51 protein-coding genes, 1 tRNA gene and 2 pseudogenes (2 of these 54 cut by a window edge) are annotated in these 55,860 nt (G+C 71.1%); 32 read left to right on the top strand and 22 right to left on the bottom strand.

Translation table 11 applies throughout. The annotated features are described in order from the left end of the window. On the top strand, positions 1–367 hold the 3' portion of the coding sequence (locus tag ACIOD1_RS17910) for a histidine phosphatase family protein (RefSeq protein WP_365615865.1). 155 nt of this gene lie to the left of the window's left edge; 367 of the gene's 522 nt are visible here — the last part of the coding sequence; its start codon lies off the left edge, out of view; its stop codon occupies positions 365–367. Positions 368–383: 16 nt separating this feature from the next. Here ACIOD1_RS17910 and pucL read toward each other — a convergent pair whose 3' ends face one another. Together pucL and ACIOD1_RS17900 are read right to left on the bottom strand one after the other, a co-directional pair. Then, positions 384–1,301: a factor-independent urate hydroxylase gene (pucL, locus tag ACIOD1_RS17905; protein WP_365615862.1), complete on the bottom strand. Its 918-nt coding sequence runs from the start codon at positions 1,299–1,301 to the stop codon at positions 384–386. Positions 1,302–1,564: 263 nt separating this feature from the next. Next, positions 1,565–2,914, bottom strand: a complete 1,350-nt coding sequence (locus tag ACIOD1_RS17900; protein ID WP_401903236.1) for an aspartate aminotransferase family protein — start codon at positions 2,912–2,914, stop codon at positions 1,565–1,567. 159 nt (positions 2,915–3,073) lie between these two features. Between ACIOD1_RS17900 and ACIOD1_RS17895 the strand changes: the two genes are divergently transcribed. The 6 genes from ACIOD1_RS17895 to ACIOD1_RS17870 all read left to right on the top strand — a co-directional run bounded on the left by ACIOD1_RS17895 (position 3,074) and on the right by ACIOD1_RS17870 (position 8,765). Next, positions 3,074–3,478, top strand: coding sequence for an ATP-binding protein (locus ACIOD1_RS17895; RefSeq protein ID WP_401903233.1), 405 nt, complete (start codon positions 3,074–3,076; stop codon positions 3,476–3,478). Between the two features lie 260 nt (positions 3,479–3,738). Continuing rightward, positions 3,739–3,828, top strand: a complete 90-nt coding sequence (gene kdpF / locus ACIOD1_RS17890) for a K(+)-transporting ATPase subunit F (RefSeq protein ID WP_365615850.1) — start codon at positions 3,739–3,741, stop codon at positions 3,826–3,828. Between the two features lie 6 nt (positions 3,829–3,834). After that, positions 3,835–5,499 (top strand): potassium-transporting ATPase subunit KdpA, encoded by a 1,665-nt coding sequence (gene kdpA / locus ACIOD1_RS17885; RefSeq protein ID WP_401903229.1) that lies wholly within the window; start codon positions 3,835–3,837, stop codon positions 5,497–5,499. Then, positions 5,496–7,610: a potassium-transporting ATPase subunit KdpB gene (gene kdpB / locus ACIOD1_RS17880; protein ID WP_401903226.1), complete on the top strand. Its 2,115-nt coding sequence runs from the start codon at positions 5,496–5,498 to the stop codon at positions 7,608–7,610. The genes kdpA and kdpB overlap by 4 nt, the downstream gene beginning before the upstream one ends. Positions 7,611–7,631: 21 nt before the next feature. Continuing rightward, positions 7,632–8,267: a potassium-transporting ATPase subunit KdpC gene (gene kdpC / locus ACIOD1_RS17875; protein ID WP_401903224.1), complete on the top strand. Its 636-nt coding sequence runs from the start codon at positions 7,632–7,634 to the stop codon at positions 8,265–8,267. 105 nt (positions 8,268–8,372) lie between these two features. Then, positions 8,373–8,765, top strand: coding sequence for a TOBE domain-containing protein (locus ACIOD1_RS17870; protein ID WP_365615838.1), 393 nt, complete (start codon positions 8,373–8,375; stop codon positions 8,763–8,765). Between the two features lie 90 nt (positions 8,766–8,855). Here the strand turns inward: ACIOD1_RS17870 and ACIOD1_RS17865 are convergent, their stop codons facing one another. Continuing rightward, positions 8,856–9,512, bottom strand: coding sequence for a TetR/AcrR family transcriptional regulator (locus ACIOD1_RS17865; RefSeq protein ID WP_365615835.1), 657 nt, complete (start codon positions 9,510–9,512; stop codon positions 8,856–8,858). A 112-nt stretch (positions 9,513–9,624) separates the two neighbouring features. Here ACIOD1_RS17865 and ACIOD1_RS17860 point away from each other — a divergent pair, with 112 nt between their 5' ends. Then, entirely contained in the window at positions 9,625–10,668 is a 1,044-nt protein-coding gene (locus ACIOD1_RS17860) for an aldo/keto reductase (protein ID WP_365615832.1), read from the top strand. A gap of 22 nt (positions 10,669–10,690) precedes the next feature. On the opposite strand, the gene ACIOD1_RS17855 is transcribed toward ACIOD1_RS17860, so the two are convergent. The 8 genes from ACIOD1_RS17855 to ACIOD1_RS17820 all read right to left on the bottom strand — a co-directional run bounded on the left by ACIOD1_RS17855 (position 10,691) and on the right by ACIOD1_RS17820 (position 18,409). Next, positions 10,691–10,963, bottom strand: a complete 273-nt coding sequence (locus ACIOD1_RS17855) for a hypothetical protein (protein WP_365615829.1) — start codon at positions 10,961–10,963, stop codon at positions 10,691–10,693. A gap of 342 nt (positions 10,964–11,305) precedes the next feature. Then, the gene (locus ACIOD1_RS17850) at positions 11,306–12,499 is read right to left on the bottom strand and encodes a DUF2254 family protein (protein WP_401903220.1); all 1,194 of its coding nucleotides are present in this window, start codon (positions 12,497–12,499) and stop codon (positions 11,306–11,308) included. 201 nt (positions 12,500–12,700) lie between these two features. Next, positions 12,701–13,918: a hypothetical protein gene (locus ACIOD1_RS17845; protein WP_401903217.1), complete on the bottom strand. Its 1,218-nt coding sequence runs from the start codon at positions 13,916–13,918 to the stop codon at positions 12,701–12,703. Positions 13,919–14,252: 334 nt separating this feature from the next. Further along, positions 14,253–14,588 (bottom strand): MerR family transcriptional regulator, encoded by a 336-nt coding sequence (locus tag ACIOD1_RS17840; RefSeq protein WP_365615821.1) that lies wholly within the window; start codon positions 14,586–14,588, stop codon positions 14,253–14,255. A gap of 271 nt (positions 14,589–14,859) precedes the next feature. Next, positions 14,860–15,171: an SCO5918 family protein gene (locus ACIOD1_RS17835; protein ID WP_365615818.1), complete on the bottom strand. Its 312-nt coding sequence runs from the start codon at positions 15,169–15,171 to the stop codon at positions 14,860–14,862. An 87-nt stretch (positions 15,172–15,258) separates the two neighbouring features. Continuing rightward, on the bottom strand, positions 15,259–16,800 hold the full coding sequence (locus ACIOD1_RS17830; RefSeq protein ID WP_365615815.1) for a DEAD/DEAH box helicase: 1,542 nt from the start codon (positions 16,798–16,800) through the stop codon (positions 15,259–15,261). Between the two features lie 243 nt (positions 16,801–17,043). Next, positions 17,044–17,247 (bottom strand): cold-shock protein, encoded by a 204-nt coding sequence (locus tag ACIOD1_RS17825; protein WP_030224351.1) that lies wholly within the window; start codon positions 17,245–17,247, stop codon positions 17,044–17,046. Between the two features lie 214 nt (positions 17,248–17,461). Next, a complete protein-coding gene (locus tag ACIOD1_RS17820) occupies positions 17,462–18,409 on the bottom strand; it encodes an alpha/beta fold hydrolase (RefSeq protein ID WP_401903212.1) in 948 nt (315 codons plus the stop codon). Between the two features lie 135 nt (positions 18,410–18,544). On the opposite strand from ACIOD1_RS17820, the gene ACIOD1_RS17815 reads away from it, so the two are divergent. Then, positions 18,545–19,198, top strand: coding sequence for a TetR/AcrR family transcriptional regulator (locus ACIOD1_RS17815; protein ID WP_401903209.1), 654 nt, complete (start codon positions 18,545–18,547; stop codon positions 19,196–19,198). Between the two features lie 136 nt (positions 19,199–19,334). Continuing rightward, complete coding sequence (locus ACIOD1_RS17810) at positions 19,335–20,039, top strand: M24 family metallopeptidase (protein ID WP_401903207.1); 705 nt, start codon at positions 19,335–19,337, stop codon at positions 20,037–20,039. A 63-nt stretch (positions 20,040–20,102) separates the two neighbouring features. Here ACIOD1_RS17810 and ACIOD1_RS17805 read toward each other — a convergent pair whose 3' ends face one another. Then, positions 20,103–20,522 (bottom strand): molybdopterin-binding protein, encoded by a 420-nt coding sequence (locus ACIOD1_RS17805; RefSeq protein ID WP_401903204.1) that lies wholly within the window; start codon positions 20,520–20,522, stop codon positions 20,103–20,105. 330 nt (positions 20,523–20,852) lie between these two features. Between ACIOD1_RS17805 and ACIOD1_RS17800 the strand changes: the two are divergent. Beyond that, a pseudogene (locus ACIOD1_RS17800) lies at positions 20,853–21,155 on the top strand (hypothetical protein); the annotation flags it as partial. A 12-nt stretch (positions 21,156–21,167) separates the two neighbouring features. Here ACIOD1_RS17800 and ACIOD1_RS17795 read toward each other — a convergent pair. After that, positions 21,168–21,701, bottom strand: a complete 534-nt coding sequence (locus ACIOD1_RS17795) for a GNAT family N-acetyltransferase (protein WP_365615800.1) — start codon at positions 21,699–21,701, stop codon at positions 21,168–21,170. 25 nt (positions 21,702–21,726) lie between these two features. Further along, positions 21,727–22,141, bottom strand: a pseudogene (locus ACIOD1_RS17790) (FAD-dependent monooxygenase); the annotation flags it as partial. Between the two features lie 230 nt (positions 22,142–22,371). On the opposite strand from ACIOD1_RS17790, the gene ACIOD1_RS17785 reads away from it, so the two are divergent. The 8 genes from ACIOD1_RS17785 to ACIOD1_RS17750 all read left to right on the top strand — a co-directional run bounded on the left by ACIOD1_RS17785 (position 22,372) and on the right by ACIOD1_RS17750 (position 31,732). Then, positions 22,372–24,546 (top strand): MMPL family transporter, encoded by a 2,175-nt coding sequence (locus ACIOD1_RS17785; RefSeq protein ID WP_401903201.1) that lies wholly within the window; start codon positions 22,372–22,374, stop codon positions 24,544–24,546. A gap of 10 nt (positions 24,547–24,556) precedes the next feature. After that, positions 24,557–25,798 (top strand): sensor histidine kinase, encoded by a 1,242-nt coding sequence (locus tag ACIOD1_RS17780; protein ID WP_401903198.1) that lies wholly within the window; start codon positions 24,557–24,559, stop codon positions 25,796–25,798. A gap of 80 nt (positions 25,799–25,878) precedes the next feature. Beyond that, positions 25,879–26,493 carry a response regulator gene (locus ACIOD1_RS17775; RefSeq protein WP_401903552.1) on the top strand — a complete coding sequence of 205 codons (615 nt, stop codon included), beginning with the start codon at positions 25,879–25,881 and terminating at the stop codon, positions 26,491–26,493. 332 nt (positions 26,494–26,825) lie between these two features. After that, positions 26,826–27,611, top strand: a complete 786-nt coding sequence (locus ACIOD1_RS17770; RefSeq protein WP_365615789.1) for a serine hydrolase domain-containing protein — start codon at positions 26,826–26,828, stop codon at positions 27,609–27,611. Between the two features lie 427 nt (positions 27,612–28,038). Further along, positions 28,039–29,247, top strand: a complete 1,209-nt coding sequence (locus ACIOD1_RS17765) for an NAD(P)/FAD-dependent oxidoreductase (RefSeq protein ID WP_401903196.1) — start codon at positions 28,039–28,041, stop codon at positions 29,245–29,247. Positions 29,248–29,291: 44 nt separating this feature from the next. Further along, a complete protein-coding gene (locus ACIOD1_RS17760) occupies positions 29,292–29,486 on the top strand; it encodes a hypothetical protein (RefSeq protein ID WP_365615783.1) in 195 nt (64 codons plus the stop codon). Positions 29,487–29,496: 10 nt separating this feature from the next. After that, positions 29,497–30,531: a hypothetical protein gene (locus ACIOD1_RS17755; RefSeq protein WP_401903193.1), complete on the top strand. Its 1,035-nt coding sequence runs from the start codon at positions 29,497–29,499 to the stop codon at positions 30,529–30,531. A 202-nt stretch (positions 30,532–30,733) separates the two neighbouring features. Beyond that, entirely contained in the window at positions 30,734–31,732 is a 999-nt protein-coding gene (locus ACIOD1_RS17750) for a sigma-70 family RNA polymerase sigma factor (protein ID WP_365615778.1), read from the top strand. A gap of 1,068 nt (positions 31,733–32,800) precedes the next feature. Here the strand turns inward: ACIOD1_RS17750 and ACIOD1_RS17745 are convergent. After that, entirely contained in the window at positions 32,801–33,250 is a 450-nt protein-coding gene (locus ACIOD1_RS17745) for a hypothetical protein (protein WP_365615775.1), read from the bottom strand. 641 nt (positions 33,251–33,891) lie between these two features. Here ACIOD1_RS17745 and ACIOD1_RS17740 point away from each other — a divergent pair. Genes ACIOD1_RS17740 through ACIOD1_RS17730 form a run of 3 tightly spaced genes read left to right on the top strand, consistent with a single transcriptional unit; the run spans position 33,892 to position 36,949 of the window. Beyond that, a complete protein-coding gene (locus tag ACIOD1_RS17740; RefSeq protein ID WP_401903190.1) occupies positions 33,892–34,632 on the top strand; it encodes a methyltransferase in 741 nt (246 codons plus the stop codon). 5 nt (positions 34,633–34,637) lie between these two features. After that, on the top strand, positions 34,638–35,600 hold the full coding sequence (locus tag ACIOD1_RS17735) for a prenyltransferase (protein ID WP_401903187.1): 963 nt from the start codon (positions 34,638–34,640) through the stop codon (positions 35,598–35,600). Further along, on the top strand, positions 35,597–36,949 hold the full coding sequence (locus ACIOD1_RS17730) for an FAD-dependent oxidoreductase (RefSeq protein ID WP_401903185.1): 1,353 nt from the start codon (positions 35,597–35,599) through the stop codon (positions 36,947–36,949). The genes ACIOD1_RS17735 and ACIOD1_RS17730 overlap by 4 nt, the downstream gene beginning before the upstream one ends. Positions 36,950–37,164: 215 nt before the next feature. Here ACIOD1_RS17730 and ACIOD1_RS17725 read toward each other — a convergent pair. Next, positions 37,165–37,235 (bottom strand) — tRNA-Gly (locus ACIOD1_RS17725). A gap of 480 nt (positions 37,236–37,715) precedes the next feature. Between ACIOD1_RS17725 and dcd the strand changes: the two genes are divergently transcribed. Both dcd and ACIOD1_RS17715 read left to right on the top strand, forming a co-directional pair. After that, complete coding sequence (gene dcd / locus ACIOD1_RS17720) at positions 37,716–38,303, top strand: dCTP deaminase (protein ID WP_365615763.1); 588 nt, start codon at positions 37,716–37,718, stop codon at positions 38,301–38,303. Further along, positions 38,300–38,797, top strand: a complete 498-nt coding sequence (locus tag ACIOD1_RS17715) for a phosphoribosyltransferase (protein ID WP_401903183.1) — start codon at positions 38,300–38,302, stop codon at positions 38,795–38,797. The genes dcd and ACIOD1_RS17715 overlap by 4 nt, the downstream gene beginning before the upstream one ends. 72 nt (positions 38,798–38,869) lie before the next feature. Here ACIOD1_RS17715 and ACIOD1_RS17710 read toward each other — a convergent pair whose 3' ends face one another. Continuing rightward, complete coding sequence (locus tag ACIOD1_RS17710; RefSeq protein ID WP_365615757.1) at positions 38,870–39,826, bottom strand: Yip1 family protein; 957 nt, start codon at positions 39,824–39,826, stop codon at positions 38,870–38,872. Between the two features lie 236 nt (positions 39,827–40,062). Between ACIOD1_RS17710 and ACIOD1_RS17705 the strand changes: the two genes are divergently transcribed. Continuing rightward, positions 40,063–41,127, top strand: coding sequence for a hypothetical protein (locus ACIOD1_RS17705; RefSeq protein ID WP_401903180.1), 1,065 nt, complete (start codon positions 40,063–40,065; stop codon positions 41,125–41,127). An 80-nt stretch (positions 41,128–41,207) separates the two neighbouring features. Here the strand turns inward: ACIOD1_RS17705 and ACIOD1_RS17700 are convergent, their stop codons facing one another. Continuing rightward, a complete protein-coding gene (locus ACIOD1_RS17700; protein ID WP_401903177.1) occupies positions 41,208–43,982 on the bottom strand; it encodes a heterodisulfide reductase-related iron-sulfur binding cluster in 2,775 nt (924 codons plus the stop codon). A 110-nt stretch (positions 43,983–44,092) separates the two neighbouring features. Further along, positions 44,093–44,647, bottom strand: a complete 555-nt coding sequence (locus tag ACIOD1_RS17695) for a sugar transferase (RefSeq protein ID WP_365615751.1) — start codon at positions 44,645–44,647, stop codon at positions 44,093–44,095. Between the two features lie 185 nt (positions 44,648–44,832). On the opposite strand from ACIOD1_RS17695, the gene dnaK reads away from it, so the two are divergent. Genes dnaK through ACIOD1_RS17675 form a run of 4 tightly spaced genes read left to right on the top strand, consistent with a single transcriptional unit; the run spans position 44,833 to position 49,071 of the window. Continuing rightward, positions 44,833–46,680 carry a molecular chaperone DnaK gene (gene dnaK / locus ACIOD1_RS17690; RefSeq protein ID WP_365615748.1) on the top strand — a complete coding sequence of 616 codons (1,848 nt, stop codon included), beginning with the start codon at positions 44,833–44,835 and terminating at the stop codon, positions 46,678–46,680. Then, positions 46,680–47,363 (top strand): nucleotide exchange factor GrpE, encoded by a 684-nt coding sequence (gene grpE, locus ACIOD1_RS17685; protein ID WP_401903174.1) that lies wholly within the window; start codon positions 46,680–46,682, stop codon positions 47,361–47,363. Before dnaK ends, grpE begins: the two co-directional genes overlap by 1 nt. A 51-nt stretch (positions 47,364–47,414) precedes the next feature. Further along, positions 47,415–48,608 (top strand): molecular chaperone DnaJ, encoded by a 1,194-nt coding sequence (dnaJ, locus tag ACIOD1_RS17680; protein WP_365615743.1) that lies wholly within the window; start codon positions 47,415–47,417, stop codon positions 48,606–48,608. Position 48,609: 1 nt separating this feature from the next. After that, positions 48,610–49,071: a heat shock protein transcriptional repressor HspR gene (locus tag ACIOD1_RS17675; RefSeq protein WP_365615741.1), complete on the top strand. Its 462-nt coding sequence runs from the start codon at positions 48,610–48,612 to the stop codon at positions 49,069–49,071. Positions 49,072–49,147: 76 nt separating this feature from the next. On the opposite strand, the gene ACIOD1_RS17670 is transcribed toward ACIOD1_RS17675, so the two are convergent. Further along, positions 49,148–50,179 (bottom strand): helix-turn-helix transcriptional regulator, encoded by a 1,032-nt coding sequence (locus tag ACIOD1_RS17670; RefSeq protein ID WP_365615738.1) that lies wholly within the window; start codon positions 50,177–50,179, stop codon positions 49,148–49,150. A gap of 356 nt (positions 50,180–50,535) precedes the next feature. Between ACIOD1_RS17670 and ACIOD1_RS17665 the strand changes: the two genes are divergently transcribed. After that, positions 50,536–50,817 carry a (2Fe-2S)-binding protein gene (locus ACIOD1_RS17665; protein ID WP_365616205.1) on the top strand — a complete coding sequence of 94 codons (282 nt, stop codon included), beginning with the start codon at positions 50,536–50,538 and terminating at the stop codon, positions 50,815–50,817. A gap of 196 nt (positions 50,818–51,013) precedes the next feature. On the opposite strand, the gene ACIOD1_RS17660 is transcribed toward ACIOD1_RS17665, so the two are convergent. Then, positions 51,014–51,427 (bottom strand): TIGR03618 family F420-dependent PPOX class oxidoreductase, encoded by a 414-nt coding sequence (locus ACIOD1_RS17660; RefSeq protein WP_365615735.1) that lies wholly within the window; start codon positions 51,425–51,427, stop codon positions 51,014–51,016. Positions 51,428–51,543: 116 nt separating this feature from the next. Here ACIOD1_RS17660 and clpB point away from each other — a divergent pair, with 116 nt between their 5' ends. Next, positions 51,544–54,141 carry an ATP-dependent chaperone ClpB gene (gene clpB, locus ACIOD1_RS17655; RefSeq protein WP_365615732.1) on the top strand — a complete coding sequence of 866 codons (2,598 nt, stop codon included), beginning with the start codon at positions 51,544–51,546 and terminating at the stop codon, positions 54,139–54,141. Between the two features lie 191 nt (positions 54,142–54,332). Then, positions 54,333–54,884: a YbjN domain-containing protein gene (locus tag ACIOD1_RS17650; RefSeq protein ID WP_365615729.1), complete on the top strand. Its 552-nt coding sequence runs from the start codon at positions 54,333–54,335 to the stop codon at positions 54,882–54,884. Between the two features lie 16 nt (positions 54,885–54,900). Here the strand turns inward: ACIOD1_RS17650 and ACIOD1_RS17645 are convergent, their stop codons facing one another. Continuing rightward, positions 54,901–55,860: the 3' portion of a hypothetical protein gene (locus ACIOD1_RS17645; RefSeq protein WP_401903169.1), read on the bottom strand. Its footprint extends 186 nt past the window's final position; 960 of the gene's 1,146 nt are visible here — the last part of the coding sequence; the start codon falls outside the window, past its right edge; its stop codon occupies positions 54,901–54,903.

The raw sequence follows: 55,860 nt of genomic DNA, 5'->3' as shown, positions 1-55,860 counted from the left end.
GTGGGCGGGGCGCACGCTCGACGAGGTCGCCGCCGAGGACCCGGAGGGGGTCCGACGTTGGCTCACCGACCCGGAGTTCGCCCCGCCGGGGGGCGGGGAGTCCCTGTCGGCGCTGATCGCGCGGACGGGCGCGTACCTGGCCGCCCTCGATCCCGGCGGGCACCGTGCCGTGGTCGCGCAGGCCGTCGTGCGGGCGGCGGTGGTGTGGGCCCTGGACCTGCCGGCCGCCGCCTTCTGGCGGCTCGACGTACGGCCGGACACCGTGACCTCGCTCAGCGGGCGCGCGGGCCGCTGGAACCTCCTCGTGGGAGAGGCCCGGGAAACGCCGAACGGCCCGGACCCCGCGGCGCGGTCCGGGCCGAACTGATCGGGTGGGGCGGGTGTCAGGCGACGATCCAGTCGGAGGTCGCGATCACCGGCTGCACGCCGTCACGGTGGATGGTCCCCTCGATCAGGCCGTACATCCGGTCCGCGGCGAAGTAGACCTCGTTGTCGTTCTTGAGGCCGAAGGGCTCCAGGTCGACGAGGAAGTGGTGCTTGTTGGGCAGGTTGAGACGGACCTCGTTGACCCGCGGGCAGTTGTCGAGCACCCGCTCGGCCATCTGGTTCAGGGTCTGCTGGAGCGAGTAGGAGTACGTCTCCGCGAAGGCGTCGAGCATGTGCTTGCGGACCTTCTTGTACGACCGGTCCCAGTCGTACTCGGCGTCGTCGGCGGCCAGCGCCGACTGGGCCCAACGCGCGGTGACCTTGGTCGCCAGGATGCGGTCGTACGCCTCCTGCAGGGTCGTGTACTTGTCCTTGATGAAGCCGTGGAACTCGGAGTTCGTCGAGTTCATCACCGTCAGGTCCTTGAGGCCCGAGATGACCTGGAGCCCGGTGGTCTCGCTGTAGGTGATCTGCGCGGTGCGCACTTCCTGGCCCTTGAGGACGAAGGAGTGCTGCTCCTTGCGGGTCGGGACGGGGATCCGCTCCCAGACGTACTCCTCGATGCGGATCTGCGCTTCGCGGATCGGCTGCTGCGAGGACACGAAGTGCTTGGCGAGGAGGATGCCGAAGGCCTCGGGGGAGGAGATGCCGTGTTCCTTGGCGAAGGCGTACACGGTGTTCTTGGTGGTGTCCGTCGGCAGGCAGTTGGCGTTGTCACCGGTGAGGTGGACGTCGCGGAACTCGCCGCGGAGCGCGACCGAGACGTTGAGGTCGCGGATCTCGTGCCAGGAACCGTCGCTGCCCTTGCGGGTCACGTGGACGATGCGGTTCTCGGCCTTGCCGTACTGGTTCTGGGCCAGGACGTGCTTGCTCATGGTGTCTTCCTTCGGGTACTCGGGAACACGGAGTCCGGTTGTCTGGATCCCGTACGCCCGGCGTCCAGCGCCCGCCCGAAACGAAGACGTGCCGCTCCCCGCCGTTCGACCCCTCGGGGGCCGCCCCGGGACTGACGTGCATCCCGGTCCGTAGGTGCTGAGTTGTACTGCACGGATTGCAACATGTGTACGGGGTGTTGACCACCGCACGAATCATCCGAACCCCGGCACCCCGGATTGGGGCGACCCCACAACCGTGCAGGTCAGGCCATGTGCGCGTCGGCGACGGAGAGGGCCTCGTCGATGATCGCGAGGCCCTTGGCGACGTCCTCGGCGGAGATGTTGCAGGCCGGCGCGACGTGCATGCGGTTGCCGGCGAGCAGCGGCCACAGGCCACCCTTCTTCAGCGCCGCCCCGAAGGCCGCCATGGGCGCGTTGTCGCCGCCGGAGGCGTTGTACGGGACGAGCGGCTCACGGGTGGCCGGATCCCGGACGAGTTCCAGGGCCCAGAAGGTGCCCAGGCCGCGGACCTCGCCGACGGAGGGGTGCCGCTCGGCGATCTCCCGCAGGCCGGGGCCCAGCAGCTCGGCGCCGGTGCGGGCCGACTGCCCGACGATGTCCTCCTCTGCCATGGTGTTGACGGTGGCCACGGCGGCGGCGCAGGCCAGCACATGCCCGGAGTACGTCAGCCCGCCCGGGTAGGGGCGGCGCGCGAAGGTCTCGGCGATGGTGGCGGAGATCGCGACCCCGCCGAGCGGCACGTAGCCGCTGGTGATGCCCTTGGCGAAGCAGATCAGGTCCGGGGTGACGTCCCAGTGATCGGCGGCGAACCAGGTGCCGGTGCGGCCGAAGCCGACCATGATCTCGTCCAGGATGAAGACGATGCCGTAGCGGTCACAGAGGACGCGGACGCCCGCCAGGTAGCCGTCCGGCGGCACGAGCACGCCCGGGGCGCCGCCCACGGTCTCCAGGATGATCGCGGCGATGGACTGCGGGCCCTCGAAGACGATGGTGTCTTCCAGGTGGCGCAGGGCCCGCTCGCACTCCTCGGCCTCGGTGGTCGCGTGGAAGGGCGAGCGGTAGAGGAACGGACCCCAGAAGTGCACGACGCCCGCGGTCGCGGTGTCGTTGCCGAAGCGGCGGGCGTCACCGGTCAGGTTGATCGCGGTGGACGTGGCCCCGTGGTACGAGCGGTACGCGGACAGCACCTTGAAGCGGTTGGTGTGCAGGCGGGCCATGCGCACGGCGTTCTCGACGGCCTCGGCGCCCGCATTGGTGAAGAAGATCTTGTCCAGGTCGCCCGGGGTCCGCTCGGCGATCAGCCGGGCCGCCTCGGAACGCACGTCGACGGCGAAGCCGGGGGCCACGGTGCAGAGCTTGGTGGCCTGCTCGGCGATGGCCGCCGCGACCTTGGGGTGCTGGTACCCGATGTTGGTGTAGACGAGCGCGCTGGAGAAGTCGAGGTAGCGGTTGCCCTCGTAGTCCCAGAAGTACGAGCCCTCGGCCCCGGCGACGGCGAGCGGATCGATCAGCTCCTGGGCCGACCAGGAATGGAAGACGTGCTTCCTGTCGGCGTCTTTCACGGCGGCGAGGGCCTCGGCTTCTGGGTTCATGAAACGAGCGTAGTTGTCCAGGATGTGGACCTGGCGTCGGGCGCCGCGCGGGCGGGGCCCCGTGTCCCCGCGCCAGGTGACTCCGGGGGGATTTGTCCGCCCGCGTCGGGGTAGGTGCGGCGCCAGGGGTGACGGGCGGTAACCGAGACGGGAGAGCCGGTGGTCGAGCAGACGCGCAGGCTGGTGCTGGGTGGTGGCACGCACGGGGTCGTCGGCCGATGCCGGGACTTCACCCGTCGGGCCCTCGCGGACTGGCGCTGGCCGTCCGGCAGCGAGGCCGTGGACGACGCGGTCCTCTTGGTGTCCGAGGTGATCACCAATGCCTGCCTGCACGCCGGGGGCCCGCACGAGCTGGTCCTGAGGCACTGCCCGGGCCAGCTGCGGGTCGAGGTCTCCGACGGCAGCGCCGAGCTGCCGAGGGTCCTCCCGCCGCGCGAACGGGTACGGCCGGGCGGGTACGGCCTCGTCCTCCTGGAGCGGCTCACGGAGGGCTGGGGGACGGTGCCGACGGGGGTCGGCCGGCCCGGGAAGATCCTCTGGCTGGAGCTGCCGGGACCCGCGTAGCGGCCGCTGCTCGACCGGTGTTTCACGTGAAACATCGCTGTCCGGCCATGCCTCGCGTTAGAGAGCCGTCAAAGCGGCCCCGAGGCGCGTATGGGCCCCGTCAAGGCGGCAGCCCGACCCCTGTGGAGGCGTTCCACTCGGAAGTGTCCGAAACACGCCTCCGAACATCAGGAGCACACGATGGCTGATCTGGCCTTCGTCGTCACCACGATCGCGCTCTTCGCGCTGGTGGCCTTCGTCGCCAAGGGGGTGGCCAAGCCGTGAACGTCGAAAACGTCGTCGGCCTGCTGGTCGCCATCACCCTCCTCGGCTACCTCGTCCTCGCTCTCGTGTTTCCGGAGAGGTTCTGAGCCCCGATGACTCCCGTTCTCTCCGGGGTGCTCCAGCTGCTCGCGCTCGTCGCGGCCTTGGCCCTCGTCCACCGCCCGCTGGGCGAGTACATGGCCCGCGTCTACTCCTCACAGCGGCACTACGCCCCGGAGAAGTGGATCTACAAGGCCATCGGCGCCAATCCGTCGGCCGAGATGCGCTGGCCCGCCTACCTGCGCGCCGTGCTGTCGTTCTCCCTGGTGGGCGTGCTTTTCCTCTACGTTCTCCAGCGGCTCCAAGGCGTCCTGCCCGGCTCCCTCGGCTTCGCCGCGATCGACCCCGACCAGGCCTTCAACACCGCCGTCTCCTTCGTGGCGAACACCAACTGGCAGTCGTACGCCGGTGAACAGGCCATGGGCCACGTCGTGCAGACCGGCGGCCTGGCGGTGCAGAACTTCCTCTCGGCGGCCGTGGGCATGGCCGTCGCGGTGGCGCTCGTACGGGGCTTCGCCCGCTCCCGTACCGGTGAACTCGGCAACTTCTGGGCCGACCTGGTCCGTGGCACCCTCCGGATCCTGGTCCCCCTCGCACTGGTCAGCGCGGTGATCCTGGTGGCCTGCGGGGTCATCCAGAACTTCGCCGGGATCCACGAGGTCGGCCAGTTCTTCGGCGGCACGCAGGAGTGGAACGGCGGCGCGGTCGCCTCCCAGGAGGCCATCAAGGAGCTGGGCACCAACGGCGGCGGCTACTTCAACGCCAACTCCGCCCACCCCTTCGAGAACCCGACCCCCTTCTCGAACCTCTTCGAGATCTTCCTGATCCTCGTCATTCCCTTCTCCCTGACCCGCACCTTCGGCCGCATGGTCGGCAACCTGCGCCAGGGCTACGCGATCCTCGCCACGATGGGCGTGATCTGGCTCGGCTTCACCGCGCTGATGATGTGGACCGAGTTCACCCACCACGGTCCGGCCCTCCAGGCGGCCGGCGGGGCGATGGAGGGCAAGGAGACCCGCTTCGGCATCGCGGGTTCGGCGATCTTCTCGGTGGCCACCACCCTCACGTCCACCGGAGCCGTCAACTCCTTCCACTCCTCCTACACGGGACTGGGCGGCGGCATCCAACTGCTGGGCATGCAGCTCGGCGAGATCGCTCCCGGCGGCGTCGGCTCCGGCCTCTACGGGATGCTGATCATGGCGATCATCGCCGTGTTCATCGCCGGTCTGATGGTCGGCCGCACCCCCGAGTACCTGGGCAAGAAGATCGGCACCCGCGAGATCAAGCTCGCCGCCTGCTACATCCTCATCACCCCGGCCCTCGTCCTCGGCTTCACCGCCGTGGCCATGGCCCTGCCCACTCCGGTCACCTCCATGGCCAACGGCGGCGCGCACGGCTTCTCCGAGATCCTCTACGCCTACACCTCGGGCGCGAACAACAACGGCTCGGCCTTCGCCGGACTGAACGCGGACACGCAGTGGTTCAACAGCACCATCGGCATCGCCATGCTGCTGGGCCGCTTCCTGCCCATGGTCTTCGTCCTGGCACTGGCCGGTTCCCTCGCGCAGCAGCGCCCCGTACCGGAGACGGCGGGCACCCTGCGCACCGACAAGCCGCTCTACGCGGGACTCCTCGTCGCGACGATCGTCATCGTCACCGGCCTCACCTACTTCCCGGCCCTCGCGCTGGGTCCGCTCGCCGAAGGGCTCGCCTCATGAGCACCGTCACCCCCACCCCCAGCCCGACCCGCGCGCCGCGCCAGGACGCCCCCAGCGGGCACGAGGAAGCGGACCGGGGGCGCGTCGGCGGCGGCCTCTTCGACCCCGCGCAGCTGCTGAAGGCCTTCCCGGAGGCGGTCCGCAAGCTGGACCCGCGCATCATGATCAAGTCGCCGGTGATGTTCGTCGTCCTCATCGGTTCCGTCGTCACGACGGTGCTGGCCCTCAAGGATCCGGGCGACTGGTTCGGTTGGGCCATCGCCGTCTGGCTCTGGCTGACGACGATCTTCGCCAACCTCGCCGAGGCGGTGGCCGAGGGACGCGGCAAGGCCCAGGCCGAGACCCTGCGCAAGGCCAAGACCGACACCGTCGCCCGCCGTGTCAACGGATCCGCCGAGGAGGCGGTCCCGGGCACGGAACTCCGCATAGGCGACCTGGTCGTCTGCGAGGCCGGCGACATCATCCCCGGTGACGGAGACGTCGTCGAAGGCGTGGCCTCGGTGGACGAGTCCGCGATCACCGGTGAGTCCGCCCCCGTGATCAGGGAGTCGGGCGGCGACCGCAGCGCCGTGACGGGCGGCACCAAGGTGCTCTCCGACCGGATCGTCATCAAGATCACGACCAAGCCCGGTGAGACCTTCATCGACCGGATGATCGCCCTCGTCGAGGGGGCCGCCCGACAGAAGACGCCGAACGAGATCGCGCTGAACATCCTCCTCGCGTCCCTCACCATCGTCTTCCTGCTGGCCGTGGTCACCCTCCAGCCCTTCGCGATCTACGCGGGCGCCGAGCAGTCGATGATCGTGCTCACCGCCCTGCTGGTCTGCCTGATCCCCACCACCATCGGCGCCCTCCTCTCCGCGATCGGCATCGCGGGCATGGACCGCCTCGTCCAGCGCAACGTCCTCGCCATGTCCGGGCGGGCGGTGGAAGCCGCGGGCGACGTCTCCACCCTGCTCCTCGACAAGACCGGCACCATCACCCTCGGCAACCGCCAGGCCTCCGCGTTCGTGCCCGTCGGCGGGGCCGCCGAGGCCGAACTCGCCGACGCCGCCCAGCTGTCCTCCCTCGCGGACGAGACCCCCGAGGGCCGCTCCATCGTCGTCCTCGCCCAGGAGACGTACGGACTGCGCGAACGCCACCAGGGAGAGCAGGCCCACGCCGAGTGGATCCCCTTCACCGCCCAGACCCGCATGTCGGGCGTGGACGTGGACGGCCGCCGCATCCGCAAGGGCGCCGCCTCCGCGATCACCGCGTGGGTGAAGGAGCAGGACGGCGCGATCGCCGACGATGCCGCCGCACGGGTCGACGCCATCTCCTCGGCCGGCGGCACCCCCCTCCTGGTCGCCGTCCAGGACGGGCGCGGGGCCCGCCTCCTCGGCGTCATCCACCTCAAGGACGTGGTCAAGGAGGGCATGCGCGAACGCTTCGACGAGCTGCGCCGCATGGGCATCAAGACCGTCATGATCACCGGCGACAACCCGCTGACCGCCAAGGCCATCGCCGAGGAGGCCGGAGTCGACGACTTCCTCGCCGAGGCCACCCCCGAGGACAAGATGGCCCTCATCAAGCGGGAGCAGGCGGGCGGCAAGCTCGTCGCGATGACCGGTGACGGCACCAACGACGCCCCCGCGCTGGCCCAGGCCGACGTCGGCGTGGCCATGAACACCGGAACCTCGGCCGCCAAGGAGGCCGGGAACATGGTGGACCTGGACTCCAACCCCACCAAGCTCATCGAGATCGTCGAGATCGGCAAGCAGCTCCTCATCACCCGAGGAGCCCTCACGACCTTCTCCATCGCCAACGACGTCGCGAAGTACTTCGCGATCATCCCGGCCATGTTCGCCGTGGTCTACCCGGGCCTCGACAAGCTCAACGTCATGGGGCTGCACTCGCCGGAATCGGCGATCCTCTCGGCCGTCATCTTCAACGCGCTGATCATCATCGCCCTCGTGCCGCTCGCCCTGAAGGGCGTCCGCTACCGGCCCACCAGCGCCGACCGGATGCTCCGCCGCAACCTCGCCGTCTACGGACTCGGCGGCCTCGTCGCCCCGTTCATCGGCATCAAGCTCATCGACATGCTCATCACCCTCATCCCCGGGCTGCGCTGAATTAGGAACGTGCTGACCACCATGAACAGTTCTGTCGGAAACACCGCCCGGCTGCTCGGCGCCGGACTGCGCGCACTGCTCGTCCTCACCGTCCTGTGCGGCGTCCTCTACCCCCTCGCCACCACCGGCATCGCCCAGGCCCTCTTCCCCGACCGGGCCGCCGGCTCCGAGATCACGGACGGGAGCGGCCGGGTCGTCGGCTCCTCCCTCATCGGCCAGGGCTACCGGGACGACCTGCGCTACTTCCAGGGCAGGCCCGCCGCCGGCCTCGGCGAGAACAGCGCCAACATCCAGTACGAACTGCTGCTCTCCGGCGCCTCCAACAAGGCCGCCGACAACCCCGACCTGGTCGCGTCGGTGGCGGAGACCAAGGCGAAGGTGCTGGCCGACAACACCGTCCCCGGCTTCCGGCCCACGCCCGCCCAGGTCCCCGCCGACGCCGTCACCTCCTCCGGGTCCGGCCTCGACCCGGCCATCTCCCCGGAGTACGCCGCCCTCCAGGCCCACCGGATCGCCGACCTCAACGACCTCCCGCTCCCGAAGGTCGAGGCCCTCGTCCGGGCCCACACCGCTTCCCGGACCCTGGGCTTCATCGGCGAACCCCGCGTCAACGTCCTGGAGCTGAACACCGCCCTGCGGGACCTGACCCGGTCCTAGGGCCCGACCCCGGACGCGGCCGGACCGCCGGTGAGGCGTGCCGGCCACCGGGCCGACGGCCTGCTCACCAGCGGTCGAGCCGCGTCCGGGCTTAGGCTGCGCTGCATGGAGTCGTACACGATCGGCCAGGCAGCGCGACTGCTCGGCGTCAGCAGTGACACCGCCCGGCGCTGGGCGGACGCGGGCCGCTTCCCCACCCGGCGCGAGGGCGCCCGGCGGATCGTCGACGGCGCCGACCTGGCGGCGTTCTGCGTGGAGGTCGCCCAAGAGGGCGGGGACGACGAGGACACCCCGTACACCTCGGCCCGCAACGCCTTCCCCGGCATCGTGACCGGCATCAAGCTCGGCTCGGTCAGCGCCCAGGTCGAGATCCAGGCCGGCCCGCACCGCGTGGTGTCCCTGCTGACCCGGGAGGCGGTGGACGAGCTGGGCCTGGAGGTCGGCATGCGCGCCACCGCCCGGGTGAAGTCGACCAGCGTGTTCGTCGACCGGGGCTGAAGCACGGGCTGAAGCACGGGCTGAAGCAGCGGCTGAGACCGGGTCCGGAGGCGGCCCGGGGCCGGTCCTGCCCCGCGTCCCGTCCGCCGCCTACGCGAACGCCCCCGCCCGGGCCGCCTCGTACGCCGCCCGCGCCGCCCGGTGCGCGCAGGCCTCGTCGAGCGGGGCGCCCGTGGTCAGCAACCGGTAGTACAGCGGGGCCGAGACGGCCCGGATCACCTCGGCGGCGTCGGTCCCCGCCGGGACCTCGCCCCGCTCGGCGGCCTCCCGTACGCAGGGCGCCCACTGCGCCACCCGGACCTCGTAGAAGCGGTGCAGGGCCTCGGCCGTCCGCTCGTCGCCGGCGGCCGCCGCGATCACTGCCTTGAACAGGGGCCCCTGCCGAGGATCGGCGAGGGTCCGCCGCACGAGGAGGGCGTTCTCCCGCAGGTCCCCGAGCAGCGAGCCCGTGTCGGAGCGCGGCAGCGACTGCTCGGCCATGTCCGTGAGCAGGTCGGCCACCAGTCCGGCCACCGTGCCCCAACGCCGGTAGACGGTGGTCTTGCCGACGTCGGCCCGGCGGGCGACCTCGGCGAGGTCCAGGCGGTGGAACCCCTCGGCGGCGAGCACGTCCCCCGCCGCCTCCAGCACGGCGGCCCGGACGCGCGCCGTTCGCCCCCCGGGCCGCACCGTCCCCGGCTCGGCCTCCCCGGACGCGTCCGCCGCCGCACCCTCCACGGGCTCCTCAGGCCGATCCTTCCGCTCCATAACGGGACTCCGGTTCCATTAATAGGGTTCTCTTGCTAGGTTGGGACCACCTTAACGGTTCTGCGGTCCCATTACGGTCGTAGGCCTCGTCGTCCACCGGAGGGAAGTCGTCATGGAGTACAGGCAGCTCGGAACGTCCGGCCTCAAGGTCCCCGCCCTGAGCTTCGGGGCCGGCACCTTCGGCGGCAGCGGGCCGCTCTTCGGCGCCTGGGGCACCACCGACGCCCAGGAGGCCCGCCGGCTGGTGGACATCTGCCTGGAGGCCGGGATCACCCTCTTCGACACCGCCGACGTGTACTCGGCCGGAGCATCCGAGGAGGTGCTCGGAGCGGCGATCAAGGGCCGCCGCGACCGGGTGCTGCTGTCCACCAAGGCCGGACTGCCCGTGGGGGACGGCCCCCAGGACGCCGGCACCTCCCGCTCCCGCCTGATCCGGGCGACCGAGGACGCCCTGCGCCGCCTCGGCACCGACCACATCGACCTCTTCCAGCTGCACGCCTTCGACGCCGCCGTCCCCGTCGAGGAGGTGCTCGCCACCCTCGACCAACTGGTCCGCTCCGGCAAGATCCGCTACGTCGGCGTCTCCAACTTCGCGGGCTGGCAGCTGATGAAGTCCCTGGCGGCGGCCGAACGGCACGGCTTCCCGCGCTACGTCGCCCACCAGGTCCACTACTCCCTCGTCGGCCGCGACTACGAGTGGGAGCTGATGCCCCTCGCGCGGGACCAGGGCGTCGGGGCGATGGTGTGGAGCCCCCTGGGCTGGGGCCGCCTCACCGGCAAGCTGCGCCGGGGCCGGCCGCTGCCACCGGGCAGCCGCCTGCACCGTACGGCCGACTCCGCCCCGCCGGTCGAGGACGCGTACCTGTACGACGTGGTCGACGCGCTCGACGAGGTGGCGGCGGAGACGGGCCGGGCCGTCCCCCAGGTCGCCATCAACTGGCTGTTGCGCCGGCCCACCGTCTCCTCGGTGATCGTGGGCGCCCGCGACGAGGAGCAACTGCGCCAGAACATCGGCGCGATCGGCTGGGAGCTGACGCCGGAGCAGGTGGCCCGCCTCGACGCGGCGAGCCATCGCCCGGCCCCGTACCCGTACTTCCCGTACGAGCGCCAGGAGGGCTTCGCCCGCCTCAACCCGCCGATGATCGCCCGGGGTTGACGGCCCGCCCGCCCCGCCGGGGTCAGCTCTCCAGAGCGGGGCCCAGGTCCAGGGCGGCGAGCCGCTCGGGGTCGGTGAGGACGTCGAGCGCGGTGATCAGGCCGCCCCTGACGGTGAAGGCCATCACCGAGACCACCCGGCCGTCCACCAGCGAGACCACCCCGGGGGTGCCGTTGACCAGGACCGGCCGGGCGTCCGAGGCGAGCCGGGCGAACAGGACGGCCTGGGCGGCCACTTCGGCCGCGCCCCGCCGCAGCAGGCTCGACAGGAGGGCGCCGCCGCCGGAGCGGGCCACGACCTCCGGATCCAGGTCGGCGTGCGACCAGGGCGGAGCGGTTCAGCTTGAACCAGGCCTCCCGCACGGCGTCCGCCGCGTCGCCGAGCGAGCCGAGCATGCGGTACGCGACCGCCCGCAGATGGGGGCGGTACGCGTCGAACCGTCCCGCCAGAGCGTCGTTTCCGTTCACCTGTCACATCCCCGTGTAGTGATCGGTCCGTCGGACCGGCGCCCCGGGCGTGTCCGCGCCCCCCGCCGGCGGCGACGCCCGGCCCGTCCCGGACGGTAATCGGCGCCGCCGGCCCCCGCCCGGGGATGGTCCGCACCCGACCACCCGCCCGACCGCCCGCCCGACCCCCGTCAGAGGTCGGCGGGGTCCCAGAGCAGCGGAAACGTGGCGCGACCGGTCCGGTCCGCCCAGGCGAGGCGCTCGCGCAGGACCGGCCGCCGCTCCTCGGGGCAGCGCGCGAGCAGGCCGGTCAGCAGGGCGCGCATCCTCAGCAGGGCCATCGGGGAGTCGGCGGCGGCGTGCAGGACGTCGTCCACGGCCGTGCGGACGTACCGCTCCCAGCCGGGCACGGGGACGAGCACGCGCGGCGTGCCCCCGGCGTCGGCGAAGGCGCCGATCTCCAGGTCCCGGCCGGCGAGCCGGGTCAGCAGGGCGTCCGTGCGGTCCAGGCTCTCGACCGCCGTGGCCGGGTCGTTGACGGCGGGGGAGAGGGCGCGGAGCGCGATGTCGGCGAGCAGCCGCAGCGGCAGTTCCGGATCCTGGTCGAAGGTCCGCTCCACCCCGGTCCCCACGGCGCGCCCCAGAGCCGCCTCGATCGCCTCCACGGCCGTGCTCCCCGCCGGGCCCTCGCAGGTGACCTCGGCGAAGGGGGTGCCCCGGGACACGGTCCGACCCGGCGGCACCAGGAACGTCACGCACCCGCCGTGCGTCGCCGCCGCGCGGACCAGGGCCGGCACGTCGATCTGCTGGATCACGGCCGCGGGTCCCCGCCAATGGTGGGTACGGGTCCCGGCGGCGCTCGGGGCCGGCGGCGGGGCGGCGGGGCGCGGGCCGTCGTACGGGCGCTGGTAGAGGTCGTCGTAGAGCCGGTCCGCGCGGGTGGTGACGGCGGTCAGCGCGTGGGCGAGCTGGATCGAGTGGAAGGCCTTGGTCTGGAGCGTGCGCATCATGCCGAGCGCGCACAGGGCCAGGAGCGCGGCCACACACGGGACGAGCGCCGAGACCTGGGGGCTCGTACCGATGGACATCCCCGAGGTCACGCTGAAGACGAACACCCCGACGGTGAAGGCGTACGCGCGCCAGACGATGGGCTCCTCCCGGAAGAGCCCCAGGCGCGGGGAGAAGCTGCTCGCGGAGAACTGCACGACCAGGAAGAGCATCGAGTAGATGATGCTCACCAGGCTGACGACCCCGAAGCCGATCGTGAAGAGCAGGGTCACCGCCTGGCCGGACGACACCCGGGGCCCCACCGCGACCAGCGGGGACATCAGGCCCAGCAGCAGCCCGCCGACCGCGCAGACGAGCTGCGACAGACCTCGGCGCACTGCACGGTTCGGCCGCTGGAAGGGCGTACGGCGCCGGCGCGGCCTCCGGGGGGCCGGGAGGGCGGCGACATCGACAGGGCCTGGCATCGGGGCTCCACTCTGCGCGCGACCTGGGGGTCGGGGGCGCCGCGGGGGCTTGGGCGGTCGGGGCGCCCCCGGGGCCGGCCGGACGGGGCTCCGCCCCCTCCGGCCCCTTCGCCTCTAGGTCCGCGCCCTCCGCGTCCGTCCCTCGTCGACCCGGCCACCGGCCGCCAGCAGCGCGAGGACCGCGAGCACCGCGAGCAGGATCAGGACCAGCATCAGCACGACCGCGACCGTCGGGTGGTTCCACAGGGCGAACACGAGCGCGACGACGAGCAGCGCGCCGATGGTGATCCACCGACGGTGCGCCTCCACCCAGCGGCCCGCGCTCCCCGTCCGGACCCCGTGGTCGGCGGCCCAACGCGCCACTCCGTCCGCCGACCGCTCGGCGCTCCCGCGCACTCCGCGCGGGAGCCCGCCCGCGCCCGAGAGGTACGCGCCGAGGGCCACGACGATCCCGAGGACGAGCGCGGTGCGCAGCGCGGCCCGCAGGAAGTGCACCAGGGTGTCGAAGATGGCCGCGGCGGCGTCCCGGGACTGGACCTGCTCGGGGAGGTGGTCGAGGTAGTACCGGCGGGCGACGACCAGACCGATGGCGATGAGCAGGCAGGCGAAGGCGGAACCGAGCGCCACGGTCACCAGGCCCCGGCGCCTGCGCCGCGCGAGGAACACTCCGGCCGCGCCCAGGAGCACGGTGAGGACGGGGAGCCAGTTGCCGATCACGTCCAGGAGGTGGACGGCGCCCCTGATCTTGCCCAGCTTGTCGGAGTGGAAGAGCACCATCTGCTTGTCGACGTCGGGGATCTTCTCGGCGGGGGACACCCCGGCCTTCACCAGGTCCTGCTTGACGGCGTCCACGGCCGCGCCGACGTCCAGGGTCACCGTCCCGCCCTCGACCTCCACCGGGCCCCGGCCGTGGCCGGTCAGGGCGCGGACCACGGAGGCGTGCCCCACCCGGTTGGCGCGGGTCCAGACCTTCTCGAACCGCTCGCTCCCGACGAACCGGGTGGCGACCTTGCGCACCGCCGCGTCGGCGGCCTCGTCCAATTGGGGCCCGAGCGCCTTGACGGCCGTACCCACCCGGGGCGGCAGCCCTTGAGACTCCAGCCACTTCGCCAGGTCGGAGGCGACCTGCGGCCCGTCGACCCTCACGTCGGCGGCTCCGGCGATGCGCCCGACGGCGGCCGCCTCGACGGCCGGGTCGGAGGCGAGGGGCGCGACGGTGGCGACGTACCGGTCGGTGTCCAGCACGATGTCGTGGACCCATACGGTGATCAGGGACAGGGGGACGAGCAGGCAGGTCAGCGTGATCAGCACGGCCGACAGCCCGCCGCGCACGATCCGCCAGGCCCCTCCGGCCCCTCCGGCCCCTCCGGCCCCTCCGGCCCCTCCGGCTCGGCCGCCCGCGTCGCCCGGTCCTCCGGCCCGGCCTGCCGCCGTGCCGGCCCCGCTCGCCCGGCCCGGTCCGCTCGCGCCGCCCGGTCCTTCAGGGCCCTCGGAAGAACCGTCGGACGGCAGGCTCATGACGCTCCCGGGGGCTCGGACAACACGGAACACCGCATGCCCATTCCACCCGTCCCCCACCGGCCCCGCACGTCCGCTTACTCCCCCCGTGTCTCACCCGGGAGGAGGGAGGGGAGGAGCGGAGGGCCGGGCGGGGCGGTGGGCTCGGTCAGGAGTCTTCGGGCGGCGTTGCCGCGGCGCGACGGAACTCGGCGTTGATCCGCTGGGCCTCTTCGAGCTGGTCCTCAAGGATCACGATCCGACAGGCGGCCTCGACCGGCGTGCCCTGGTCGACGAGTTCCCGGGCGCGGGCGGCGATGCGCAGCTGGTAGCGGGAGTAGCGCCGATGACCGCCCTCGGAGCGCAGCGGGGTGATCAGGCGGGCCTCTCCGATGGCGCGGAGGAAGCCGGGTGTGGTGCCGAGGAGCTCGGCGGCCCTGCCCATCGTGTAGGCGGGGTAGTCATCGTCGTCCAGCCGGCCGCCGAGCGAGTCATCCGCTGTCATCTGCACCTCTTCGTGGGGGAACGCGTCGAGGGCCCGGCTGCCGTCCGACCTCGGGACCCCGAGGGAAGTCAACACCATCGACCCGCCCCACCGCCGCGCCGCCCTGGGTGAGGCCCGCGGGAGTGCCGCCGCGGCGGCGCCCGGATACGCCGAAGAGGGCGGTGCGGGCCCGACCGGCATCCGCCGGCCCAGCCCCCACCGCCCTCCACTCGTGACCGTTCGCCCCTCCGCGGTCCTCCCGCGGCTCGGTGTCCGGCCCGACGCTCGCGCGTCAGGCGGACATCGGGCTCCCGAGCAGCGCGGACGCCGTCTCGAAGGGGGTGAGCCTGCTCGCGGGCACCGGCGCCGGGGCCAGGTCCCGGCAGGTGAACCCGAGCTGGGTCATGGCCCGGACGACCTCGGCGGCGCTGAAGTCCCTGCGGTCCTGGCGGGTGACGACCTGGCCCACCTGCTTGACGGGGTAGGTGCGACGTCCGATGATCACGGACTCGCCGACGACGGGCTCGGGCTTGATCCCCTTCATCGACTCGATCACCCCGTTCTTGGTCAGGTCGAACGGGAAGCGGGCGATGACACAGCGCATGGTGCCTCACAGGAAGAGGAAGCGAGGGGCGCGCTCACCGCGCCCGAGGGCAGGAACGAACGATCGTACGTGCGGGCGTGCCGACCGTTACGCGGCGGCGGCGTCGCCGGACGGCCGACGCTGCGGGGTGCGGCGTCCGGGCGTACCGGGACGGCGTCCGCCGCGCGAGGAGCCACCGCGCGAGGAGGCGCCGCGGGTACGGCGCTCCGAGACCGGTGCGGTGATCGTGACGGGCACGCCGGAGGGGGTCTGAGCACCGGTGATGCGGTGCAGCGCCTCCTCGCCGGAGCGGACCTGGGTGGTGTGCGGGGTGATCCCGGCGGTCGCCATCAGCCGGTCCATCTCGCGCCGCTGGCGGGGCATGACCAGGGTGACCACGCTGCCGGACTCGCCGGCGCGGGCGGTACGGCCGCCGCGGTGGAGGTAGTCCTTGTGGTCGGTCGGCGGGTCCACGTTGACGACCAGGTCGAGGTTGTCGATGTGGATGCCGCGCGCGGCCACGTTCGTGGCGACGAGCACGGTGACGTGCCCGGTCTTGAACTGGGCGAGCGTCCGGGTGCGCTGCGGCTGGGACTTCCCACCGTGCAGCGAGGCGGCCCGTACGCCGCTGTTCAGCAGGTGGGTGGTCAGCTCGTCCACGGCGTGCTTGGTGTCCAGGAACATGATCACCCGGCCTTCGCGGGCCGCGATCTCCGTGGTCGTGGCCTGCTTGTCGGCGCTGTGCACGTGCAGGACGTGGTGCTCCATCGTGGTGACCGCACCGGCGGAGGGGTCCACCGAGTGCACGACGGGGTCCGTGAGGTAGCGACGGACCAGGAGGTCGACGTTGCGGTCCAGGGTGGCGGAGAACAGCATGCGCTGGCCCTCCGGGCGGACCTGGTCGAGCAGGGCGGTGACCTGGGGCATGAAGCCCATGTCGGCCATCTGGTCGGCCTCGTCGAGGACGGTGATGGCGACCTGGTTCAGCCGGCAGTCGCCGCGGTCGATGAGGTCCTTGAGTCGTCCCGGAGTGGCGACGACCACCTCGGCGCCGCCGCGCAGCGCGGAGGCCTGACGACCGATGGGCATGCCGCCGACGACCGTCGCCAGCCGCAGCCGCAGGGCGCGGGCGTACGGGGTGAGCGCGTCGGTGACCTGCTGCGCCAACTCACGCGTCGGTACGAGGACCAGCGCGAGGGGTTGCCCGGACTCGGCGCGCTGTCCGGCCGTACGGGCCAGCAGGGCCAGGCCGAAGGCCAGGGTCTTGCCGGAGCCGGTCCGGCCGCGGCCGAGGGCGTCACGGCCCGCGAGGGTGTTCGGGAGGGTGGCGCCCTGGATCGGGAACGGCACGCTCATGCCCTCGGAGGTGAGGGCGGTGAGCAGCGCGGCCGGCATGTCCAGGTCGGCGAAGGCCTCGACGGCGGGCAGCGGGGGCGTGATCGTCTCGGGCAGGGCGAACTCGCCCTGGACACCGGAGCTGCGCCGGCCGTAGCCGCCGGAGCGGCCCGACTGGCCACCGCCGGAGCGGGAGGGGGCGCCGAAACGGGCGGGAGCGCCGGAACGACTGCCGCCACCCTGTCCGTAGCCGGTCTTGCCGGTGCTACGGCCACGAGTGGCGGAGAAACGCTCGTTCGTACGGGTGCGATTCAAGTGGGAATACCTTCCTCGATACGGCGCATATCAAGGAATTCCCGCGGCGCCCGGAATCGGGCGCGGAGAATTGCAAGTACGGGCCGAATGGAATGCGAAATCGGAGCGGGCCGCCGGGTGTGGCGTGCCGTCGCGCGGGGGGAACCACCGGGGGACGGGAGAGGCATGCGGCCCGGGAACTGCGTGCAGCTGGGGCCCGCACCCCGAAGGATGCGGGCCCCAGCTGCGAACCGCGTATCAGCTTTAGGCGGGAACGATGTTCTCGGCCGTCGGGCCCTTCTGGCCCTGCGCGATGTCGAAGCTGACCTTCTGGCCTTCCTGGAGCTCGCGGAAGCCCTGGGCGGCGATGTTCGAGTAGTGGGCGAACACGTCAGCGCCGCCACCGTCCTGCTCGATGAAGCCGAAACCCTTTTCCGCGTTGAACCACTTCACGGTGCCAGTAGCCATGTCATATCTCCTTTGGGGCAGTACAACGGCGCCCACACTGTGTGGACTCCGTGTCGCTGCGATGATTACCCCGTCCGGAAATGACCGGAAAGCATTTTGGGAACCACAACTGCAACTGGAATCGACAGTAGCACGTCCAGACCGTGTGGGTCCGGTAAATTACTCCAACTTCTTCGATGCGGCAATAACTTTCGACTCGCGGCCGATTAAATTCTCATCCGGCCGAGGCAGATTTGCGGGCCGGGCCGAGGGAGTCCACGTCCTCCATGAAGCCGAGCATGCGGGCGTTGACCAGATCCGGGTGGTCGAGCTGGGGTCCGTGCCCGGTCGCGGCCACGATTTCGGCGCGCGCCCCGGGGATCACGCGCGGTACGCGCTCCAACTGTCGCTCCGGATGTACGAGCAGGCTGCGCTTGCCCATGATCAGGTAGAACGGCGTCCGGATGGAGCCCAGCGCGGCCTCGGACAGCGGGAGGGGGGCGGGGCGGCGGATCCGGAAGGCCCGTACGCCGGCCTGGATCCACGTTCGCAGCTCGGGGACGACGATGACCGGCTGTTCCAGCCAGGCGGCGAGGCGCGGTCGCCAGGACTTCGGGGCGTAGGTGGCGAAGAGACTGGCGAAGATCCAGACGAAGAAGCGCAGCCCCACCTTCTCCAGGCCGCCGGGGTCGAGCGTGGTCACGGAGGCGAGCCGGCCGGGCCGCAGGTGCGCCTGGTTGACGACCAGCCAGCCGCCGTAGGAGGAGCCGACGAGGTGGACCCGGTCGAGGCCGAGCGCGTCGAGAGCCTCGTCCATCCATTGCGCGGCCCGCTCCGGCTGCCACATGGGCTCGCGCTGGACGCTGCGTCCGGGGTCGCCGGGGGTGTCGAGGGCGTACACGGGGCGATCGGCGCTGAGCGCCCGGGTGTTGGGGTACCACTGCGCGGAGCATCCGCCCGAGCCGTGGATCAGCACGATCGGCGTGCGGGACTCGGCGGCGGGGTCGGTGGGCCCGTAGCGGTAGACGTGCGTGGTGCCGAAGCTCGTCTCGACGTCGGTCTCGGAGCGGATCGGCGCGCCCATCGCGTAGAGCACGTCGCAGGCGGCGAAGTAGCGCTCGCGCAGTGCCTCGTTCACGTAGCGGCCGATGTCGTGTCGTACGCGCGGCGTGTTCTCGGGCACGGGGCACCTCCGGTTGAGTTCCGTCCTTCGTGATACGACCGTACCACGATGATGGTACGGCGGTACCATGAAGAGCCGCTCGGTTTGCCCCCCGCTCTGCCCCCCCGCCCCCCCACTCGGCCGGAGAAGTTACCGATGCCCAAGCGCGTGGACCACGAGGAACGCCGTACCCAGATCGCCGAAGCGCTCGTCCGCGTCGCCGGACGGCGGGGGTTGCACGCCGTCGGCATGCGCGACGTGGCGGCCGAGGCGGGGGTGTCGCTGCGCTTGGTGCAGTACTACTTCCAGACCAAGGAGAAGCTGCTCTTCTACGGGATCCAGCACCTGACCGACCGCTTCACGGCGCGGGTGGGCGCCCGCCTCGCCGCCATCGGCCCGGAGCCGGGCCCGCGCGCGACGATCGAGGCGCTGCTGCTGGCCTCCCTGCCGACCGACGAGGAGGGGCGGACCTTCCACCTCCTCTACAGCTCCTACTCGATCCTGTCGGTGACCGACGAGGCCCTCGCCGCCCAGCCGTTCATCGACAACCCGGACGCCGCCGAGAACGCCGTCACCGGCCTGCTCGAACGGGCCCGGGCGGAAGGCCTGGCCGACCCCGGCGTGGACGCGCGCGTCGAGGCGATCAGCCTCCTCGCGATGGCGGCGACCATGGGCACGAGCATCCTCGTCGGCCAACGCGGCCCGGACGCGGCCCTCGCCGTCCTCACCCACCACCTGGACCGCATCTTCACGTCCGGGGCCGCCGGGGATGCCGGAGCCGCCGGCATCTCCGACGCCGCCCGCTCCTGATTGCGGGCTGGGAAGGCCTTGACGCCGGGCATTTGCCAGGTGATTTACGAATTCGCGGCGCACCTGCACTATGTGCGGGAGGTTCGCTCGTGGTCGTGCGCGCGGGCACGAGGGCGACGGAAGAGAAACGGGAACCATGGCGACACCCGACCGGATGGACGAGCAACTGCGGGCGCTGGGGCTCGTGGAGGCGCAACGCAAGGCAGAGGCGCTGTTCGCCGAGGTGGAGGCGCGCGGGATCGTGGCGCCGGGCGCCGGTGAACGCGAGGTCAGCGACCGCGTCCGGGACCTCGCGAACGAGATGTTCGGAACGACGAAGCACTGGCACAAGCGGATCGTCCGCTCGGGCCCGCACACGCTGTTCCCCTACCGGGAGAACCCGCCGGACCGGCTCATCGGCGAGGACGACATCGCCTTCGCGGACTTCGGGCCGATCTTCGAGGAGTACGAGGCCGACTTCGGCCGCACCTTCGTCCTCGGCGGCGACCCGCACAAGCTCCGGCTGCGCGACGACCTCCCCGAGGTGTTCGCGGCCGGCCGCGAGGCCTTCCGGGCGGACCCGGGCATCACGGGCGCCCAACTCCACGCGGAGATGGCCCGGTTGGCCGCCGGGGCCGGGTGGACCCTGGGCGGTTGGCACGCCGGGCACCTCGTCGGGGAGTTCCCGCACGAGAGCATCGAGGGCGCCCACGAGGACTCGTACGTCACCCCCGCCAACAACACCCCGCTGCGCCGCACCGACCGGGCCGGCCGGCGGTGCCACTGGATCCTGGAGGTCCACCTGACCGACCCCGAGCGGGGGTACGGCGGCTTCTACGAGCAACTGCTCGACCTCGCCTGACGCGCCCGAGGGCCCGCACCGTCCGGTGCGGGCCCTCGGTCCTGCCGCGTCGAGCGGGTGCGATCAGGCGGTGGCGAGGGAGATCTCGGTCGACTTGATCAGGGCGACGACGGAGGTGCCGGCGGTCAGACCGAGCGCCTCGACGGCGTCCTTGGTGACGGCGGCGGTCAGCTCGCCACCCTCGACGGCGACCTTGACGGAGCCCATGGCGCCACCGGTCGCTACGTCGGTGACGGTGCCCGCGATCTGGTTGCGGATGGAGATGCCCTCGACCGGGCCGGTCGCGAGGGAGACCTCGGTGGACTTCACGAGCGCCTTGACGGCGGTCCCCTCGGCGAAGCCGAGGTCCTTGACGGCGTCGGTGGTGATGGCGGCGGTGATGTCCTGGCCGCCCGCGAGACGGACCTTCACGGTCGACATGGCCTCACCGGCCGTGACGGAGGTGATGGTGCCGGGGATCTGGTTGCGGATGCTCAGGGACATGAAGAAACGCCTCACAAACAACTCGGGGGACGGCAGGCCCTGTTCCGGGCCCGCGTTATTTTCGACGCTACTCCACGAAGAATGCGGACGCGCGGAGTGCATCGCATTCGCCAGGCGAATGGCCCCTTTCGGGTCGCGGATTCGCACGACGTGGACATTCCGGCCCGCCCGGCCCCATCAGCGCCCCTGACCAGCGACTTTGCTCGCCCAATTCCGAGCCGGTGACTATTGCGGCCGACACGGCCCACGAAATCGCAGATGCGCCCCCTCCTTATTCACCCCCCACAGGTGCGGTACACCAACACCACGCGCTGCGCGCTTTTGCCGGGAGGGCACGGGGTCGCTCACGGGGACCCGAGGACACTCCGCGCGATCGGCTGCGCCGGCCTGGACATCACGGTCGCGCTCGGCCTCGACCGTCGCGTGCCCGAGGACCGCCTGCGCGTACTCCTCGACGGCGTGGACGCCAGGACGCTGAGGTTCTTCCGGGCCGACCTCGCCGGCTTCGCGCTCCGCGCCACGGACCTGGACTGGTCCTTCGGCAGTGGCACCCCGCTCCTCGCGCCCGCCCAGGACCTCCTCCTGCTCGCGTACGGCCGCAAGATCCCGCTCCCCGGCGCGCCCGGCCGCTGACCTGGGCGGGCGTCAGCGGCCGGAGGCGCTCCAGCGGGTCTCGCCGTCGACCAGGGTGTCGGACGCGGTCAGGCCGAGTGCGCGGGCGACCCCCGCGGACGCGGCGTGGTCGGGGTGGATGTGGGCGGACAGCTCGGACACCCCACGGGTGCGCAGCCACCCGGCGACGGCGCGGGCCGCCTCGACGGCGTAGCCGTTGCCCTGGTGCTCGACGCCCGTCACCCAGGCCAGCGAGGCTTCGAGCACGCCGTGCCCGGCCCGGTACACGGTCGCCTGGACCGTCCCGACCAGCCGGCCGTCCTGCGACCGGCGCAGCATCCAGTTCAGCCAGCCCTGGCTGCCGTCCGGCGACCGCCCGGTGGACTGGCGGCCGTACCGGGCCCGTAGCTCCGCGAGCGAACTCGGCTCCCCGCCGGTCCAGGCGTGCAGCCGTACGTCGTCGAAGAGCGCGAAGGCCTCCTCCGCGTGCGCGCCGCGGAGGGGTTCGAGCGTGAGCCGCGTCGTCACCAGGGGATCGGCGGCGGGCCAGGAATCGGAGGAACCCATCCCCGGACCCTACTTTCCGCACGCGTCACCAGGACGCGGCCGGTTCGCACGAGCGCGCGGCGCGGTCCGGCGCTCCGAACCACAGCCGCAGGGCGTCGGCGAGGCCGTCCCCGGCGTTCACCGCGTCCCCGGCGTCGGACGCCCAGGCGACGATTCCGTCCGGGCGGACGAGCAGGCCGGCCGACTCCGGTCGGCCGGGGCAGGTGGCGCAGGGCGCGGGCCTGCGGTTCCGGCCGCATCAGCGCGATCTGCGCCCGGGTCCATTCGAGGACCCGGGCCACGATCGGACGCCGTTCGGCCGTGAACGTGTCCAGCGGCGCTTCCGGTGCCCGGCCGCTCACGACCGCCGCGAGCTTCCAGCCGAGGTCCATCGCGTCCCCGATGCCGAGGTTCGGCCCTTGGCCGCCGAACGGCGAGTGGACGTGCGCGGCGTCGCCTGCCGGCCCGCGCTGACGCATTCGCCGGAGGAGGCCGCGCCGTGGAGGCAGAGCCCTGGCCGCCGGCTCGTGAGCACTACTCCCGGGGGAGTACGGGAGGGCACGGGACGCCCGGGGGAGTAGGGGCGATCTCCTGCGTCGGCGTGAGGGAACGGCCCTTCGGGGGCGGGACGCTGGAGACGACCGGGCGGCCATCGGGGCCGCCGGGCCGAGTCCGTGCGGAGGGGCCCGAGATGGGGCAGGCGAGTCGAACAGGTGGGTACCGCAGGGTGATTCCCTGGGGCGTGCTGGTGATGTGGGCGATCGTGATCGCCGTCGCCGGGTCGTTCGCGGGCAGGCTCGGGGACGTACAGCGCGACCGGACGGCGGACTACCTGCCGGCGGGGGCCGACTCGACGCGGGTGGCCAGGCTCCAGGAGGAGCTGCCCGGCGGCGAGGTGACCGGCGCGCTCCTCGTCTACCACCGCGACGGCGGGCTGACCGCCGCCGACCGGACCACCGCCGACCGGCAGGTGGCGGCGGTCACGGTTCCGGCGGGTACGGCGGGTACGGCGGGTACCCCGGGTACGACAGGGCCGTCCGTGTCGCCGCTCGCCGGGTCCAAGGATCCCCGGGACTTCGGCGCGGTCCTCCGCGGACCCGGCATCGCGTCCGCCGACGGCGCCACGCTCATGTACGCGGTGTCCACGGCCGCGCCCGGCACGGACGACGCGGCGAAGAAGGCCTTCGTCGACGGGGTACGGGCCCATGCGCGAGGCGCCGACGGGCTGACCGTCCGGGTCGGCGGCGAAGGCGCCGTCGAAGTCGACGCCAAGGAGGTGTTCGGCTCCATCGACGGGACGCTGATGCTGGCGACCGGCCTGGTGGTGGCCCTGCTCCTGATCCTCACCTACCGCAGCCCGGTGCTGTGGCTGGTGCCGCTGTTGGTGGTCGGCGCGGGCGCGGTGTGCGCGCGGGCCGCCGTGTACGGGCTCGCCTCGGGCTTCGGGCTCACCGTGACCAGCCAGAGCGCCGGGATCATGACGGTCCTGGTCTTCGGAGCGGGCACCGACTACGCGCTGTTGCTCGTCGCCCGCTACCGCGACGAGCTGCGCCGTACCCCCCTTCCGTACGACGCGATGCGCACCGCGCTGCGCGGTTGCGGGCCGGCGGTGCTGGCCTCCTGCGGGACGGTCGTGGCGGGGTTGGCCTGCCTGCTCGCCGCCGACCTCAACAACATCCGCGGCCTCGGCCCGGTCGGCGCCGTGGGCGTCCTGTGCGCGCTGATCGCGATGATGACGTTGCTGCCGGCGGTCCTGGTGCTGCTCGGACGGCGTGTCTTCTGGCCGTTGATCCCCGCGTACGGGAGTGAACCCAAGCAGCGCGGAGTCAACGTCTTCGCCGCCATGGGCGGTTCGGCGGGCAAGCGGCCGGTCGCGGTGCTCGTGACGGGAGTCGTGCTGCTCGGCGCGCTGGCGCTCGGTGTGTTCAACCTGCCCGGGGCGCTCAAGAGGGAGGACAGTTTCACCGACAAGCCCGAGTCGATCACCGCCATGGGAACGCTGGCCGAGGCCTTCCCGGATCGCAGCAGCCGCCCCGTCGAGGTGATGGCGCCCACGGGAGCCGCCGACCGGATCCTCGCCGAAGCCAGGTCCGTCGAAGGCGTCGCGGGCGCCGAGAAGGGCCGGAGCGGCGGCGGCTGGACCGAGATCGCCGTCACCACCGAAGCCGCGCCGGATTCCGCGGGGGAGAGCGCCGCCATCGAACGGCTACGGGCCGCGCTCGACGGCGCGCACGTGGGCGGCGCCGGCGCGCAGCAACTCGACCTGGCCACCACCAACGCCCACGACCGCCTGCTCGTCATCCCGCTCGTCCTCGCCTCGGTGCTGCTCGTGCTCGTCCTGTTGCTGCGCAGCCTGGTCGCCCCGCTGCTCCTGGTCACCGCCGTGGTGCTGGTGTGGGGCGCGGCGATGGGCATCGGCGGCCTGGTCTTCGGCCCGGTGTTCGGCTTCACCGGCGTCGACCCGGGGCTGCCCCTGCTGACCTTCGTCTTCCTGGTCGCCCTCGGGGTCGACTACGGCATCTTCCTGATGCACCGCACCCGCGAGGAGACCCGGGCCGGCGTCGAGCCGGGCCGAGCCGCGCTGATCGCGCTCCGCACCACCGGCGGCGTGATCGCCTCGGCCGGGATCGTCCTGGCGGCGACCTTCGCGGTCCTCGCCTCGCTGCCGCTGGTGATGTTCGTGGAGATGGGTACGGTCGTCGCGGTCGGGGTGATCCTGGACACCTTCCTCGTCCGCACGTACCTGGTGACGAGCGCCAGTGTGCTGCTCGGCCGCGGGGTGTGGTGGCCGGGCCGGCCTTCCGCCGCCCCGGCCCGGGCTTCCGCACCCGCGCCGGAACTGGTCGGCGACCGGCGGCGAGGGTGACGATGTCCGGGTGGCAGAAGTGACCGACCCCCCGAGCGCGGCCGCGCGCGTCCTGCGCGTACTCCACCAGGACCCCCTGGCGACCGCGCACCCGACGCGGAACGACGCGGTGATCGCGGCCGGTGTCGCCCTGCTCTGCGGGGTGGTGGCGTACGCCGACACCGCGATGAGACCGGACGCGCTCGGGTGGACCCTGCTCGCCTGCTCGGCCCTGCTCCTGGTGTGGCGGCGGCGCCACCCGCTCGGGGTGATGAGCGCGGCCGTCGCCTGCATCGCCGCGTACCAACTGCTCGACAACGCCCACGCCGCCCCCGTGCCGGCCGCGATACTCGCCCTGTACACCGTGGCCGCCACCGGCACCGTCCGCCGGACGGTGGTGGTCGGCGTGTGCGTCGTGGGCTTCGCGGTGACCGCCATGTCCTCCAACGGTGTCCACCGCGCCCTGGACGTCCTGCGCACCTCGGGATGGCTGGTGGCGGCCCTGGTGCTCGGCGTCGCCGTACGCAACTACCGCAAGTACCTCGCCGAGGAGAGCGCGCGGGTCGGCCAGGCCAACGACCGCAAGATCGCGGAGGAACGCCTGCGCATCGCTCGCGACCTGCACGACCTGCTGGCCCACAGCATCACTCTGATCGGCGTCCGGACGTCGGTCGCCGCCCACGTCCTCACCGTGGACCCGGACCGGCTCGACCGGGCGGCGATCGCCGAGGCGCTGGACTCCATCGCCGACACCTGCCGCGAGGCCCGCGCGGAGCTACGTACCACCCTGACCGTCCTCCGCGCCGACGAGCACGGGCCGCTGCCGGACCTCGCGGGGCTGCCCGATCTGGTCCGTACGGCCGAGGCGGAACTGACCGTGGACACCGACGGGGCGCACGTCCCGCCGGCCGTGGGGGCCGCCGCCTACCGCATCGTCCAGGAGTCGCTCACCAACGCCGTCCGCCACGCGGGTCCCGCCGCCACCGTCCGGGTCCGCGTGGCGGCGGCGGACGGGGCCCTGCGGCTCACCGTCAGCGACGACGGCCGGGGCCCCGGAGCGGGCTCCGCCACCCCGGGTTTCGGCATCGTCGGCATGGGCGAGCGGGCCCGCAGCGTCGGCGGCACCGTGCGGACGGGCCCCCGCTCCGGCGGCGGCTTCGAAGTGACGGCGACCCTGCCGCTCCCACCGCCGCCGCCCTCGCCGCGCGCACCGCTCCCGACCCTTCCGCCCCTCACACCCCTTCCGCCCCGTTCCCCGGAGGCATCCACGTGACCACACCACCGGACGGTCAGGACCGCGTCATCCGGGTGCTGCTCGCCGACGACCAGACGCTCGTACGGGCGGCCTTCGCGATGCTCGTCGAATCGGCGCCCGACATGGCGGTCGTCGGACAGGCGGGCAACGGGCGGGAAGCCGTGGAACTGGCCCGCACCGAGCGGGCCGACGTGGTCGTCATGGACATCAGGATGCCGGGCACCGACGGCATCGAGGCGACCCGGATGATCGCCTCCACCGAGGACCTCGCCGGGGTGAAGGTGCTGGTCCTCACGACGTACGACACCGACGAGAACATCGTCGAAGCGCTACGGTCCGGGGCCGCCGGCTTCCTCGTGAAGGACACCAGACCGGCCGAACTCCTCGCGGCCATCCGCACGGTGGCCGGCGGCGAGTCCCTCCTTTCACCGGGCCCCACGGCCCGCCTGATCGCCCGGGTGCTGCGCGCCCCGAGCCCCGTCCCGGCCCCCGCCGCCCTCGCCCCGCTCTCCGCCCGGGAACGGGAAGTCCTCACCCTCGTGGCCCGGGGCCTCAACAACACGGAGATCGCCGACGCCCTCGCCCTGAGCCCCCTCACGGCGAAGACCCATGTGAGCCGCATCATGGGCAAGTTGGGCGCCCGCGACCGCCCTCAGCTCGTGATAGCGGCATACGAATCCGGCCTCGTGGTCCCAGCAGCCCACGAGGCCTGACCCGCCCCCTGCCCGACCGGGCGGGGGCCGCCGGCTCAGGTCGCACGGCCGGTCGCAGAGGCCTAAGGGCTGTCCCGTAATCCCTGGTGGGCGTGCGGGCCTGCCCGCGGCGGCGGCCCTGCTGCTCGCCGCCCTCTGCACGGGAACCGCGACCGCTGCCGGCCCCGGCGTCCTGGCCCGGCTGGACTTCGACCCGGCCACCGTGGCGAAGCTGCACGCGGCCGTCACGAAGGTCATGAAGGAGACCGGGATCCCCGGTCTGAACGTCGGTGTGTGGATTCCGGGCCGTGGCGCGTACGAGAGGTCCTTCGGGACCACCGACACGAACCGGCGTGCCCAATGGGGCGCACATCACCGTCCGTCAACTCGCCCAACTGCGCAGCGGTCTCTTCGACTACGACGACGACGACGAGCAGTGGCTCGCGGACCTGCGGGCCCACCCCGAGCGCGTCTACACCCCGCGCCAACTCCTCGACATCGCCTTCGCCCACCCGCCGACCTTCGCCCCGGGCGCCACATGGCAATACAGCAACACCAACCTCGTCCTCCTCGGCCTGCTGGTCGAGAAGGTCAGCGGGCAGCCGCTCGGCGACTACCTCCAAGAGCACGTCCTCGCACCGCTGAAGCTGAACAACACGTCCCTGCCCACGAATGCCACGATCCCGGCCCCGTACGTCCACGGCTACACCGATTTCACGCCCGACGGCGCCGTCACCGATGCCACCGGTTGGAACCCCTCCTGGGCCTGGGCCACCGGGTCGATGATCTCCACCATGAAGGACATGCACACCTGGATCCCCGCCCTGTTGGACGGCCGGCTCCTCACCAAGGCGACACAGGCCGAACGCCTCAACACCCTCCCGACGGGCGTCCCTCGCGTCTCCTACGGCCTCGGGCTCCTCGACACCTACGGCTGGCTCGGCCACACCGGAGCCATGCCGGGATACGAGGCGATAGCCGCCCAGTACCCCACGGACAAGGCCGTCCTCGTCGTACTCGTCAATTCCAACGTGGACCACGAGGGGAAGAACCTCGCGTCCACCATCGCCAGAACGGTCACCTTGATCGCCACCCCCAACCACCCGTGGCCCACCCCGACAGTCGCCAAACCGGAGTAGCTTCCGGCGTAGCCCGTGTTGGCCGCTGGTTGCCGCTCCTACTGGCACGTTGTGGCACGGACCTGCCGAGATACCGAGCGGGGCCGGAGAGGTCCAGGCAACGAAGCAGGCCCAGGTCGCTGACCCGGGCCGCCCGGAATGCCTACGAGTCGGCGCCGCGGGTCGGCGGCTGTAGTCCCCGTATTCGCAACCGGTCAGCCGCATGGGCTCGTCGACCGGGCCACATGGCCCCAGCCTTCTTGGTCCCGAGTCCGCGCGGCCAGAAGGCCTGGCCGGGCTCCTGGATCTTCGCCGCTCGGGCGTCGCGAGCATCATTGGGCGAAGCTCCTGCTGTTCCGTGACCCACGTCACATCTATTTCCTGTCAGGAATCGGGCCGTTGTTCCGCTCAAGTCACCGAGAGCCAAGCGAACCGACAGGAGCAAGACATGAAGCACCGCATCGTCGTCCTCGGCGCCGGCTACGCCGGGGCCTACGCGGCCGGGACCCTGGCCCGTCGGCTGTCCCCGGCGGACACCGAGGTCACCGTGGTCAACGCCGAGCCGGACTTCGTCCAGCGGCTGCGGCTGCACCAGCTCGCGGCCGGCCAGGAGATCGAGGCTCCACAGCTCGCCGACGTCTTCGCGGGCACGGAGATACGGCTGCGCCTGGCCCGTGTCACGGTCGTCGACCCCGAGCGCCAGGTCGTCGCTGTGGCCGACGCCGACGCCGACGGCGGCGGCGAGCTCGGCTACGACACGCTTCTCTACGCGCTCGGCAGCCACGGTGACGACCGCGGCGTCCCCGGCGTGGCCGAGCACGCCTTCGACGTCGCAGCCCGGCCCTCCGCGCTGCGCCTGCGGGAGCGCCTGGACAGCCTGGAGAAGCGGGGCCAAGGCGTGAATGTGCTGGTCGTCGGCGACGGGTTGACCGGCATCGAGACCGCCACCGAGATCGCCGAATCCCGGCCCGGCCTGTCGGTGGCGCTGGTCGCCCGGGGTGAACTGGGCGCCCAGCTCTCCGCCGGAGGCCGCGGCCACCTGCGCCAGGTCTGCGACCGACTGGGCGTCACCGTCCTGGAGCACACCAGCGTCGAAGCCGTCGAAGCGACGCGGGTGCTGTGTGCCGACGGCACCGCCCTGGCGGCCGACGCGACCGTGTGGACGGCCGGTTTCGCGGTCAACCCCATCGCCGCCGCGAGCGGTCTTGAGGTCACCGAGAACGGTCGGATCGTGGTCGATCGCACCATGCGGTCGGTCTCGCACCCGAACGTCTACGCCGCCGGAGACAGTGTGTACGCCGTCGGCGACAACGGCCGGCCGCTGCCGATGTCCTGCGCCTCGGCCGGCTACACCGGCCGGCAGGCCGTGGACGCGATCGTCGGACGCCTGACCGGCAGCAAGATCGCGAACACCAAGCTGGAGTACCCGGGCAACCACATCAGCCTCGGGCGGCAGGACGGGCTTCTGCAGATGGTCGACGACGAAGGGCAGGCAAAGCCGAAGTACATGGGCGGCCGGAAGGCCGCCCGCATCAAGGCCGCCATCGTCAGGATGTCGCTGTGGGCCACCTCCCACCCGACCTTCGGCCTGCCCAAGCGCAAGCACCACGTGGCCACCGCGCCGAAGGCGTTCGCTGCCGAGAAGACGGTCGCGTAGCCGCCTACCAGCTCGCGTCTCAAGATCTTGAGCCACTCGACGCCGTGGTGACCGGCGAGTCCACCGCGGCAAACGGCAACCCGACACTCGTTCCCTGCCTGACCGGCGAACTCGAAGGCGTCCTGGCAGTCCGTGCCGAGAAGGCCCCCAACAGCGGCATCTGCTACGTCCGCAATCCGGAAGAGCTGACCGGGTCGAGTCCGAACCCCGCTCGCCCGGCGATGAACTCCCTCCTCTGAAGGAGAAGGCATGTCCACTCAGGCCGCGCCCGCAGTCGACGCGTCGCCCTCACCCTGGCCGACCGTGGCCAGGGCAGTCGCCTTGCTCACGGTGAGCATCAGCCTGCTGCTCACCGCCTTCGCCTGGCCGTCGGTACGCTCATCGGTGCATGACGTGCCGATCGCCGTCGCCGGTCCCGCCCCCGCCGTCAAGCAGATCGCGTCCGTGCTCGACCAACGGCTTCCCGACGGCTTCGAGGTCACCGAGGTAGCCGACACCGCCGCCGCCGAACAGCTGATCCGTGACCGCGAGGTGTACGGGGCGATCGACCTCAGCTCCGGCACCCCGCAGGTCATCACCGCGTCCGCCGGAAGCGCCGCCGTCGCCCAGACCTTGAACAGCATCGCGACCGGCCTCGGCCAGGCGCAGGGAACCGGCACCGCGGTCGCCGCCCGCGACCTCGTCCCGCTGCCGGCCGACGACCCGCGCGGCTCCGGACTGGCCGCCGGAGCCCTGCCGCTGGTCATGGGCGGCCTGCTCGCCGCCCTGCTGTTGACCAGGCTCGTCCGCGGCAGCGTCCGCCGCGTCACCGGAGCGCTCGCCTTCGCCGTCACCGGCGGACTTGCCGTGACGGCGATCCTCCAATTCTGGTTCGGCTCACTCGACGGCTCCTACTGGGCAAACTGCGGCGCCACCGCCCTGACCATCGCGGCTACCTCCCTGACCATCCTCGGTCTTGAGTCACTGCTCGGGTACGTCGGCTTCGGCCTCGGCGCCGCCACCATGATGCTCATCGGCAACCCCCTGTCGGGCACCGCGACCGCACCCGAGATGCTGCCCGGCTGGTCCGGCACCCTCGGCCAACTGCTTCCGCCCGGGGCCGGTGGCCAACTGCTGCGCTCCACTGCCTTCTTCGACGGTCACGGGGCCGCCCGCTCCGCCACCGTACTGGCGACGTGGCTCATACTCGGGCCGGTGCTGTGCCTGGCCGGCAACCTGCGCCGTCGCCCTGCCGTCACTGTCGAGGACACGGCCGCACAGCCGGCCACGCATGCGACGGTCTGACCCCCACAGCACCCGCCGGCTCAAGACGTGCCATCGACCGGACCGTGACGGATGCGCCTACGCGGGCACAACAGGGACCTCACCCGGGACCCTCGCGGCACGAACGACCTCTCCCCCCACCGACTCAGCGTGCAACACCCCACCCAAACAAGGGCAATGCCCCCGAGGCGAGCCTTCTGCCATACCACTTAGGGTGCTTCGCATGGACCGCACCGCCACTGATCGCTTCGACGCCATTCGGTTCGAGGCCGGCCGGAACCGGCTGGCCTCGCTGGCATACCGGTTCCTGGGCTCCGCCGCCGACGCCCAAGACGTCGTGCAGGAAGCGTTCATGCACTGGCAGGCCGCCGACCGGCAACAGATCAAGGTGCCGGAGGCATGGCTGACCAAGGTCGTCACCAACCTGTGCCTCGACCGGCTCCGCTCGGCGCAGGCCCGCCGCGAACGCACCGCCGGTGCCTGGTTCCCCGAACTGCTCCTCGACGGTGACCCGATGCTCGGCCCAGCCGACACCTTCGAGCAGCGCGAATCGGTCTCCCTGGCCATGCTGACCGTCATGGAGCGCCTGTCACCCGTTGAGCGGGCCGTCTACATCCTGCGCGAGGCGTTCTCCTACGGCCACGCCGAGATCGCCGAGATCCTCGACATCACTGAGTCCGCGAGCCAGCAACACCTCCACCGCGCCCGGACCCGCATCACCGCCACGCGCCGCCGCGGCGGCGAAGTCGACCCGGCGTCCGCCCGCAGGATCGTCGAGGAATTCCTGACCGCTGCCACCTCGGGCCGCACCGAACGGCTGGTGGCGCTGCTCACCGACGACGTGATCGCGCTCTCCGACGGCGCCGGCCTGGCTGAGAAGCTGCTGCGGTACGACACTCCGCAGCGCGTCGCCGCCGTCATGCGGGGCGGCTTCAAGCCCACGCCCGCCAAGCGGCGGCTCGCCGGCGGCGCGCCCGCCATCCACTACGCGGTCGTCAACGGCGCCCCCGCGATCCTCTTCGTCCTCGGCGGCCAGGTCTTGGGCGCCGTGACGTTCGACGTCGCCGAAGACAAGGTCGCAGCCGTGCGCGGCATTGCCGCCCCCGCCCGCCTCGTCCGCCTCACCGAGGCATGGCGGCAGCACGCCTGGGCAAACAGACCCAGTCGGCCTCTCTCGGACCCCCTCCGGAGTCTGTTTCTGACCGCTGTTGACCGCCTCTAAGGGCACGGTGGGGGCACGCGCTTCTTGGTGGTGGCCCGAAGGCTGGTGTGAGCTACCCGGACCACTCGTGTGCAGCTCACTCTGGTAGGCCGCTGACGTGCGGGATTGCTCCCGCACGGCTAACAGGTGTGCCCGGTGCCGGCCAGGAGGCCTCGTCCGGCGCGTCCGACATCACCTCGAACAGTCGGACGTGGCCCCACGGAAGAGGAGGGTGAGCCGGGCTTCGGAGAGAGGGTCCAGTCGAGCCCGGTAAAGGTCGATCACGCTGTGTATCACCAGCGTTTCGATGTATTCGGTCACCGCGCTGCGTGCGCCGACTTGGATCACCGCCTGCCGGTACTCGTCCAGCCCGTCTGCGGTGAGATGCGGGTCGCCGAGTGAACGTCGGAGAACGCGTAGCGCATGGCGGCTCCCGGTGCGTTCGGCGAGTTGCAGGGCGATCGCGGCGAGGTAGGTGGGCTTGCCCTCGCGGACGTCGGCAGTTCCGAGGAGGCGGCGACCTTCAGGGCAGACCGGGCGCCCGGGTCTTCGGCGGGTCGGCCCGCGGCACGCCATCCACACCAGGCGAATGAGGCGCGCAGACGCTTGCCGCCACGCAGTACGAAGGCGGCCAGGGGACGGGCCACCTCGTCGCAGAACACCGGGTCGAGGGATTCCGCGTCGGACTGGCGGCCGTAGAGCCATGTGGTCAGGACGGCTTCCACGGCCCCGGCGCCGTCGGAGTCCGGGTACGGCACGTGCGCGTCGCAACGGGACTTCGGCAGGGTCGGCCAACGGGCGGGGGCATGGGGTCCGCTATTGCGGGCGAGGGAGTGGCGACTTGTTCTGCTGCCCAGAGTGGCGAAGAGGACTGCTCAGGCCAGGGGTTGTAGCGGGGGTGTGCTGCCGTCCGGGCTTGTACGGCGATCGGCGCGCCGCCACTACGCCGAGGCATGGGCATCCGGCGAAAGAGGAGCGGCGGCGCGCCGTGGGAGCCTCGGGAGCGTTCGTCCGTCGGTCCGGGTGCCCTTGCGGGTGTCATCGTGCGTGGACGAATCCCGCTCCAGGGCGTTCTCGATGGGTTGTGCGTCAGCCCAAGCGGCCCTGGAGGACGGCTGTGCACTTCATGAACGTGGCATCCTTCGTGAGGGTGGTACCGAAGGCATCGTTGATACGCGCGGCACCGGCCTCCTTCAGTGCGAAGTTCGTGGATCCCACCGTGACCTCGAAAGTCGTCAGGCTCGTGGGACGGCCACTGACGCTTCCGGGCACCAGGGGGTATGCGACCTCGGCTCGTGCTCCCGTCTGAGGCGCCTGCCCTGGCCGTGTCGTTTGCGGTGTCGCGCTCAGAGCACCTAGCGGGGTTTCGCCGGACGGCTTCAGTACGTCGAGCCGAGTCCCGTCCTTGCCGACCAGGGAGATGCCGCCTTCCATGTCCAGCTTGCCCTGGAAGGTCGAGCTCATCGAACCGGACACCTTGTCGAAGCGGACGCCACCGCCGGGAAGGGCGTCGGCGGGGGCCGCGGCCGCGACGCTCATGCCCCGTTCGTTGAGTACAGCGGTCAGGGCCCCGGTGGGGAAGCAGTCGACGGTCCCGCCCGTGACGCTGCCGGCCCGTACGTCGGCGGCAAGGGCATATGAGGCCGCACTCACCGTGAGTAGGGCGCAGGCCAAAGAAATTGCATAACGGCGACGCAAGGGGACTCCGATCGTTGAATGGGGGTGGTGATCACCATAGGAGATCGAAGCTTCAATCTGGGGGGTCGAATGGGTGAATTGGTTTCGAGGGGACCGGTATTCAACATTCGGGTCATCAGGACATCTGCTTCCGGATCTGCCTGCTCGAACGCTCTCGGTAACGGGGTGCCCGTCGGTGGGCGCTGTTCGGTGCTACAGCCGGTTGTTCACGTGACGTGATGATGGGCGGGCTCGTTGGTGGGGGGCGACGCGCGGTCGTGTCATTCGTTCGGGTGTGACGCAGCCGGTCGGCGGCGTGTCCCGTGCCGACGGGCGGAGGGGTCCGACAAGGGTCGATGATCACCCGGGCGGCGGAAGTTGCCATGAGTGGCGCCCGGCGTGCGGAGCGGCAGTGCTGCGGACCGCCGCTCCGCTGGCGCGTAGGGTCACGGCCAGCCTCTTACGGCAGGCTTCGCTGCGTGATCACATGAGAAGGATATTTGGTGTCGCATTCTCTAATCGATTCTGCCGTCCTGCCGAGGGCCGGTGACAATGCATTTCGGATCGGCCTGCAACTGGTGGAGCTGCACAGCGAAGAAGCGCGGCCCCGGCAGTTCGAGATGGCAGGGCTTCAGTGGCAGCTTCTTCCCCAGGTCTTCGCTCCGACCCACACCGCGTCAACTGTGCTCTTCACCGAATGGCTGCCGTTTCCCGTGGGGGGAACCTTCCTGGAAGTGGGCTGCGGTGCCGGGGTGACGGCTGTGGTAGCCGCGTTGCAGGGGTGCTCACGGGTCACAGCCGTTGACATCAATCCGACAGCGGTGCGAAACACCGAGCTCAACGCGGCCCGCCATGGAGTGCTCGATCGCCTGCGGGTCCTGCGAAGCGACCTCTACAGTGCTGTGGCCGCCGACGAGAAGTTCGACCTGGTGTTCTGGAACTCCAATGTCATCTTCGCTCCGGACGATTTCGTCTACACCCGCGGGGTACAGCGCGCGATCTTCGACCGCAGCTACGCCGCGCACGACCGGTATCTCCGTGAGGGGCTGGGGCGACTGACGCCCGGGGGCCGGATGTTCCTGGGTTTCAACAGCCTCGGTGACGCGGGCCGCCTGACCGAGCTGGTCGCTGCATCCGGTGCGCGGATCACCGAACGTCGGCGGGCGACCCGCCACGCGGGAGGTGCCCCCGTCACGTTCCAGCTCCTCGAGGTGACGCGGTCCAGCGGCTCGAAGGCCGCGTGATCCCCGTGTACGCACCACTGGTCGCCTCGTCGATCCGTGCCCGGCCGGGGATCGTCAGCTACCTCAGGCTCGGCAAGGCACGGATGTACCACTACATCTACGGCTGGGCCCTGGGGCTGCTGCTCCTGCGATCGGAGGGCTTCCTCAGCGACGCGAGACGAGAGGACTTGCTCGCCCTGGCCTGTGTGCTGGTCGGCACCCTGGCAGTGCAGTGGAGTGCGGCGGCCGCTGACGACGTCACCGGGTACTTGAACGGCAGCGACGAGTACAACTACCGGGGCAGGCCTCGGGTGACGAGGGTCAGGAAACCTCTGATCACCGGTGAGCTGTCCCTGCCCCAGGCCGTTGGATTCGCCCTCGTCACCGGGACCGTCGGCGTCCTCGCCATCCCGGTGGGGGCGGGCATTCTGGGCTGGCGGGTACCCGTGCTGGCGATCGCGGTCGCGTTCGCCGTACAGGTCCTGGGCGTCCAGTACTCGTGCGGCATCAAGCTCAGCTACCGGCCGTTGGGGCTTGAATCGGTGATCCTGGTCACCGGTGCCTGGACGGTGATCATGCCCTACTGGATCGTCGCCGGCACGGTCAGCCGTGAGGCCCTGCTGGTGGGCGCGCTGTTCGGAATGTGGCTGCTCCTGGTCGTGTCGTACGGCAACGCCTCCGACAGGTCCGGCGACGCAGCCGTGGGCCGCAAAACCCTCGCCGTCATACTGCCCCCGATGTGGTTCGCCGTCGCTCTCCACCTGCTGGTGGCGGTGCACGCGGTGCTGCTGGCAGTGCTGTTCGGCGCGACGCCGCTGAGGCCCGGCACGCTCGTGTTCGCCGCTCCGGTCGTCGTCCTGCACCTGATCCAACTCTGGTACGGGGTGTACGGGCGGAGATTGCGTACGGCCCGGTTCCTGGTGCTGCTCTCCATCGACCTCGGCTCCGTAGGCCTCGCCGCCGCGCTGATCGTCGGACACCCGTCATGAACGGCCCGGTCGGCGACCGGGCCGTCGTGGTCGGCGGCAGCATCAGCGGCACGCTCGCGGCCAGAGTGCTGTCCGACTTCTACCGCGAGGTCATCGTCGTGGAACGCGACAAGGTCGTCGGCGTACGGGACCCGCGGCGCGGAACCCCTCATGCGGGTCACGCCCATGGCCTGCACGCCCGCGGCTGCATGATCCTCGAGGAACTGTTTCCCGGCATCCTCGACGAGATGCGACGTGCGCGGTTCCCGATGGGAGACCTGGGCGAGCAGCACTGGTACTTCAACGGCGAACGGTTCCGGGCCGCGCGCACCGGTCTGCCGACGGTGACCACGCAGCGCCCCGTGCTCGAGGACTACATCCGCGGCAAGGTGGTCGCGCTGCCGGGCGTCACCTTCCTGGAGCGGACCGAGCTGACCGGACTGGAGGCCACCCCGTGCCGAGGTCGCGTGACCGGTGTCCGACTGCGGTCAGCAGCCGCAGAGGCCGTTGACGAATTCAGCCTCGGCGCCGACCTCGTCGTCGACACCTGCGGCCGTGGGTCGCGCACGCCCGTGTGGCTTGAGCAGTTGGGCTACGAACGGCCGCCTGAGGACCGCATGGCCATCGGCCTCGCCTACGTCACGCGCCTGTACCGCAGCCCGAAGTCCCTCAACGGCGCCCAGTTCCTTACGTGTCTGGCCTCACGCACCAACCCGCGGGGGGCGGTCTTCGGCCGCGCCGGCGACGACACCTACTACCTGTCTCTCACGGGGATCCTCGGTGATCATCCGCCCGTCGACCCGGACGGATACCTCGAGTTCTGCAGGTCTCTGCCCACCGCCGAGGTGTACGAACGCATTCGCGGTGCTACGCCGCTGACGGATCCGATCGCCTTCCACGTTCCGGCGAGCGTACGCAGACGCTACGAGCGGCTGTCCCGTTTCCCCGAGCGGCTGCTCGTGCTCGGCGACGCCGTGTGCAGCCTCAACCCCAGCTACAGCCAGGGCATGACCGTGGCCGCGATGGAAGTCATGGCCCTGCGAGCCCATCTCGGCCGCGGCACCGACCCGAGCTCGCAGGCTTTCGTGCGCGACGTCGGCAGGATCGTCAACCGCCCGTGGTTCCTGTCGACCACGAGAGATTTGCAGCACACCAGAGGTAAGGGAGTGCGCGCTCTCGCCGCCCGTCTGGGCAACGCATACGTGACCCGGCTGCACGGTGCGGCACCACACGACTCAGCTGCCACGGACGCCCTGATCCGCGTGGCGGGCCTGAGCGATCCGCCCACCACGCTCATCCGCCCGCGCGTTGTTCTTGCAGCGCTCAAACGGCAGGGCCTTCGAGGTCCCGGCTGCCAAGCACCTCAGTGAACGTGGGGTTCACCCGGGTCCCTCCTGGTCACTCCGAAACGCGAGCCGCGCGCTCTCGGAGCGACTGGGCCTCCGGCGCTCCGCTGGACCGGCGCAGGCGGACGCGAGCATGTCCTGGAGGGCGGCCTGGACCTTCACGGAGCGGATGCCGTCGGCGCATGAGGGGTCTAGGCAACGAAGAAGGCCCAGGTCGCTGACCTGGGCCTTCTTGCAAGAGCGGATGACGGGAATCGAACCCGCGCTATAAGCTTGGGAAGCTCATGTTCTACCATTAAACTACATCCGCATTGCGGTCCAGTTGCCTGGATCCGTAGCGTTGCTCACTGTACCCCATGATCGACCCGCGGTGAATTTGCCCGCCCGGTCGCCCGTCTTCGTCGTCGCGCAGTGGCGGTCGTGGGTGCGGGAGTTGGGGGCGTAGCGTGTGCGCTGGGCGGCTGCGGGAGTGGCGGCTGGAGTGGGTCCCGATCATCCCCTAATGTGGCGATTCATCGTAGTACGGCTCGTTGGGGAAAGGGACTCGATGGAGCACACAGTCGTCCGTTGTGCCGAAGGGCACGTTTTCAATACCGCCTCGTTCCCGCTGCAGCATCTCGGTGCCGGCCGGATCGGGCCCGGTCGGCTGCTGCGGTGTCCGCGGTGTGCGCGGCTGCGGCACGCGGTGCCGGTGGGCGGCGCCAAGAGGTAGGGCGGCGGGCGGATCGGCCGGGCGCGCGGGTGTGGCTCCGATTGGGGGTGGCCCGCGCGCTCTGCGTATCCTCGGGACGTGCTTCTCTCCGACAAAGACATCCGGGCCGAGCTCGACAGCGGACGGGTTCGCATTGACCCGTTCGACGAGTCGATGGTGCAGCCCTCCAGCATCGATGTACGTCTCGACCGGTTCTTCCGGGTGTTCGAGAACCACCGCTACGCGCACATCGACCCCGCCACCGAGCAGGCCGACCTGACGCGCATGGTCGAGCCCGACGGGGACGAGGCCTTCATCCTGCACCCGGGTGAGTTCGTGCTGGCGTCCACGTACGAGGTCATCTCGCTGCCCGACGACATCGCCTCCCGCCTGGAGGGGAAGTCCAGCCTCGGCCGACTGGGTCTGGTGACGCATTCGACCGCCGGGTTCATCGACCCCGGTTTCTCGGGCCACGTGACCCTGGAGCTGTCGAACCTCGCCACCCTGCCGATCAAGCTGTGGCCCGGGATGAAGATCGGCCAGCTGTGCCTGTTCCGGCTCAGCTCGCCCGCTGAGTTCCCGTACGGCAGTGAGCGGTACGGCTCCCGGTACCAGGGGCAGCGCGGTCCGACCGCCTCGCGCTCCTTCCAGAACTTCCACCGCACCCAGGTGAGGCACGAGGCATGAGCGAAGCACGGGAGAACCTGACCTACGAGGGGTTCGGGAGCGCCGTCCGCGAGCTGGCGCAGACCATCGCCGACGACGGGTACGAGCCCGACATCATCCTGAGCATCGCCCGCGGCGGCGTGTTCGTGGCGGGCGGGCTGGCGTACGCGCTGGACTGCAAGAACATCCACCTCGTGAACGTCGAGTTCTACACCGGCGTGGGCACCACGTTGGAGATGCCGGTCATGTTGGCGCCGGTCCCCGAGGCGATCGACTTCACCGACAAGAAGGTGCTGATCGCCGACGACGTCGCCGACACCGGCAAGACGCTCAAGCTGGTCCACGACTTCTGCCTCGGCCACGTCGCCGAGGTTCGGTCGGCCGTGATCTACGAGAAGTCGCACTCGCTCGTGAAGTGCGAGTACGTGTGGAAGAAGACCGACGAGTGGATCAACTTCCCCTGGTCGGTCGAGCCGCCGGTCGTCAAGCGTGAGGGCCAGGTCCTCGACGCCTGAGGTCCCGACCGCGAAAGGAGGGGCCCGCCGCGCATCGCGCGGCGGGCCCCTTCGTCGTGGTGCCGGGCGGGCCTAGAGCGTGCCCAGCTTGATGATCGACAGCAGGGCGATCAGCTGGATGGCCGAGGCGCCGAGCGCCTTCTGCCACGGCAGGTCGTGCGACTTGCTGATCAGCGCCATGAAGAGGGCGCCGGCGGCGAGCCAGGTCACCCAGCCGAGGATCTGGACGACCATGTTGTCGCCGCCCAGGAAGATCGCGAAGAGCAGACGCGGTGCGTCGGTGATCGACATGACCAGCATCGACAGGCCCACGGTCGGCTGCCAGGCCCCGTCGCCACCGAGCTGGCGGGCCAGGGTGTGCGTGACCGCGCCCAGGATCAGCCCGCAGATGACGAAGGCGACGCCGGTGCTGAGGACGATCGGGATGGCCTGGGTGAGGGTCGCCTTGATGGCGTCCTCGCGGGCCTTGTCGAAGCCGAAGACCGCGAGCATGCCGTAGATGAAGGTGACGGTCAGCGCCGGACCCCACACGGCGTAGTCGCGCATCCGCAGGAAGGTCGGCCCCGGGCGCATGACGATGCCGCGCAGGAGCTCCTTCCAGTGGAGGCGGGGCCCGACGGGCGCTGCCGCGGGGGCGGCGCCGGCGTGGTAGGTCCCGCCCTGGTTGTAGGGGTCCTCGCCGATGGAGAAGGCCTGGGTGTGACCCGGGTTGTCCGCGTACGAGGGCCCGTGCGGGTCGGGGTACGGGTCCTGCGGCGGGTAGTGCCCGCCGTGTCCCTGACCCTGACCCTGCCCGTGACCCTGGCCGTGTGGTTGGCCGTACGGGTCGAAGTACTCGGGCTCACCGTGGTCCCCGGCGCCGCCCTGTTGGGGCCACTGCTGCTGGGGGTAGGGCTGCTGGCCGTACGGTGCCTGCGGCGGCGCTTGATGCTGCTGCTGCTGACCGTACGGCTGCTGCCGCGGGGTGTGCGGGGGTTGTTGCGGGGTGCGGTTGTTGTCCCGGCCGCGTCCGATCCTGAATCCAGCCACGTGATCGAAAGTACCCGCTCCCGGGGGCGCCGGTGGCCCGGCCGCCGGAACGGGCGGCCTTTGCGGCTGAGCTGTGACATCCCCTAGGGGATGGGGAGGGTGGGGGATTTACACGGCTGCGCGCCGTTCTGGGGTGGTTCGTTACGTTGCTGAAGGAATGCGTATGGATGGGGTCCGTAGCTTCGTGAGTGTCGCCCCCATGGACGCAGGACCGAGCACGGAAAGAGCCCCCCGCCATGCGCAGCACCCGCCGTAAGACCCTTCGTACCGCCGCGGTCCTGACCGGAGCCGCCGCCGTTCTGGCCCTCCCGGTGGGGGCGGCCTTCGCGGACTCGCCGGCGGCGCCGGAACCGGGGGCGCTGCCGGCGGTCGAGCAGCCGTCGGTGGACCCGGCGGTGCAGCCGTCGGTGGACCCGTCCGTCGATCCCTCGGTGCGGCCCACGGCTCCGCCGGTCACCCCGCCGGTCACCCCGCCGGTCCAGTCGCGCGGGTTCGTCACCACCGTGAAGCTCGCCGACGGGTCGGTCGCCAAGGTCTACAAGATCGGTGACGACCACTTCGAGGCCGACGTCTTCTCCGGTGACACGAGGCTGGACACCCTGGTCAGCAAGGACGGCAAGCCGGCGTACGGCCGGAACAACGGCCTCCACGTCGTCCTCCAGCCGAACGGCACGGTGACCTCGTGGACCGAGGGGACGGGCGAGCCGGTCGAGAAGCCGAAGCCCGAGCCGAAGCCGAAGCCGAAGCCGGTGGTGGAGGACGGGAAGGAGACCTCGGTCCGGATCACCATGCCGGACGGGCGGATCGCGAAGCTGGTCGACGGTCCGCACGAGGAGCGGGTTGAGATCTCCATGCCGAACGGGAACCTCCTCGGCACCCTCGACCGCAAGAACCCGACCGCGATGAACGACGGTTGGACGTACAAGTTGGTCCAGGACCGCACGCGCCTGAAGTTCGTCGTCATCGACGGCAGGAACGGCGGGGACAGCTGGGTCTACGACTTCGCCGACGGCAGGCTGATCGAGAAGTACACGGTCGAGAAGACCGCGAAAGCCGCGAAGGTCGAGAGGGTCGAGAAGCCCGGGCACGTGCCCGCGCCGCAGGTGACGCCCGCGAAGCCGGTGGCGGAGCAGCGGGACCGGATCGTCCCGAAGGGCGGCGTGAAGGCCGGTGCGGAGGGCGTCGTGGAGGCCGGGCGGACGGACACTCCGGTGTTGATGGCCGCCGGTGGCGGCATGGCCGCGGTGGGCGCGGCCGGGCTGGGCTTCGCGCTGCTGCGGCGCGGGCGGGCTCGCGGCTGACCTGCGGTCCCGCTGACGGGAACGGGAACGGCCGGCCCCCCCTTGGTGGGGAGACCGGCCGTTCCCGTCGGGTCGATGCCCTACTTCGCGGCGTCCGGCTCGGGCTCCGGCTTCGGCTCGGCGTCCGCCTTCGGCTTCTCGGCGGCCTCCGGCGGGGTCCCGTTGACGGCCTTGGCCTTGGCCTCGGTCTCGGACTCCTCGGTCCCGGCCTCCGGCTTCTCGGCGTCGGCCGCAGGCTGCGCCGGGACCTCCGTCTTCGGCTCGGTCGGCTCGGCGTCCACCGCGGGCTTCTCGGCGGGCTCGACGTCCGCCTCCACCTCCGGCTCCGCTGCCTTGACGGCCTCGGCCTCGGGCTCGGCGGGCTCGGGCGCCTTCTCGGCCCCCGGCTCCACCGCGGCCTCGGGGGCCTCGGCGGCCTCGGGCGCCTCAGGAGCCTCGGCAGCAGCCTCGACCTCCGCCTCCGCGAGCACGGCGGCCTCGGCTTCCGCAGCTGCCTTCGCCTCGGCCTCAGCCTCGGCCTTCGCCTCCGCAGCCGCCTTCGCCTCAGCCTCGGCAGCCGCCTTCGCCACCGCCTCCGCCTCCGCCAGCGCCGCGGCTTCCGCCGCCTCCGCCTCGGCCAGTTCGGCCAGTTCGGCCTCCGTCGGGCCCGGGGTCTTCACCGACTCCAGCAGCAGCTGCGCCACGTCCACGACCTGGACGTGCTCCTTCGCCTGGCCGTCGTTCTTCTTGCCGTTCACCGAGTCGGTGAGCATGACGAGGCAGAAGGGGCATGCCGTGGAGACGATGTCCGGGTTCAGGGACAGGGCCTCGTCGACGCGCTCGTTGTTGATGCGCTTGCCGATCCGCTCCTCCATCCACATCCGCGCGCCACCCGCGCCACAGCAGAAGCCCCGCTCCTTGTGGCGGTGCATCTCCTGCTGGCGCAGCCCCGGCACGGCCGACATGATCTCGCGCGGCGGCGTGTAGACCTTGTTGTGCCGGCCCAGGTAGCAGGGGTCGTGGTACGTGATCAGGCCGTCGACCGGGGTCACCGGCGTGAGGCGGCCCTCGTCGATCAGGTGCTGGAGCAGCTGCGTGTGGTGGATGACCTCGTACTCGCCGCCCAGCTGCGGGTACTCGTTCGCGATCGTGTTGAAGCAGTGCGGGCAGGTCGAGACGATCCGCTTCGCCGACTTCGGCTTCTTCGTCGCCGGGTCCTCGTCGTCCTCGCCGAAGGCCATGTTCAGCATGGCCACGTTCTCCTGGCCGAGCTGCTGGAACAGCGGCTCGTTGCCCAGGCGGCGCGGGGAGTCACCCGTGCACTTCTCGTCGCCGCCCATGATCGCGAACTTGACGCCCGCCATGTTCAGCAGCTCCGCGAAGGCCTTCGTGGTCTTCTTGGCCCGGTCCTCCAGGGCGCCCGCGCAGCCGACCCAGTACAGGTAGTCGAACTCGGAGAGGTCCTCCGCGTCCTTCCCGATGATCGGGACCTCGAAGTCGACCTCCTTCGTCCACTCCACGCGCGCCTTCTTGGCCAGGCCCCAGGGATTGCCCTTCTTCTCCAGGTTCTTGAGCATCGTGCCCGCCTCGGACGGGAACGCGCTCTCGATCATCACCTGGTAGCGGCGCATGTCGACGATGTGGTCGATGTGCTCGATGTCGACCGGGCACTGCTCGACGCACGCGCCGCAGGTGGTGCAGGACCACAGCACGTCCGGGTCGATGACGCCGTTCTCCTCGGCGGTGCCGATGAGCGGGCGCTCCGCCTCGGCCAGGGCCGCCGCCGGTACGTCCTTCAGCTGCTCCGGGGTCGCCTTCTCGTTGCCCTCCATGTCCTTGCCGCCGCCCGCGAGCAGGTACGGGGCCTTGGCGTGCGCGTGGTCGCGCAGCGACATGATCAGGAGCTTCGGGGACAGCGGCTTGCCGGTGTTCCAGGCGGGGCACTGCGACTGGCAGCGCCCGCACTCGGTGCACGTGGAGAAGTCGAGGATGCCCTTCCAGGAGAACTGCTCGACCTGGGAGACGCCGAAGACGTCGTCCTCGCCCGGGTCCTCGAAGTCGATCTCCTTGCCGCCGCTCGTCATCGGCTTGAGCTCGCCGAGCGCGACCGCGCCGTCCGCGTTCCGCTTGAACCAGATGTTCGGGAAGCCGAGGAAGCGGTGCCAGGCGACACCCATGTTGGTGTTGAGCGAGACGACGATCATCCAGATCAGCGAGGTGCCGATCTTGATCATCGCCGTGAAGTAGATGAGGGTCTGGAGCGTGCCGACCGAGAGGCCCTTGAAGGCCAGGACCAGCGGGTACGAGAGGAAGTACGCCGGCTCGTAGTGGTCGACGTGGTGGATCGCGCCTTCGAGCCCGCGCAGCGTCAGGATCGCGAGGCCGATGATCAGGATGATGTACTCGACGAAGTACGCCTGCCAGGCCTTGGAGCCCGTGAAGCGCGACTTGCGGCCCGCCCGGGAAGGCAGGTTGATCAGGCGGATGGCGATCAGCACCAGGATGCCGAGGATCGTCATCACGCCGATGAACTCGATGTACAGCTCGAACGGCAGGAAGTCGCCGATGATCGGCAGCGTCCAGTCCGCCTGGAAGAGCTGGCCGTAGGCCTGGGCCAGCGTCGGAGGCAGCGTCAGGAAGCCGATGGCGACGAACCAGTGGGCGAAGCCGACGATGCCCCAGCGGTTCATCCGGCTGTGGCCGAGGAACTCCCGGACCAGGGTGAGCGTTCGAGCCTTCGGGTCGTCCGTACGGCTGCCTGCCGGCACGGGTTGGCCGAGTTTCACGAACCGGTAGATCTGGGCCACGGCTCGGGCGAGCAGCGCGACGCCGACCACGGTCAGGACCAGCGACACGATGATCGCGGCGAGTTGCATGGGAGGGCTCCTCGGGCGGGACTTACTAAGCGGTAACTTATTGAGTCAAGGCTTGAGGTTACCCAGTTCCCGCGCCGCAATGTAGGTGGGCGAGCGGTGATCTGTGTCGCTCAGGCATGCCTCGGTCGGCACCGCTGTCGGTAGGCCGCCCGAGGGGTCTGAGCGAGGATCGCGAGATCCATCCCCAGCCAATGGCTCTCCACATAGTGCCGGTCCAAGAGGGCCATCTCCTCCCAGGGGAGGTCCGACCGCGCGCTGACCTGCCACAATCCGGTCATTCCGGGGCGTACGAGCAGTCGTTCGGGTCGATCCGTCCGTGCTTCGGGACGCGGCCCGACCAGGGACATCTCCCCGCGCAGCACATTCAGCAGTTGTGGCAGCCCGTCCAGCGCGCACCGCTTCACCGCCACCCCGACCCGCCCGGCCCCCTCCGTGCGCAGCCGCCAGGTGTGGAAGGGGACCCCGGTCGGCCCCGCCGCCGGCGCCCGTACGAGGACCCGCGCGCGCAGGGTCGCGTACAGCAGGGCGGCGGCCAGCAGCAGCGGGACGGCCGTGACGGTCAGCAGGGCCAGGGCGCCCGCGAGGTCGAACACCCGCTTGGCCGGCGGCGGGGCCGGGAGCGCCCCCGGCCGGAGGGCGGCGGGGAGGGTGAGCGTCAGAGGCATGCCAGCACCGTGCCGGAAGGCCGCCACCGGCCCGGCGCGCCGCGCGGCGGGCGTCCCCCGCCCGGCGGTCAGTGAGCGTAAGGGCAGCCTAAAGGTTGAGCCCCCTCGACTCACCTCTGTTGACGCACGTGCAGACGTCATGCATTCTTGAGTCTGTTCCACTCAAGTCAGCTGGAGGAATCAAAATGGCACGTGCGGTCGGCATCGACCTGGGCACCACTAACTCCGTCGTCAGCGTTCTGGAAGGCGGCGAGCCCACCGTCATCACCAACGCCGAGGGCGCCAGGACCACGCCGTCCGTCGTCGCCTTCGCCAAGAACGGCGAGGTCCTCGTCGGCGAGGTGGCCAAGCGCCAGGCGGTCACGAACGTGGACCGGACCATCCGCTCCGTCAAGCGCCACATGGGCACTGACTGGAAGATCAACCTGGATGGCAAGGACTTCAACCCGCAGCAGATGAGCGCCTTCATCCTGCAGAAGCTGAAGCGCGACGCCGAGGCGTACCTGGGCGAGAAGGTCACGGACGCGGTCATCACCGTCCCGGCCTACTTCAACGACTCCGAGCGCCAGGCGACGAAGGAGGCCGGCGAGATCGCGGGCCTCAACGTCCTGCGCATCGTCAACGAGCCGACGGCCGCCGCCCTGGCCTACGGCCTCGACAAGGACGACCAGACCATCCTCGTCTTCGACCTCGGTGGCGGCACCTTCGACGTGTCCCTCCTTGAGATCGGCGACGGCGTCGTCGAGGTCAAGGCCACCAACGGTGACAACCACCTCGGTGGCGACGACTGGGACCAGCGCGTCGTCGACTACCTGGTGAAGCAGTTCGCCAACGGTCACGGCGTCGACCTGGCCAAGGACAAGATGGCGCTCCAGCGTCTGCGCGAGGCCGCCGAGAAGGCGAAGATCGAGCTGTCCTCCTCCACGGAGACCTCGATCAACCTGCCCTACATCACGGCTTCCGCCGAGGGCCCGCTGCACCTGGACGAGAAGCTCACGCGCTCGCAGTTCCAGCAGCTCACCGCGGACCTGCTCGACCGCTGCAAGGCGCCGTTCAACAACGTGATCAAGGACGCGGGCATCAACCTGTCCGAGATCGACCACGTGGTCCTCGTCGGCGGCTCCACCCGCATGCCGGCCGTCGCCGAGCTCGTCAAGGAGCTCACCGGCGGTCAGGACGCCAACAAGGGCGTCAACCCGGACGAGGTCGTCGCCATCGGCGCGACGCTCCAGGCCGGTGTGCTCAAGGGTGAGGTCAAGGACGTCCTGCTCCTCGACGTGACCCCGCTGTCCCTGGGTATCGAAACCAAGGGCGGCATCATGACCAAGCTCATCGAGCGCAACACGACCATCCCGACCAAGCGGTCGGAGATCTTCACGACGGCCGAGGACAACCAGCCGTCCGTGCAGATCCAGGTCTACCAGGGCGAGCGCGAGATCGCGGCGTACAACAAGAAGCTCGGCATGTTCGAGCTGACCGGCCTGCCGCCGGCCCCCCGTGGCATCCCGCAGATCGAGGTCTCCTTCGACATCGACGCGAACGGCATCATGCACGTCACGGCCAAGGACCTCGGCACGGGCAAGGAGCAGAAGATGACCGTCACCGGCGGCTCTTCGCTCGGCAAGGACGAGGTCGACCGCATGCGCCAGGAGGCGGAGCAGTACGCGGACGAGGACCTGCGCCGCAAGGAGGCCGCCGAGTCCCGCAACCAGGGTGAGCAGCTCGTCTACCAGACGGAGAAGTTCCTCTCGGAGAACGCGGACAAGGTCCCGGGCGAGATCAAGACCGAGGTCGAGACCGCGATCACCGAGCTGAAGGACAAGCTCAAGGGTGAGGACGCGGCCGAGATCCGCACCGCGACCGAGAAGCTCGGCGCGATCAGCCAGAAGCTGGGCCAGGCCATCTACGCCGACGCCCAGTCCGCCCAGGGTGCCGCCGGCGCCGAGGGTGCCCAGCAGGCCGCGGACGCCGCCGACGACGTCGTCGACGCCGAGATCGTCGACGACGAGAAGCCGAAGGGTGGCGCTGTCTGATGTCGGAGGAGACCCCGGGCTTCGACGAGAAGCCCGAAGTCCCCGCCGACGGCACGCCTGACGATGCCGCCGAGCCGAAGGCCGCAGCCTCCTCCGAGGAGGAGGCCGCGTCCCCGGCCGGGGACTCCGCAGCAGCACAGAACGCCGGCCAGGAGACCGCTCTCCTGGCGCAGCTGGACCAGGCCCGCACCGCGCTCGGCGAGCGCACCGCGGACCTCCAGCGGCTCCAGGCGGAGTACCAGAACTACCGCCGTCGCGTGGAGCGGGACCGGATCGCCGTCAAGGAGATCGCGGTCGCGTCCCTCCTGACGGAGCTGCTCCCGACCCTGGACGACATCGGCCGGGCGCGGGAACATGGCGAACTGGTCGGCGGCTTCAAGTCGGTGGCCGAGTCGCTGGAGACCGCCGCCGCCAAGATGGGGCTGCAGCAGTTCGGCAAGGAGGGCGAGCCCTTCGACCCGACGATCCACGAGGCCCTGATGCACTCGTACGCGCCGGACGTCACCGAGACGACCTGCGTGGCGATCCTGCAGCCGGGCTACCGGATCGGCGAGCGTACGATCCGCCCCGCGCGGGTCGCGGTGGCCGAGCCCCAGCCGGGCGCGGCCCCCGCCGCCAAGTCCGAGTCCGCGGACGGCGACGCGCCGTCCGACAAGGACACGGATGCCCCCGAAAAGGGCTGAAGCACCGACTGACGCGGTACACGTAGGAGAACGAGAGGAGGGCCACCGGGGATGAGCACGAAGGACTTCGTCGAGAAGGACTACTACAAGGTCCTCGGTGTCCCGAAGGACGCCACCGAGGCCGAGATCAAGAAGGCGTACCGGAAGCTCGCCCGCGAGTTCCACCCGGACGCCAACAAGGGCGACGCCTCGGCCGAGGAGCGCTTCAAGCAGATCTCCGAGGCGAACGACGTCCTCGGGGACGCCAAGAAGCGCAAGGAGTACGACGAGGCCCGCGCCCTGTTCGGCAACGGGGGCTTCCGCCCCGGTCCGGGCGGGGGCGGCGGCGGCTCGTTCAACTTCGACCTCGGCGACCTCTTCGGCGGCACCCAGCAGGGTGGCGGCCAGGGAGGCTTCGGCGGCGGTGGCGGCGGTCTCGGTGACGTGTTCGGCGGCCTGTTCAACCGCGGCGCCGGCCAGGGTCCGGGCCCCCGGACCCAGCCGCGCCGCGGCCAGGACGTCGAGTCCGAGGTCACGCTCTCCTTCACGGAGGCCGTGGACGGGGCGACCGTGCCGCTGCGCATGTCCTCGCAGGCCCCCTGCAAGGCCTGTGCGGGCACCGGCGACAAGAACGGCACCCCCAGGGTGTGCCCGACCTGCGTCGGCACCGGCCAGGTGTCCCGCGGCAGCGGCGGCGGCTTCTCGCTGACCGACCCCTGCGCGGACTGCAAGGGCCGCGGTCTGATCGCGGAGAACCCCTGCGAGGTCTGCAAGGGCAGCGGGCGCGCCCGCAGTTCGCGGACCATGCAGGTCCGCATCCCGGCGGGCGTCTCCGACGGGCAGCGGATCCGACTGCGCGGCAAGGGCGCTCCGGGCGAGCGCGGCGGCCCGGCGGGCGACCTCTACGTGGTCGTGCACGTCGGCAGCCATGCCGTGTTCGGGCGCAAGGACGACAACCTGACGGTGACCGTCCCGGTGACCTTCGCGGAAGCCGCCCTGGGCGCCGAGATCAAGGTCCCGACGCTGAACGGTCCCTCCGTCACGCTCAAGCTCCCCCCGGGCACCCCCGGCGGTCGCACGATGCGGGCCCGCGGCAAGGGTGCGGTCCGCAAGGACGGCACCCGCGGCGACCTGCTCGTCACCGTGGAGGTGGCGGTCCCGACGGAGCTGTCCGACAAGGCCCGCGAGGCCCTGGAGATGTACCGGGACGCGTCCGAGTCCGAGGATCCGCGCGCCCTCCTGTTCGAGTCCGCGAAGGGAGCATGACATGGACGGCCACCGCCGCTCGTCCCGTCTGGGTCACGGGTACCAGCTCACCGACGAGACCCCGGTCTACGTGATCTCGGTGGCCGCCCAGCTCTCCGGTCTGCATCCACAGACCCTGCGCCAGTACGACCGCCTCGGCCTGGTCTCCCCGGACCGCACGGCCGGACGCGGCCGGCGCTACTCGGCCCGGGACATCGACCTGCTCCGCACGGTGCAGGCGCTGTCCCAGGACGAGGGCATCAATCTGGCCGGGATCAAGCGGATCATCGAACTGGAGAACCAGGTGGCCGCGCTCCAGCAGCGCGTCGCCGAGCTGTCCACAGCTGTGGACGGAGCGGCCGCCGCCCTCCAGGCCCGCGAGGCGCAGGTGCACGCCTCGTACCGGCGCGACCTGGTCCCGTACCAGCCCCCGCAGCCGGGCAACGCCCTCGTCGTCTGGCGCCCCAAGCGCCCGATGGACTGACGGACCGACGGACCACGCGCGAAGGCCCCGCCCGGATCTCCCGGGCGGGGCCTTCGTACGTGCCCCAGAGGCCCTCTCACAGCTCCGTGAGGTCTCCGGGGCCGGTGACGTGCAGGATGCCCGACTGGGCGATCAGGAAGCCCAGCTGGGCCCTGCTGCCGCTGCCCAGGACGGTGGCGAGCCGCGCGATGTGCGCGCGGCAGGTCCGTACGTTCATCCCCAACCGGCGCGCGATGGCCTCGTCCACGTGCCCTTCCACCAGCAACTGCGCGATCGAGCGCTGGACGCCCGAGATCCCGTCGGGCTTGTGCGTGTACGTGACCTCGTCGCGCAGCGGCACGGCGCGCCGCCACAGCTGTTCGAAGACCCGGATGAGGTAGTCCACGAGCCCGGGGTGGCGCAGTTCCAGGGCCACCCGGCGGTCGTCCTGGGCCGGGATGAAGGCCACCGTGCGGTCGAAGATGATGAGCCGCTCGATCAGCTCCTCCAGGGTGCGGATCTCGACCTTGCCCTGGGAGATCCGTTCCACGTAGGCCAGCGTGCCCTGGCTGTGCCGCACGGTGTGCTGGTACAGGGTGCGGATGCTGACCCCGCGGTCGACGAGCGGCTGGTCGCGCTCCAAGGCCTGGGTGAGGGAGATGGAGGGCCTGCCGCCGCCCGGTTGTACGGTCAGCACCTCCGTGTGGCACTCGGCGGACGCCAGGTCGAGCGCGGCGCTGATCCGGTCGAGGCCCTCCAGTACGGTGATCGCGTGGGTGCTGGCGGGCGTCTGCGCGCTGATGGCGAGGAACGGCTCGAAGGTGTCGGCGAGGTCGAGCGAGTACTGCCGGCGGTCCTGGATCTCCCGTTCGAGGGGGTGCAGACGTTGCGCGAGTGCGACCGACGGGGGAACCGGACGCAACGACTGTTCGTCATCAGGGTCGGGGTGCAGCAACGCGAATTCCAGCAGACATGGCGCGTTCCCGACATCGGCCCGGGACACCCGCCCGGCGCTCAGCGCGGTCGCGTAAAGTCGCGCTCCCTCGTCACACAGTTCGGTGACGAGGTGGGGATGTGTCGGCTGTGTGCTGATATGCGGCAAATCTCCACCCCCCAGGGTCCTGAACATGCAAGAACATGATGCATCGTCCCTGTGGCATTGACGTGCCCAAATGAGCCATCGTCTGAGACGCGGGGGAGAGGATTCCATCAAGTGAGGACGAAGCCGACCATGTACAAGAGAATGCTTCGCTCGGCGCTTGCCGTTGTTTTCTCCGCCCTTGTAGCTTATGGGGCATTCGGGGGCGGAGTTGGATCCGGGGGTGTCGGCAGCGCCGAGGCGGTATCGGCTGCGGACACTGGCTGGCATTCGTTGCCTGCGGACCTGGACACCGGCTGGCATGCAGAGCCCGCTGACACCGGCTGGCACAGCGAGCCGACCGGGGGTGCGGCGTGACCCCCGACGACCGCGACTTCCGCCGCGAGATGGCCTCCGCCTACCGATCCGGCTGGCAGTTCATCGATCTCGCGACCGCCATCCCCTACAACGGCGATTCGTTGATGGTCACGCTCTTCGGCCAGCCGATCGTCGTCGTGCGTGAGGAGGACGAGGACGTCCGCGCCTACCGCTGCCTGCGCCGTCCCCGGGGTGCGCCGCAGCCCGTCCGCTGCGAGGTGCGCTACGGGATGGTCTTCGTCAATCTCGATCAGCGCGACCACCAGCTCTTCGAACCCGACATCACCGCCGCCACCCCCCGCAGTGCCTGAAGCGATTCCCCCGTCGTTGCAGATCGCCTCAGGTGCTTCCCCCACACAACGGCGCCATCGTGGACCTGACCACGATGGCGCCGTTGTGATGTCCGCGTCCGGTGGTTGAACCGGGCGAACACCTGCGGCCCGCCGGTCCGCCCGGCCCCGGCCCGTCGCGTCGGCGCGACCCACGGCGGCGGCACGGCCCCTCGCGTCAGCCCCGGCCCATCGCGCGGTCCAGGGTGATCTCCACGACCACCCGGTCCGGATTGGGCGACGGGGTCCGCCCGTACCGCTCCGCGTAGCGCGCGACCGCCTCGGCCACCGAGGCCTCGTCCGTACGGACCACCGCGCGCCCCTCCAGGGTGGCCCAGCGTCGGCCCTCCATCTGGCACACCGCGACCCGCGCCGCGCCGTCGGGCCCCTCGGCCGCCGCCAGGACGTTGCGCACCTTCTTGCTGTGCCGGTTGGCGATCACCCGGGCGAGCCCCGCGTCGGGGTCGTAGGTCACTCCCACGGGCACCACGTGCGGGCTGCCGTCGGGCCGGGGGGTGGTCAGGGTGCAGACGTGCCGCTCCCGCCAGAAGGCGAGGTACTCGGGCGTCGGGTTGAGTACGTCATGGGACATGGGCCGAAGCGTAAGCCGCCGAAGGCGCACCGATTCGTCCTTGAGTGGAATAGACTCAACTTTACGGACGCTGACCCTGTCAGGAACCGGAACCCGCCGGAGAGGAGACACCGAACGTGGACGCCGAGCTGACCAACAAGAGCCGCGACGCCCTGAACGCCGCCACCGGCCGGGCCGTCAAGGACGGCCACGCCGACCTGGCCCCCGCCCACCTGCTGCTGGCCCTGCTCGCCGGCGAGGACAACGAGAACGTCACCGACCTGCTGGCCGCCGCCGAAGCCGACCAGGTCGCCGTCCGCACGGGCGCGGAGCGGCTCCTCGCCGCGATGCCCAGCGTCACCGGCTCCACGGTCGCGCCCCCGCAGCCCACCCGCGAGCTGCTCGCGGTCCTGGCCGAGGCCGACGCCGAGGCCGGCCGGCTCGGCGACGACTACCTCTCCACCGAACACCTCCTCATCGCGATCGCCGCCAAGGGCGGAGCCGCGGGTGAGGTCCTTTCCGCCCAGGGCGCGACGGCGAAGAAGCTGCTGGCCGCCTTCGAGAACGCAAGAGGAGGGCGGAGGGTGACCACCCCCGACCCCGAGGGCCAGTACAAGGCCCTGGAGAAGTTCGGCACCGACTTCACGGCGGCCGCCCGCGAGGGCAAGCTCGACCCGGTCATCGGCCGCGACCACGAGATCCGGCGCGTCGTCCAGGTGCTGTCGCGCCGTACGAAGAACAACCCGGTGCTCATCGGCGAGCCCGGCGTCGGCAAGACCGCCGTCGTCGAGGGCCTGGCCCAGCGCATCGTCAAGGGCGACGTCCCCGAGTCCCTCAAGAACAAGCGGCTCGTCTCCCTGGACCTCGGCGCGATGGTGGCCGGCGCCAAGTACCGCGGCGAGTTCGAGGAGCGCCTCAAGACCGTCCTCGCGGAGATCAAGTCCAGCGACGGTCAGATCATCACCTTCATCGACGAGCTGCACACCGTCGTCGGCGCGGGCGCCGGAGGCGACTCCGCCATGGACGCGGGCAACATGCTCAAGCCCATGCTGGCCCGCGGCGAACTGCGCATGGTCGGCGCCACCACCCTCGACGAGTACCGCGAGCGCATCGAGAAGGACCCGGCGCTGGAGCGCCGCTTCCAGCAGGTGCTGGTCGCCGAGCCGTCCGTCGAGGACACGATCGCGATCCTGCGCGGGCTCAAGGGCCGCTACGAGGCCCACCACAAGGTGGTCATCAACGACAGCGCCCTCGTCGCCGCCGCCACCCTCTCCGACCGCTACATCACCTCCCGCTTCCTCCCCGACAAGGCCATCGACCTCGTCGACGAGGCGGCCTCCCGGCTGCGCATGGAGATCGACTCCTCCCCGGTGGAGATCGACGAGCTCCAGCGTTCCGTGGACCGGCTGCGCATGGAGGAGCTGGCCCTGAAGAACGAGTCCGACGCGGCCTCCCGCGAGCGCCTCGACAAGCTCCGCAAGGACCTCGCCGACCGGGAGGAGGAGCTGCGCGGCCTGACCGCCCGCTGGGAGAAGGAGAAGCAGTCCCTCAACCGGGTCGGCGAGCTGAAGGAGCGCCTGGACGACCTGCGCGGCCAGGCCGAGCGCGCCCAGCGCGACGGCGACTTCGACTCCGCCTCCAAGCTGCTCTACGGGGAGATCCCGGCCCTGGAGCGCGAGCTGGCCGAGGCCACCGAGGAGGAGGCGGCGTCCAAGGGCGGCGACGCCAAGGACAGCATGGTCAAGGACGAGGTCGGCCCCGACGACATCGCGGACGTGGTCGGCGCCTGGACCGGCATCCCGGCCGGCCGGCTGCTGGAGGGCGAGACCCAGAAGCTGCTCCGCATGGAGGACGAGCTGGGCCGCCGCCTGATCGGCCAGGGCGAGGCCGTACGGGCCGTCTCGGACGCCGTGCGCCGCACCCGCGCGGGCGTCGCCGACCCGGACCGCCCCACGGGCTCGTTCCTCTTCCTCGGCCCGACCGGCGTGGGCAAGACGGAGCTGGCCAAGGCCCTCGCGGACTTCCTCTTCGACGACGAGCGGGCCATGATCCGCATCGACATGTCGGAGTACGGCGAGAAGCACAGCGTGGCCCGGCTCGTCGGTGCCCCGCCCGGCTACATCGGCTACGAGGAGGGCGGCCAGCTCACCGAGGCCGTCCGGCGCCGCCCGTACAGCGTGGTGCTGCTGGACGAGGTGGAGAAGGCGCACCCCGAGGTCTTCGACATCCTGCTCCAGGTCCTGGACGACGGCCGCCTCACGGACGGCCAGGGCCGGACCGTGGACTTCCGCAACACCATCCTGATCCTGACCTCGAACCTGGGCAGCCAGTACCTGGTCGACCCGTCGATCGACGCGGACGAGAAGGAGCGGCGGGTCCTGGAGACGGTCCGGGCGAGCTTCAAGCCCGAGTTCCTCAACCGCCTGGACGACCTCGTGGTCTTCTCGGCCCTCAGCCGCGACGAGCTGGCGCACATCGCCGAGCTGCAGATCGGGAGTCTCGCGAAGCGACTCGCCCAGCGACGCCTGACCCTGGACGTCACCCCCGAGGCGCTGGCCTGGCTGGCGGACAAGGGGCACGACCCGGCGTACGGCGCCCGACCGCTGCGTCGCCTCATCCAGACGGCCCTGGGCGACCGCCTCGCGAAGGAGATCCTGGCGGGCGAGGTCCGCGACGGGGACACCGTGCGCGTGGACGTGGCCGGGGACGACCTGCTGGTCGGAAAGGCCCTCTGAGGGCCGGACGAGGCCTGCGGGAGAGCCGGTGGGAAGGGTCGTACGGGAGGTCGCGCGCCCCCTGTGCGCCCCTTCCGCGCCCTCCCTGCGCCCGGCCCGTGTCCGCCCGCAGCCGAACGTGACGCCGGGGGTGGACACGGGACGGGCGTGATGGGGGAGGATGGTTGTATCCGCACGAAGGGAAGTACACGGTGAGCATCGACCCGGCCTCGATTCCGAACTTCGGAGGGCAGCAGCCCGATCCGCAGGCCACAGGACCGGCGGGCCCCGTCGTCCCCGACCAGGACCTGGTCAAGCAGCTCCTGGAGCAGATGGAGCTCAAGTACGTCGTCGACGACGAGGGTGACCTCGCGGCGCCGTGGGAGGACTTCCGGACGTACTTCATGTTCCGCGGCGAGGACGAGCAGCAGGTCTTCTCCGTGCGGACCTTCTACGACCGCCCCCACGCGATCGACGACAAGCCGCAGCTGCTCGAATCGATCGACGACTGGAACCGCCGCACCCTGTGGCCCAAGGTCTACAGCCACACCCACGACGACGGCTCGGTCCGGCTGATCGGTGAGGCCCAGATGCTCATCGGCGCCGGCGTGAACCTGGAGCACTTCGTGTCCTCCACGGTGAGCTGGGTCCGTGCCTCGATCGAGTTCGACAAGTGGCTCATCGAGCAGCTCGGGCTGGAGAAGGACGTCGACTCCGCCGCGGGCGACGAGGGCAAGAACGACGAGGACGGCGAGAGCAACTAGTCCGACCGCTCCCGTCTCACGGGGGTACGTGCGCCACGAGGAGCAGGTACACCCCGTAGCCGTACGAGAGCCCGGCCAGGCAGGCGGTCACCACGACCGCCGTGCGCGGCCGGGCTCTCGCCATGACGGCCGCCAGCGGCAGCAGCAGCGGGAACGCGGGCAGCAGGAACCGCGGCTTCGACTCGAAGAACCCGGCCCCGCCGAAGGTGATCAGCAGCAGGGTCCCGGTGTAGGCGAGCAGCGGCAGCGGGGTCCGGTCCAGCACCAGCCCGGCCGCGAGCAGCCCCGCGGTCGCCAGGACCGCCACGGCGACGGTGGTCGCGAAGGGCACGTTCCCGCCGGTCAGCACCTTCTCCACCGAGGCCAGGGTCCCGGCGCCGAAGTCGAAGCGGGAGCCCCACTGCCGCTGCACGGCGAAGTAGCCGAACGGGTCGTGCCGGTGCGCCCCGACGGCCAGGACGTACGCCACCCAGCCCGCGGGTGCCAGCAGCGCGGCCGCCCACACCCGGGGCGTGCCCCGCCCCCGGAGCAGCTCCCGCACGGCCATCGCCGTCACGGCGGCGGCCACCGCGATCCCGGTCGGCCGGGTCAGCCCGGCGAGCACCGCCAGCCCCGTCGCGGCCCGCCAGTGGCCGCGCAGCAGGGCGTACAGCGCCCAGGCGGCGAGGGCGGTCAGCAGGGCCTCGGTGTACCCGAGGGTGAGCACCACCGCGTGCGGCAGCGAGGCCCACAGCGCGACCAGGAGCACCCCGGCCCGCGCCCCGAGCAGGTGCTCCCCGACCCGGTACACCCCGACGGCGGCCAGGGCGGCGGCCGCCCAGGCCACGGCGAGCGCGGCCAGGGAGGTCCCGCCGGCGAGGCGGACGAGGAGGGGGTAGAGCGGGAAGAAGGCGTGGTCGCTCTGGATGGACCCGGTGGCCCACATCTGGGTCCGGCCGTAGCCGTGGGAGGCGATCCCGAGGTACCAGACGGAGTC

Origin of the sequence: Streptomyces sp. NPDC088097, from assembly GCF_044741845.1 — a bacterium.
In the GTDB taxonomy this organism is placed as follows: Bacteria; Actinomycetota; Actinomycetes; order Streptomycetales; family Streptomycetaceae; genus Streptomyces.
The sequence above is the reverse complement of the archived record's forward strand: the minus strand, read 5'-3'. Positions and strand labels throughout refer to the sequence as shown.

Excerpts from the sequence above, each read along its gene's own strand:
- ACIOD1_RS17750 (WP_365615778.1), top strand. The coding sequence starts at position 30,734 with ATGGACCGCACCGCCACTGATCGCTTCGACGCCATTCGGTTCGAGGCC.
- ACIOD1_RS17785 (WP_401903201.1), top strand. The coding sequence starts at position 22,372 with ATGGGGCAGGCGAGTCGAACAGGTGGGTACCGCAGGGTGATTCCCTGG.
- ACIOD1_RS17695 (WP_365615751.1), bottom strand. The coding sequence starts at position 44,647 with ATGCCTCTGACGCTCACCCTCCCCGCCGCCCTCCGGCCGGGGGCGCTC.
- pucL (WP_365615862.1), bottom strand. The coding sequence starts at position 1,301 with ATGAGCAAGCACGTCCTGGCCCAGAACCAGTACGGCAAGGCCGAGAAC.
- ACIOD1_RS17665 (WP_365616205.1), top strand. The coding sequence starts at position 50,536 with ATGGCCTCCGCCTACCGATCCGGCTGGCAGTTCATCGATCTCGCGACC.
- ACIOD1_RS17745 (WP_365615775.1), bottom strand. The coding sequence starts at position 33,250 with ATGAGCGTCGCGGCCGCGGCCCCCGCCGACGCCCTTCCCGGCGGTGGC.
- ACIOD1_RS17765 (WP_401903196.1), top strand. The coding sequence starts at position 28,039 with ATGAAGCACCGCATCGTCGTCCTCGGCGCCGGCTACGCCGGGGCCTAC.
- ACIOD1_RS17870 (WP_365615838.1), top strand. The coding sequence starts at position 8,373 with ATGGAGTCGTACACGATCGGCCAGGCAGCGCGACTGCTCGGCGTCAGC.
- ACIOD1_RS17825 (WP_030224351.1), bottom strand. The coding sequence starts at position 17,247 with ATGGCTACTGGCACCGTGAAGTGGTTCAACGCGGAAAAGGGTTTCGGC.
- ACIOD1_RS17755 (WP_401903193.1), top strand. The coding sequence starts at position 29,497 with ATGTCCACTCAGGCCGCGCCCGCAGTCGACGCGTCGCCCTCACCCTGG.
- ACIOD1_RS17860 (WP_365615832.1), top strand. The coding sequence starts at position 9,625 with ATGGAGTACAGGCAGCTCGGAACGTCCGGCCTCAAGGTCCCCGCCCTG.
- ACIOD1_RS17675 (WP_365615741.1), top strand. The coding sequence starts at position 48,610 with ATGGACGGCCACCGCCGCTCGTCCCGTCTGGGTCACGGGTACCAGCTC.
- ACIOD1_RS17795 (WP_365615800.1), bottom strand. The coding sequence starts at position 21,701 with ATGGGTTCCTCCGATTCCTGGCCCGCCGCCGATCCCCTGGTGACGACG.
- kdpA (WP_401903229.1), top strand. The coding sequence starts at position 3,835 with ATGACTCCCGTTCTCTCCGGGGTGCTCCAGCTGCTCGCGCTCGTCGCG.
- ACIOD1_RS17835 (WP_365615818.1), bottom strand. The coding sequence starts at position 15,171 with ATGCGCTGTGTCATCGCCCGCTTCCCGTTCGACCTGACCAAGAACGGG.
- grpE (WP_401903174.1), top strand. The coding sequence starts at position 46,680 with ATGTCGGAGGAGACCCCGGGCTTCGACGAGAAGCCCGAAGTCCCCGCC.
- ACIOD1_RS17815 (WP_401903209.1), top strand. The coding sequence starts at position 18,545 with ATGCCCAAGCGCGTGGACCACGAGGAACGCCGTACCCAGATCGCCGAA.
- dnaK (WP_365615748.1), top strand. The coding sequence starts at position 44,833 with ATGGCACGTGCGGTCGGCATCGACCTGGGCACCACTAACTCCGTCGTC.
- ACIOD1_RS17700 (WP_401903177.1), bottom strand. The coding sequence starts at position 43,982 with ATGCAACTCGCCGCGATCATCGTGTCGCTGGTCCTGACCGTGGTCGGC.
- kdpB (WP_401903226.1), top strand. The coding sequence starts at position 5,496 with ATGAGCACCGTCACCCCCACCCCCAGCCCGACCCGCGCGCCGCGCCAG.
- ACIOD1_RS17670 (WP_365615738.1), bottom strand. The coding sequence starts at position 50,179 with ATGTTCAGGACCCTGGGGGGTGGAGATTTGCCGCATATCAGCACACAG.
- ACIOD1_RS17705 (WP_401903180.1), top strand. The coding sequence starts at position 40,063 with ATGCGCAGCACCCGCCGTAAGACCCTTCGTACCGCCGCGGTCCTGACC.
- ACIOD1_RS17840 (WP_365615821.1), bottom strand. The coding sequence starts at position 14,588 with ATGACAGCGGATGACTCGCTCGGCGGCCGGCTGGACGACGATGACTAC.
- ACIOD1_RS17715 (WP_401903183.1), top strand. The coding sequence starts at position 38,300 with ATGAGCGAAGCACGGGAGAACCTGACCTACGAGGGGTTCGGGAGCGCC.
- ACIOD1_RS17660 (WP_365615735.1), bottom strand. The coding sequence starts at position 51,427 with ATGTCCCATGACGTACTCAACCCGACGCCCGAGTACCTCGCCTTCTGG.
- dnaJ (WP_365615743.1), top strand. The coding sequence starts at position 47,415 with ATGAGCACGAAGGACTTCGTCGAGAAGGACTACTACAAGGTCCTCGGT.
- ACIOD1_RS17730 (WP_401903185.1), top strand. The coding sequence starts at position 35,597 with ATGAACGGCCCGGTCGGCGACCGGGCCGTCGTGGTCGGCGGCAGCATC.
- ACIOD1_RS17865 (WP_365615835.1), bottom strand. The coding sequence starts at position 9,512 with ATGGAGCGGAAGGATCGGCCTGAGGAGCCCGTGGAGGGTGCGGCGGCG.
- ACIOD1_RS17900 (WP_401903236.1), bottom strand. The coding sequence starts at position 2,914 with ATGAACCCAGAAGCCGAGGCCCTCGCCGCCGTGAAAGACGCCGACAGG.
- ACIOD1_RS17805 (WP_401903204.1), bottom strand. The coding sequence starts at position 20,522 with ATGTCCCTGAGCATCCGCAACCAGATCCCCGGCACCATCACCTCCGTC.
- kdpC (WP_401903224.1), top strand. The coding sequence starts at position 7,632 with ATGAACAGTTCTGTCGGAAACACCGCCCGGCTGCTCGGCGCCGGACTG.
- ACIOD1_RS17775 (WP_401903552.1), top strand. The coding sequence starts at position 25,879 with ATGCTCGTCGAATCGGCGCCCGACATGGCGGTCGTCGGACAGGCGGGC.
- ACIOD1_RS17810 (WP_401903207.1), top strand. The coding sequence starts at position 19,335 with ATGGCGACACCCGACCGGATGGACGAGCAACTGCGGGCGCTGGGGCTC.